Origin of the sequence: Butyricimonas sp. DFI.6.44, assembly GCF_022132345.1 — a bacterium.
Taxonomy (GTDB): Bacteria; Bacteroidota; Bacteroidia; order Bacteroidales; family Marinifilaceae; genus Butyricimonas; species Butyricimonas muris.
In genome coordinates this window covers 57,672-103,823 of the sequence record NZ_JAKNJD010000018.1, presented here as the reverse complement: position 1 = coordinate 103,823, position 46,152 = coordinate 57,672, and the positions used below count along the sequence as shown (strand labels likewise).

Here is a 46,152-nt window from a genome sequence, read left to right as displayed (position 1 = left end):
TCATATAGGAAAAGAAAAAAAGAGGACTGCCAACATTTTATTGTTAGACAGTCCCGCCGCCGTCTTGAATTGAATTGGTTGCATTTGGCGGTCGCTGTCTTGCTTGTACAACACCACTCGTACATCACAGACAATCAGATCAAAACTATCATTACTAAATATTTTGAGCATAAAAAAAACGCACCCGCTTAATCTCACTGCTCCCCCCGGTGGAACGATCGGAACAGTTCAATTAAGACGGGTACGTATATCTAATACGTACCACGTCTCTCCAAAGATACTCGATCGTTCCACCGGGAGAGTATCTATGGTTGTAGTACATTTAAAAGTTCTAAACTCTATCGAGCGAAATCTCCATCGCTCGTGTGACAAAGATATAAATAAATTCATAAAAAGTACAACACACCTCTAAATACTTTAAATATCGAATATTTTCAGGTATTTACTCCCCTTATTTCCCCGACAAACCGGGGTTTTCCTATACTGTTAAGCGATTAAAAGGCGACAGTTGGCTGACAAATAGGCGGCATCGCCCACTATTCACCTACTCCTCGCCCACTCTTCGCCCACGTTTTAACAAACATTAATCTTATTTGGCTTGACAAAGGCTCCCGCCGGCAGTACCTTTGATTTACTTGCGAAAAAGCAAGCGGGACAGAACGGTAGGGTATTAGGTTACATTTAAAATTTAACAACCATGGTAGAAATTAAATCAGGAGCACTTCTCGGCGCCCACGGGCGTTACCAAGGGATGGTGATATTCCAAAAAGGCAAAAAAACGTACGGGAGAGCATTGCCCTCGTACGACGGAAACGCGGACTCTCCCTCGCGGAAAGTCCAAAACGCACGACTCGCGGCAGCCGTCACTCATTACCAAACGATAAAGGAAACGTTTCTTTATCACGCGTGGCGCATGGAAGCTACCCGCCGGGAGGTGATCTCGGGGTACAACCTCTTCCTCAAGGAAAACATCAAGGCGTACAACACGGATTACACCGTGGGAGATTTCAGACTGCTGACGCTGGTACCGGGAGCCCTTCAGGTTCCTTTCCGGATGCAGCAACAGGAAGCCCCGGCAGGCGTGTTTTCCATCACGTGGGAAGCCTCCCCGTGGGTCAGCCGTCAGAGAAACAAGGATACGTTCATGCTCGCCGTGATCTATGACGACGAACCCTTTCGCGTGGAAATTATCGAGAACACGGGCATCACCCGCCTCGACGGAACTGCAACCATTCCGCTCGCCCAAGCGGGCGCCGGAAAAGCCCACATCTACGCCTTCTTCACGAACGAGGCAAGAGACGCCTTCACGAACAACGTGTATTTCAACGTGAAACTGGAATAACCCGTTCCCGACGAAACACGACAAAGACTCAATCATCCAGCAGTCCGCTTGCAGGGCGGACTGCCGGATGACAATCACACCTTTTTTTCAAACTTAAAACATAATCTTATGGCAATATTTGATTCACATCTTTTCGATAACGCCTCGGGTTCGGTAGGGAACGTCACCATGTGCCGCTTCAGGAACCGGAACGTGGTAAAAGCTAAAATCAGCTTCAAAAGCAAGAAGCAAAGCACCGCACAACGAGTGCAACAGGCTCGCTTCAGCATCTTATCCGCTCTGGCACGCTATTTTTGCCCGGCAGTTCAGGCCGGCTTCCCGGGAAAATCATATTCCGAAGCCCGCACCCTCTTCATCGGGATGAACCAGAAAAGCGTGGAAATCGACGAGGAAACGCTCGCCGCCACGGTACACCGGGAACGCCTCACTTTCTCCAAAGGGAACCTGACTCCTCCCGCAGTGGAAGTAACCATACATCACGAGAACCGAGAAGTTCACGTGAAATGGCAACGGCAAGCCCTTTCGCCCGTGGCAAAAGACGCGGATGATATCACCCTCGTCCTCTTCGACACGGTAACACAAAAATCCCGTGTTTACCCCCTAGGCAAACGGGGAACGCCCGGAGAAACGGCATTCCCGCTACACAAGAAATTTACCCCCGGGAACACGCTCGCCTATGCTTTCGCCCACTCCTCCGTCAACGACAGGGCTTCCCGGAGTATTTTCATCGAGGTGAGGCACAAATCATAAACGCAAGACGTGGGATTTAATGCCTCCTCTCCCCCTTCCCGGCGTATATCCTCGTAATAACAGGCACAGGAGGCAAGATATAAAGAACAAAGCGACAAAATAACTTTCCTCATCATTTCATGTTTTGTAACTTTCACTCTCCAAGAATTTTTCCCCGCTTCATCACCATCTGAATATTCCGCAACTCCTTGATATTATCATACGGGTTGCCGTTCAGCACGAGTAAATCCGCTTGCATTCCGACTTCCACGGCTCCCGCTTTATCGGCGATGCCCAGCACTTCCGCAGCGACTCTCGTGACAGAGAAAATTGCTTCCATGGGATAGAAATCACATTTCTCCACGTAGAGATCAAGTTCGTCAAACAGGAAAGGAAAGGGGCGGCTCAGATCGTTGATATAGTCTGTTCCGGCGCAAATCTTCACGCCGATTTGGCGTGCCCTCTTTACAAAACGTACCGACCAATCCATACCGTTCTCCATGCACAGGAAAAGAGTCGGGTCAAAAATCAACCCTTTCGCTTTCACCGTCTGCAAGAAACGCTCCACGGACATATTCTCGTGATCGATCTTATCGTAATATTTCTCGTAATTCTCGAATATTTTACCGCTCAACCCTTCCGAAACGCCTTCCCATTCCAACATATACGCGTGAGAGATCACCTGCACCCCGGCATCTGCCACATCCCACGGTTTAGCGGGAAACAACGTGGCGTGTCCCCATACTTGCAACCCATGTTCCTTGGCTTTCCGCACGATCGGCAACAAAGCCTCCCGGTCGAATCCACCGTAAATCTTCACCCCCGTGCACCCCCACTCTTTTGCTTCCCGCATGGCTTTATCCAAATCGTCACCGGGACGGAGGCATTGCATCCACGGGGCGAAGGGCTCTGCCCATCCTTCCACCATACTTTTCTCCCGATCGTTACCCTCGAAATAGGCGGGACCCGCCATGAAGGCTGCATAATAAATGTCCGGTCCTATATATTTCCCTTGCTCCACACCTTCCTTTAAATCCTTTAACACACGGGCATCCCCAGCAGCATCCCGAATAGAAGTTATACCGTGACGCAAGAAATATTCCAGATGCTTTGCCCGGTCTGCCTGTGTTTCCTTGGGATCATTAGCAATATGCACGTGAGCATCTATCAATCCCGGCATCACGTACTTTCCTGTCATATCCTTCACTTTCCCGTCAATCCCGTTCCCCGCATTCTTCCCGACAGCTTGAATATACCCGTCCTTCACCACGACATCAACACCCTCGCGGATATTTCCCTCCACGACATCGACAACATTCGTGTTTTTCAAAATAATCGCTTTCTCTTGAGCCGTCCCATTCAGCCACAACACAAACAGTACGGCAAACAAGCCACATATCTTTCTCATGATTTTTTCTCTTTTATGATTTTTCGGATTTGCTCCAAATCGGGATTCTTCAACACGATATTTCCCTCTGGATCTATCAGGTAAACCGTCGGAACCTGCTCTACCTTATAAGCGTCACGCACCCGACTATTCTCGAAACCGTCACTATCTATCAGCTGTACCCACGATACCCCATCTTCTTTCAAAGCCTGCAACCAAGGTTCTTTCTTGCTATCCAGCGACACTGAAATTACCTCTAACCCGACTTCCCGTAATTCCGGGTATTGCTTATTCAATTCTTTGTTCTTTTTTCTACATGGCGCACACCACGAAGCCCAGAAGTCCAACAACACGTATTTTCCCCGGAAAGCCGCCAATTGTATTTTCTGCCCTTCTGCGTCGGGCAATTCAAATTCAGGTGCTTTCCCTGTCAACTGCTTCGCTTTCATTTTCTCGTACAACTCAAAAATACGTTCCCGCATATCACTTTCCGGTCCGCCATTCCCCAAGGCCTCTACCGCCCGGGTAAAAAACTCGAAATCCACCTCACAATAAAAAAGAATGTCATGTACCAGATTTTGGGCAATCTCTGTTCCCGCGAATCTCCGTACTCCTTCCAGCAATACATTATTTTTGTACTTGAACTTTTTATCCAGCATTTCCGAGATCATTGCTTTCCGATGAATATCGGTAATCGTATCGTATCCTTGGCATGAATTCTCGTAATCCCGATTCAACTCATCCAGTTTCTTTTGCAATTCCACGTATTCGTTCTGCAAGGATGCCCCTTCCGAAAGCGCGTAATACCGCTCGTTCGATTCGACCAGCACGTAACGTTTCTCTTCCGTGTACAACGGTATCCGAAGATAATCCTTCGGGAAGTTTATCAACACGACCTTTTTCAACGGAATATTCCCCGCTAACGAGAACGTTCCGTCCTCCCGAATGGGAGCCGCGATCAAATATTCTCCCCGTCGGGCATCGGGCATCGTGATTTCAACACTATCACTTCTCCATTGTTTCTCGATTTCACCCGATATCTGTACGGATTCCTGTTTACACCCCAACAAAACGAACAAGAATCCGAAATACACTAATCTCCCCATAACAAATTGATTTGATTAATTCAAAAAGGAGAGTCCATAAGGCCAGCAGCAAACTCTGACCTTACAGACTTTTGACTATCCTCCTAAATATACATACACGAAAACAATTTACGGCACATTCGTGAAGCCGTAACCATCTTGTTGCTTGTAAATGTTACTTTCCGGGTATAACTTTTTCCACACGGCAGATGATAATACCTCGGCAGGGATTTCTCCCGTCATCCTGTTATTTATCAATTTCAATCCGCCGTATCCCAAGTTCATCTTCGCCAATTCAACAGGAATCGTTCCGGTGATATTATTATCATTTAACATCAAATAACTCAACACGGTACAATCTCCCAACTCGGCGGGTAATGTTCCGGACAGCAAGTTATTGTTTATATACAAATTCCGTAACTTCGTCATAGTAGAAATACCATTCAAAGTTCCTTCCAACTGATTGTTTGCAAGATAAACATCCGTCAAAGCCGGACTGAACTCGCTCAAATTAATCTCTCCGGACAGTTGATTATTCTCCAATCTCAAAGTCTGCAATTCCGGCAAGTTCCTTAACCAAGAAAGATTACCCGAGAATGAATTATAACTTGCTTCCAGTTTCTTCAACTTCGTCAACCCGGAGAAAACATCAGCAGCTACACCTTGGATACCGGACTTTCCGGACGCTCCCGTTAGATTCAACTCCTCTAAACCGGATAAAGTAGATATCACGGCAGGCAATTGCGTCAACCCCGTATAAGGCATCGTCAGCTTTTTCAAACCTGTCATTTGTCCGATTCCGTCCGGCAAAGAAGTTAATGCCTCACAATGGCTCAAATCAATTGATGTCACCCCGGTTAAACTACCGATACTCTCCGGCAAAGCCTCCAAAGAAGTACATTCATAGAAATTCAACGACGTCAATTTAGCCAGATTACCAAAACTTTCCGGAATCTCTTTCAATAATTTACAACCTCTTAAAGTCAGGCTATTTATCTGCAGATTCCCGAAATCACTTGACAGACGCTCCAACCACTCGCAATTGGATAAGTCCAATGTTGTCAATTTACTCAAATTGCCAAAACCTTCGGGCAGCTCTTTCAATACTTTACAACCGGATAAAGTCAAACTTGTCAAATTCACCAACTTACTAAAACTTGTTCCTAAAGAAGCCAAAGATTGACACCCTCTCAAATCCAACGTGGTAAGATTCTCTGCCAGTTCACCGATATCATCCGGCAAGCTATAAATATTCGTTCCGGCAAGGCTCAACAACTTCAAACTTTTCATCTTGGAAATCCCCGTCGGTAAATCCCCGATCAAATACATCGTGGAAAGATTTAATTCTTCCAATGCCGGCAAAGTATAGAACCCGGCAAACGATTCTATCGGTACTTTCAATGCAGCAGGTTTAAACACCTTTAATGAAAGCATGGAAGACATATCATTCGGCAGGAACCATTCCGTTCCATCGGAGAAATTCACGTCCAGCGTTTCCAATTTCCGCAAATTAATCAAACTGTTCGGGCACTTGTACACTTTTCCCATTCCCCCGACTTTCAAAGACCTCAATTCTCGTAAATTCCCAATCTCGTTAGCCAGCTCTCCACTCAATTTAAAATCATTCAACGATAAGCCGACAATCCGTTGTTCTCCTTCTATTTCTTCCAATATCACGCCCGTCCATTCGGTCATCGGTTTTTTCGTATTCCAAGGCTTCATCCAGTCCTCACCCTTCAGCGCTTTATATACGGCAAGCATTGCCAAGCTATCGGTTCTCCGGTTATATTTCGACTCGTAGGTAAACTGTTTCACGTACACGGTGTCAACTTTCCCGGTATTTTCTTGACGAACAATCAGTTTACAAAAACGCTCCTCCATCCCCTCGTTCACTCTCAACGTTACGCCAACAACGGCATTTCCCTCATCGCCTGATTTAGGCTCGTAATCCAACAGCCAAGGTGTTTCTTTCTCCGGCTCCACACTCCACTTCCCCCCGATAGCACGCAACTCGAATCCTTGAGCATTCCCGAAAGCGTCTATCAGAATCTCGTTATTCAACAATTTCAACCCGGGAGTCATGTCTTCCGGTACAACCGGGTCGGGAACATCCTTGAAGTTATAATCCTCACAAGATGAAAATATCCAAAGCGACATGATGCCCAATAGCATCCAACTGATAATATATCGTTTCATAATCTCCATTATTAATATTTTCTTACTTAATCTTATAAAGTAATGCCACCGGCTCATCAGAGATCCCCTCGTACTTATTTACCAAGGCTCCCGTATCCGCATCATAGATATACAACGACCCCTTGTACTCGCCTTCCCGATCCGGATTGTAAGTGGCAATATAGAATTGTTTCTGCCGCGAATAATCTTGATATTCTGCATCACTAACGCTTCGGGAACACTGGTAATGATTCATACAACGCACTTCTTCTCCATCAGGCAAGGTGATAAAAGGATTCGCCTCCAAATCATGTTGGGTATAGAACCATTTGTATACCTTATTCCCATTGGAAACAAAAGCACAAGAGTAATAATCATTCGGTAATATCTGTGAATCTTCCGTAACTATACCTTCCCGGATCGGACGTTCAAAAAGTACCCAAAGACCTCCTCCTCCGGCAAAATTGTACATCATAGCTTTAACACCCGTGATGACAGTTTGCCCTCCCGTGCGATTGATCACGTAGACATCATTACCGTCCGTTGATTCATTCTGAAACAATTTGACTACATACCTGCCTTTAAAATAATCAAAACAGTCCTGATAAGAGAAAAAAGGATCGTACCCGTTCGCACCATTCCAACACACGGCATCCCGGTCTTTACCGATAAATACTCTCGTCATGCTATTCTTCCAGCTCGGACGATCATAAGCATCCGTGTACACGGTTTCTTTCGGAAGACCGGGAAAGGGGAATATCGCCTGTTGATCCGTTTGTACCATCGCAACACCCCCATTTTTGGAAACAACTTCAAACTCTCTGCTAAAATTACCGTCATAAGCCATTAATCTCCCCGGCAGAAAATCCAAAGCGTAATATTTAAAATCATATTCATACACTTTCTTGAATGTTTTAGCATCTATCTGGAGCATTTTCTGTGACGTCCCATGCAAAATATACAAAAACTTTCCCACCTTATCCACGTCCACGGGATCCATAAACAATTCCTCCCCTTCGTTCGCGTAAGCATAAGCATTCTGCATAAACGTCGGTTGCATTCCTTGTTCTATTTCTTCAGGTGTAAGAGTTTTCATGAAAGCAATACTCCCTTTCCCGTCCGGGCGACGTCCTAGAATGGTATATCCCTCTTCAAACTGGGAATTCACAAAAACATGGTAATATTTGATCGTGCTTCCATCCTCGCTAGTTACCACTTGCCGCAGGTGATAGTGTCCCAAATCACGTACCACATAACTCAAGTCTTTTTCTTTAGAGATATTCTTGAAAACTGTCATAGACTCGCCCGTTTGCGAATCCATCGAGTAAAGTCCCATATCCCACTGGTAAGTTAACGCATCGGTTTCACACTCTATATCTCCTTTAATTTCCAATGTATTATTGAAATAGATATTGATCGAATCTTTTGCCGTTTGATTAATTTTCACCTCGATAATCGGTTGATCCGCCAATTTTGAATTATCATCATAACATGCCTGTAAGCCGCACAAGATGACAATCATGCTCCATATATATTTTATCTTGTTCATAATATCCTATTTTTCAATCATTCATACTCTGTTGTTGCCGGATCCGGTAACTTGTAATGATCATCTCCGGATTGGATATAATACTCGTACATGGGAGTATAAACATGTTGTTTAAAGAAACCCAGATAAACATAGGTCGTCAACAGGTACTCGAATCGATCATGCGCCGTGTTATCTAGATACTCGCCCCATTTGGAAACGATATCATCATAAAGCACGGGGAGTGATTCTTTCGTGGCATGGAAATATTTGATAAACAGAATCAATTTATCCTGATTATATGTTCCTAAACGATCAGGACGCCACCATTCCGGCTGCTCTAAACTGATATCCCCAAAAAACACGACACATCTCGTCCTGTTCGTCGGTATATAATCGTCATTCGCTTCCAAATTCAAGTAGAGCTTGTACTGGATGTCTTTCACTAGATTGTCTCTCTTGAAATCCAATTTAATAGCAGCCGTCACCGAATCTTTCATGAAAACTTGAATCTCGTCCATATCATAATGGACGCCCAGTTTAGCAGTCGAATTACGGATATCAGCACTTACTTTGAATTCCACGTCTTGGTCAAAATTCGCCAACCCAATCAAACTAATCGGGACTTCGAGATCGACATCTTTATCTTCTCTTGGTCCATACTGGAAAAAGAAGGAATCCCTATCGAAATAAATCTTATTTGTCAACGACGTGTTATATAATTGATAGTCATCATCCGTGCACGAAAATAATGCCCCGAATAACAATATGGCAATAATATATATCTTTTTCATAACATTCAAATTAATCTCTGTATTCATATTCACTATCAGGCACGGGGAACACGTAAATATCCTTTGAAGGTTGGAAAGTCTGGTCAGTAATCGCCTCATATATAGACATATTATAATGTTTCAATATCTGGAACCACTGTCCCTCGCAAACCAATTCTTTCCGCCTGTCATTATTGATATTCATACGAGTCACAACGACCATCCCATCCCCCTTGTTAAAACCATTCAAACCACGGGCACGCACGACCTTATCCAAATAGGTGGCAGCTGTTTCCATGTCGGACTGCAATAAATAGTATTCAGCCACGATATAGTACAATTCCGGTAAACGAATCATATTAATACCGCTCAATTTCGTCACGGGACGCGTATTCAGACGCACCTTGAAACGATCGACCACTTTCATACACCGCAACCCCTCGGCACCATGATCGGACAAGGTCTGAAACCATTTATCCAAGCGATAATCGAACCCGTCCTGATCTATCTCATAAATATCACGATAATCCGGTTTGGGATCATAAGAAAGATTTCCTCCGCTAGAGTAAAGAACATCACGGGTAAAATTCGGAAATTCTTCTGAATACAATCCCCAAATTGTTTCCTTATCGGAAATCACTCCATTCATAATATCCTCGACATCAGTCTTCGCCTCCATAGAGAAATAGGGAGCTTCTATTACCTTCATGGCATAATTTTTAGCCGTTTCCAGATCTCCTTTCTCCCAATACACTCGTGCCAAGAGTGCTTGCACCGCATACAGATTCATGTGAATCACCCGGTCTTTCACGAATCCTCCGGCATTCTCATCCGTCCGGTCAAAATATTCGCCATGTTCCGCTAATAATCTCTCCGCCTCCTTAAAGTCCCGGATAATCTTATTGTACGATTCACTGATCGGGTCAAACGGGGTAACCTGATAAGAATATTTCTCCCGGTAGGGAATACCCGTCGCGTTCGGGTTCTGGATAATACTCTCCGAGAACAAGCGCAACAATTCGAAATGCATGAAAGCTCTCAATCCCAAGCCTTCAGCCTTATACACGTTATACAAGGCAAATTCGGAAGGATCACGTTCCGCCAAATTCTCCAACATATTATTCACGTAAGAAATCCCCCTGTACATTGATATCCATATCGTATCAATTTCGGGACGCACTTCCATGTGCTTATAATTATACAATCGTAACTCGTTTGACCAGTGTTTATCCCATCTGCCTGAAAAATACTGCCCCACGACATCCACCAACCCGTAAGTCATATTCTTCCCGTACAACGGCTCTCTCGCCAGAAAAGAATAAACACCGTAAATAGCTTCCTCGAAACCTTCGGCGGTTTCAAACAGTTTGTTATTCACAATCTCTCCCGTCGGCTTGACATCCAAAAAATCATCACAGGAAAAGCAAGCGATCAACAGGATAAACAATATATATTTCAATCTTTTCATAACCATATTTATTAGAAAGTCGGACTAATTGAAAAAGTAAATCCGCGACTGAACGGATATGATGTTCCCCGCTCGAATTTAACTGTCGACATACGGAAAGGATCTTTCATTCCGGCGCTCAATCTCAATCGCTTGAAACCTATCTTTTTCAACAAGTTTTGATTAAATTCATAAGAAAGTTCTATACTTCTGCATATTACGTTGTTATCATCCTCCACGAACCGACTGGTATGATAACTGGTGCGCGAATCAGCATTTGCAATGTCCAGATAAGGCGGAACATCGTTCACATTTTTCCAACGTTCTTCAAATGCTCGTCGGTCTACATTATGCCGGGGATTCACGTTCTCAACATTATCGGCACGGGTTGTGTTGTAAATCTGCCCCCCGAAATTGTACTCGAAAGAAAGATTAATCTGCCATCCCCGGTAAGACAACATAGGGAAAAAAGCCCCTTTCAACCATGCATTCTCGTCACCCACGACCACCTTGTCATTCGGATCATATTCCAATGTCCATGCCCCATTCCGTTTGATAAATACTTCTTCTCCGGTAGCCGGATTAATTCCCGCGGAACGAACGGCATAAATAGCAGTAGTGGATTCACCTTCTTTATACAATACCTTCGGTGATGAAGAACCATCCGCGTTTGCCTCCTCGTTGTACTTGGCCAAACTATTACTGATACCCAAAATCTCGTTCTTGTTATGGTCACCGTTTACTTTTATACTAAAACGCCAATCTTTGGTCGAGAGTAACAAGGCCGTCACGTCAAACTCGAATCCGACATTGCGCATCTGCCCGAGGTTATTCCGCACGGTACTCTCACCCACGGAAGGCGGTACAGACATATCTATCAGTACATCATCCGTCGTCTTCCTGTAATAATCAAAAGTTAAATTAATACGTCCATCCCAAAAATCGGCAGTCAACCCGATATTGTGCGCTTTCGTCAAATCCCATTTCAAATCCCTATTACCCATCGTTTTGGGTATAGCACCAATACCGTGCAGATAAAAATTATCCCCATTATAAAAATAAGTTGTCACGGCTTGATAAGGTGCAAAACTCACGTTTCCGGTTACACCGTAAGAATAACGTAAACGGAAAGTATTCACCCATCCGAAACGAGTTGCAAATTCCTCGTTATGAATGTTCCAACCTGCCCCCACTGACCAGAAAGGAGCAAATCTATTCTCATCTCCAAACTTCGAAGAACCGGAACGACGGAATGAACCATCCACGAAATAACGGTTTTTGAGAATAAAGTTAGCATTCACGAACGGACCTATTTTAGTACTGACATCTTCGGAACCATCAGGTCTAGTCCCCGTACCGAATCCGGCTGCAAAATTAGGAGCATGCAAGGACGATTTATAAAAACCATAAGCCGTGTACCCGTCTCTTGTAGTTGTTTCTTTCATAATATCAGCCCCCGCATGAAGCGTCAGAAGTAAATCTTCCCCGAAATTTTGGGCGTAATTCGCGATAATCTTCCCCTCGTATTTCAAATATCTTTCATTCACAATTTCCAATGTTCCCTGCTCCGAACGGTTAGAAACACCGTTAAACACGTTTGACTCCGGAGAATAGAACACTTCCGTCCGATCCTTGGAAGTCACAATAGACCCGCTTCCATTGATAAAAAGACCGGGCAAGACATCCCAACGGAAAGATAAAGTATTCGTGAACGAACGACTATTTCCCTCGTCATAATTCCCGCATTCAGCCTCATACAACGGATTCGCCATTTCCCATGAACCTGTTTTATTCAAACGCCCGTATTCATCGTACGGCGCATCATAAGGATTCATTCTCACGTAATCTGAGAATTTCCCGTAAGGACTTTCTTTCCATTTCAAATCGGAGAAACTGGATTGGAAAGATACCGTCAATTTATTGTCCACGTGATAAGAGAGGAACATTGTCAAGCCTATCGTGTTACGGTAGTCTTTCTTCATGACACCCTTCACGTTTCTCACGTTCGCGTTTACCCGGTACGTCATACCATTACCCCGACCGCTCACGCCGATAGAATTGTTTATCGTGAAACCGGAACGCAAAGGCTTGGACATCCAATCCGTATCCAATCCCTTGGATATTAATATCTTCTTCCGGTTATATTCTTCAAAATCATTCAACAACTCGAAATTATACAATCCGGCCAAACGCTCGAATTCCAATTTATCCTTGGCATCCAGATAATCGTAAGATTTCAAATCGGGTACTTCTAGCGCCCCGTCCAAATTATAAGACAAACGCAACCTGTCATTCAACACTCTCTTTCGCTCGATCACGATAACTCCATTGGAGGCTTTCTCTCCATAAAGAGCGGTGGCAGAAGCATCCTTCAACACATCAACACGTTCGATATCATTGATATCAAGGTCATACAAATCACGCATCGTGATTTCCACTCCATCCAAAATAATTACCGGCTGATTGGCACTCTGGTCAGCTTCCGTGGATAAAGACGAAGTACCCCGGATAACAATCTCCGGCATCCGGTTCGGGTTCGACCCGAAAGCATTGTTTTCCACCATTCGCATACCCGGGGTCAACATCGAAATCGCGCTCACGAGATTCGTGTTCGACACAGCCTTGAGTTCTTCCACCGTCATCGTCTTCACGGAACCCGTGAAACTATCCTTCTTTTTCGTGAAAAATCCGGTCACGACGACATCCTCCAATGCCTTACTGTCGGACTTCATAACAACATTGTATTCCGTTTTCTTCTTCGAGATGTTCAACTCGTAGGTCTGCATCCCCACGTACGAGAATACCAGTTTCGTGGTATCGGATTCGGGAACCTCCAAGGCAAATTTACCATCGACATCAGTAGCCGTACCGATAGTTGTCCACTTGATTACCACGGTAACACCGGGTAGCGTCAATCCCTCCTCGTCCGTCACGGTTCCTTTAATCTTAATCCCCTTCGGCTTCTCGTCCTTAACGGGAATCGCGGCATAATAAATCACCACGTGATCACTCGTGATGTCATAACGCAAGGGCTTACCTGCAAGGGCGATATCTAATATCTCCTCCACAGACTTGTCATGTACTTTTCCATTTACAGTGTACTTCTGGACATCTTCATGATTAAACACGAACTTTAAATTAGTCTTCTTCTGAAGCTGTTCAAAAAACTGAACCATGTTCATGTTCTCGAACACAAAATCAATTCGCTCCTGTTGCGACCAAACTTTCGCATTCAAACTGGAGAAGCCCAAAATCAACACTAGGAATACCAGCTTGATTTTAATCATAATCCAGATTAGGTTTCTACATAAAAATTTCATAACTTTGTTTTTCAAGTTTAACATTAAAATTCCTTTGGCGAGGAGTTTTATATACATGAGGCATACGGCAAATATGCCTCATGTTTTATTTTTAATTTCTACTATTGTCTTTTACGGTAAGCATTCTTCCTTTTAAATTCAAACTTATCTTTTTCGTTTTTTCAAGAATAGCGATGACTTCGCTTATCGAGGAACTCCGCTTAAACCACGCGGAGAAATGGTAATCTTTCACTTGCTGATTCATGTAGAACACATCGACATCATACCAGCGGGCAAGCTCATCCAGAATATTTTCCAAACGGCATTGCGAGAACGAGAAGTTCCCGTCCCTCCACGCTATCTGGCTCTCCACATCCACTTTCCGCACCTCCACTTGCCCGTCTTTTAATATGGCTTGTTGTCCCGGAACCAACTTGTTCACGGTCTTACCTCTTTCAATTTGCACGCTACCTTCCACCAAAGTCGTGGCTGTCCCTTCGTTGGAATAACTCCGGGCGTTAAATTGAGTCCCCGTCACCCGGATATTATACTCCCTCATCCTCACGACAAAAGGCTTCCCGCCATCTTTCGCGACCTCGAAATATGCCTCCCCCCGCAACTCGACCTGACGCATATCACCGAAAAACCTCACCGGATAACGAATATAGCTATCGGAATTCAACCAGACAATGGTTCCGTCCGACAGAGCTAATTTATACTCTCCGCCCCGGGGAACCGTTACCGCGTTATAAACGACGCCCGCCGGAACAGAATCCTGCACTTGATTATATACCAACGCCTTTTCCTCCGAATGGGAAATAACGGTACCTTTTTCTTTCAGTTGAGGCAACGTGTCCGTCAACACGATTTGTTCTCCCGTGGACAACGTTAAGGTCGCCATTTTCTTCCCGGGCAGTACCACGGAACGAGTGTAAGTTATTTTTTCATCTTGCTTTTCACGTGAAAGAAGCGCCAAAGCCACCCCCAGAACCGACACGAACATTGCCGCGTATCCCGCCACACGATAAACCAAAGTTCTTCTTCTAGCGGGACGCACCTTACGCCATGCTTTCTCCTTGTTTACCTTCTTCACCACCAATGAAGCTAAAATCCCGGAGCGAATCTTACGCAAGTCTTCAAAATACTCCTGATGTTCCTCATCCTGACACCACGCTTCAAAGCACGCCCCCTCTTCTTGGGACAAACTCTCTCCCGAGAGCTTTTTCATGATTATATCTTCTATTTCTTCCTGCATTGTTATGGTTATTTTCATACTAAAGACAGGTAAGAATTTAAAACGAGTGGTTCAAAAATGAAAAAAAATCACCTATTCCTTATTTTTTTCTTTTTGCCGATATAACGCGATAAAAAGAACAGAGTAGGAAATACTCTTCCGTGCCTCTTCCCTCAGAAAAGAATATGCCTTTTTTATATGATCCTTCACCGTGTTCAACGATATCCCCAACTCCCCCGCTATTTCCGCGTAAGACTTGGAATCGAGCACACTCATCTCCAGCACCCTTCGTCTTTTTTCCGGTAACTTCTCCAACAAACGACTCACCTCCTCGATCAGAACTTCCGGACTTTCATCCGTTTCCGACATCTCCGACATCAAACAATGTTGCCTGTATTTATCCACAACCTGCTGGTGTTCCAAATGATTCAGACATCTATTCTTTACACTGAATGACAAATATCCCTGAATATTCTCAATCCCCCTCAGTTCCTCACGCTTCTCCCACAACCGCACGAAAACCTCCTGCACGACATCTTCCGCCACGTCCGGATCATTCGTATAATAAACGGCTTGTTGCACCATTCCCACGTACGAAGAATCGAACAGACATTTGAATATCTTCTCGTCACCATCTATCAAGCGACCCATATCGATCGGAACAGCCTGCATCATAGATCCATTTTTTACACGTTTTAATTCCCCACATCTTTTATATCCCAAGACGACATAAAATACTCTCCGAATGCACAAATATAAAGAATAATCTTTAAAGCCAAACAATCACACAAATTATCGTAATGACAAAAATACACCAAAGGAGGAAGCCAAGCGACCTCCTCCTTTGTCCTAAAAACTATATAAATATTTCATTCTAAGTTGGAAATATCAAAACCATCACATCCCTTTATTGCTTCCTGCAATATCCGGTATTTCTTTTTCATCAAGGGATATTTCTCCAATAACATATCCCGTTCTCCCGGAGTCACACGGAACACGAACTCCAACCACTGCGAAACATCGATACTTTTATTGGGAGCTTGAATCCACCATCCTCCCAAAATCGGATCATCATCATAACTCGTGTTACCCGGATCATACGAAATAAATCCCATCTCGTGCCAATCCACATCATCCGGAGTATAAACCACATCCCAGTCCCAATCACTCTGCCCGTAAAACTTCTTACTCACCTCGTAAAAATCATCCGGAATAACAAAAACACCTTTAACAGCAGCCAAATAATCACTCCAGAACTTAGCATTCACTTCTCCTCGAATCTCCCGGATATCGCTATCCGTATAATTGTTCATTTCCGTACGAATCCCGGCAATAGCGACAAAATTGGTACTCGCGTAAGCATGATAAGAAGGTATTTGATCTTCCATCCCGAGGAAAAGAACCGAATCAGCCATAATAATAGAATACGGGAAATATTTCTTTTTAAAATTATCCGGATAAATATCAATAAAGACATCTTTCACCATATCCAACCCCTTTTGTAATAAAACAGCTTCTTGAACAGGCGCTACAATCTTGATATTATTACGTTTTTTAAAATTGTATCGATAATCCTCTACTTCCGGATCTTTAATGATAATCGTCCGGTAATCTTGATAAAACTGATAGATATAATGTTGAACGGGATCGGATGGATCGTCTTCCAAGTTATACCAACTGTCTTCCACCTTGGCGTGAATATCATCTTCATTCGAACACGCGTAAAAGCCAAGCAACAACACGCATATAATCATTAATCTTATTCGTTCCATAACTTCTTCTTTTTAAATTTATCTACTTATCCCGTCGTGGGCGATCGATATTCTCTATTGATAAATTCATCTCCCGTTCTTTCTGTGGTATCGGCAAAGTATAAGCAGGATCATCCTTTTGTAAGACATATTCAATATAATTACTCGGATTCTCCGCTGAAGAAAAACGATGTGTAATCTTCGGACGATCCCACCGGCGTAAATCAAACCAACGGAAACCCTCGAAACAGAACTCCATCCGCCGCTCGTCCTTTACCAGTGTAAAGGCATCCTCAGCCGTCGTCGCCGTGACCTCGTAATTCTCGGAAATTCGCTTCTCCCGAAGAGCATTAATCTCCCGAAGCGCCTCGGTGGTCATCCCTTTTGCCGCGTACGCCTCAGCCCGGTTCAGATACACCTCTGCCAAACGGAAAGCATGAGGATACATACCATCTGACGTGGAGCCATAATATTTCATCGGCTTCATTCCTCCTGCACTAAAAAATAGAGTAGAAGTCTTCCGTTCGTCATTTTCCGCATACAAATCCGATAAATCCGTTGACGGAATAAAAGCAGCACGCCTCAAAGAAGAGTACTGAAAAGCAGCCAAACCACCAGAAGGAGCTTCACCATAAGAAAATAATATTTCATGATTCCCGACATTCAAAAAACGAGGGATTGCATAGGTCGCCGTCATATCAAATAACGCCTTTTCCGTCGAGAGCAGCACAGAATCGGCATAAGCAATCACTTTGTCATAATCCTTCCGGAAAAGTGCTATTCTGGAAGCCAACAAATAAGAAGTCGGCAAATTCGGACGAAAAATTGTTTTCTCGACTGTCGACACCTTAAAAGCTGCAATTGAAGATATTATATCCGCCTCCATTAAGTCATACACATCTTTTATCGAAGAACGGGACAATGATTTTTCTTCAATACCTGTAGCCCGATTGATTGGTACACAAAAATCTTTAGCTGCCTGTTTTTCATCGACATACGGCTTACCATATAAATTAGCCAACATAAAATAAGACCAAGCACGCAAAAAATAAGCCTCACCCGCCAAATCCATTTTCTCCGCATGTGTTCCCTCCATTTCATCCAAAGCCTCCAATATAATATTAGCAATCAATATTCTATGGTAATATTCACCCCATGCATTGTCTTCCAACAAAGAATTGTCCTGCTGAATCTCTGGATATTCCTGCCAAGTGTAATAAGACCAAAATTTACGAGCATCCACACTCGTTTCATAAGGTCTTTTTATATTAATAATTTCATCGGCATCATCTGTCATAATATCCAAATATTCACAAAGGACAACCTTATTGTTCAAACCTTCACCATACAAAAACTCCTTGTAATTCTGCACAGTCTTGGGAATCATCAAATCTTGAGAATTTTCCTCCAGAAAATCGCTACATCCACCCAGTAACATTCCCGTTACGATAATATATATAAGTATCTTCATCACAAACCTATTTAGAATGAAACATTTAATCTCAACGAGTATCCCCTCTGTGGCGGGACTGTACCCGAGCCCATGGTTACTTGCTCCGGATCACGTCCTTTCAAATCCTTGCTTTTAATCACGAAAAGATTGCTCACGTCAAAACTTAAGCTGGCAGCCGAGATATAAAACTTTTGTAACCATTCCGGGGCAACATCATAACGTAGACTCAAAGAACGACAACGGAGAAAATCCCCCGAAACCACCCTTAAATCGCTTTTATTATACATATCCCAACGATTATTGGCTATCGGATATTTTCTCTCGTAAGTAGTAAATGCCATTGCATCATCCGACAATGCCGGAATAACCGTCTTATCCCCCGGTTCACGCCAACGATGCACAAACTCGCTGGACATATTTTGCTGCGGGAACGGCAATGCCTGTCCCGACTCGTAATAAAGATTATTCAACCGAACTTTATTCCCCAAAGCGAAGGAAAAGTTTGCATTCATCGTCAAACGTTTAAATCTCAAGTTCGTTGAAAAACCACCCGACAGAGTCGGCTCACGCCGTCCCGCGTACACGAATGCCGCATCGAAAGCCTCTTCCTGCGTAACAATAACAACCTCCCCGTCCTCATTCTTTTCCGACTCCCCGTAGAACGTGGGTAATCCCTCGTCATTCAACCCCTTGAAACGATAAGCGTAGAAACTGTTTATTGATTTCCCGTTACGAACCAAAGTCCCGTTCACGTAATCACTCCATGTCACGGACAGCTCTTCTCCGGCATTCTTCACCTTATTATAATTTTTTGCCGTGTTGAACGAAAAACTCCAGTTCCAATCCTTTCCACGGACAGGATTCACGTTAACACTTAACTCCCACCCGCTGTTATTCACATCACCATCATTGATCGCCACGTAATTAGCACCAGTAGACGGAGCCAACGTTTTTTGCACGACTTGATCCTCGCCTATTTTCTTGTACACTTCTACCGTACCGGACAACAAGGAGCGGAAGAAAGAAAAATCGACACCTAAATTATAAGATTTTGTCTTTTCCCACTTCAAATTGTCATTGGGCAACTTATATAACGTGGATTCATACTCTTTAGAAATATTATCCAAAGCCCCCATCTTGACAATCAGATTCGGCGTTTGATCCGGATGCACATTTCCTTGTATCCCGTAAGACAGACGGAATGCTAGTTCATCCAGCCATTCTACAGAAGTCATAAATACCTCATTATGCAGATTCCACTTGGCTGAAGCTGACCAAACCGGCAAGAAACGTACACTTTTATCTTGTCCGAACTTATTGGAACCGTCTGTACGAATATTAAAATTCGCGATATAACGATCGCCATAGGAATAAGTGAACGTACCGTACCACGACACGATATTCGTCAGGTTATCCGTAATCACATCCGGAGTCTTAGCCACCTTCTCTGCATATCCTTTCCATGTAGCCAAGTCTATATTCACAAACTTCTTTCCCCGTTCCGGCAAATATCCCCATTGCGTGGATTTCAGCGCATCGTACTTCGAGGAAGTAACCTCACTCCCGACCATAGCAGACAACTGATGTTCTCCCCAAGACTCATGATAAGCAAAACTGTTACGTATCGTGTACCTCGTGTTTCTTGTATCCTCCTTCACCAGCTCTCCTCCCATCGGGATCAAACACTTCGCGGCAAAATCACGGCTTACCTCCGCGGGGAGCGGTGTCCCGTAAGGAGTACCCCGTTGCTGAGAAACATAATAAGACTTCTCGCTTGCCCAATAAGTCTGATAATTATTGTTCGTCGTCAACCCGATAATAGAACTAAATTTCAAGCTGGGCATAATATTCCAATCCAAGGAAATATCAAATCTCAAAGCTTGATTCTTCACGGTCGAACCACTTTCCTTCAACTCGTTTAAAACATTAAAAGGAATATTTTCCGAAATCCCGAAAGCATTGTCATAATAAAACAATTCCCCCTCCCCGTCATACACGGGAATCGCTCTTGATGTTTGTGCCGCATACTGGTAGACATCAATGGAATTATGAGGTCGTTTCGTGTTTGTCAACGCCCCACTCATATTCATTCCCACTTTAAAATTAGGAGTAAACCGGGTGTTTACCTTAATCAACGCATTAAAGCGATCCAGATCCTCTTTTTTGTTTACACTCTGGTCATTCGCGTAACCGACAGAGAAATAGTAATCCGTGTTATCCGTTGCCCCGGATACGGCTATCGCATGTTGATGACTAACGGACGTCCGGAACAACAAATCATACCAATCCGTGTTTAATTCTTTCAAATCTTTCACTTTATAACGGAACTCATCATACGACAGCTTACCGTTCCACAAATCCATCAATGCACCTTCATACCCCATGCTTGTTGGCTGGAACGTGTAAAACTGTAATCCTTTCCGATGCATCTCCTCCGACAACTCCACCCGTTCTTCCGAATCCATCAAACGCATCACTTTATAAGAAGGCGGCGTCATAACCGAAATTCCCCCGGCATAATTAATTCTGGGTTTTCCCCTTTTTCCTTTTTTCGTGGTAACCACTATCACGCCGTTTGCTGCCTTCACGCCATAAATAGCCGTAGCACTCGCGTCTTTCAAAATATCAACCCGTTCAATATCATTCGGGTTCAGACTGGAAATAGCGTTCCCTATCAGATTCACCCGATCCATACTATTCAATTCCTCCGTAGAAAGTTGTACCGGTTCATCCAGAATAATACCATCCACTACCCACACGGGTTCCCGGTTTCCCGTGATAGAAGAAGATCCCCTAATCCGAATTTTCGGGGCGGCTCCCGGTGTCGATGTTTGATTCAAAACGGCGACTCCTGCCAGACGCCCTTGTAACATCTGATCAATGGAAATAGCATTTCCCCCTATCAAATCCTCCCCCTTGATCGAGGCAATAGAACTGGATAATTTCCGTTTGTCGATCTCTTGATACCCCGTCACCACCACTTCATCCATCTGTTCCACCGACTCCTTCAACACAACCTTCATGAACGTTGTATCCGCTTTTACCTCCTTGCTCTCCATCCCGACAAAAGAAAATACCAGAAAGATATCTTCCCCGGCAGGCACATCCAGCTTAAAAGCACCCTCGACATCGGTCACCGTACCCATTCCCGTTCCCTTGATCACGATACTTACTCCGGGTAATCTAATCCCCTTCTCATCAACCACCATACCCCGCACCTCTTTTTTCTTCGCTTTAGACTCCATTACCGCTTTCGGGCGGGTAATGACCAACACGTACCCTTGTGTCACCTCGTACCCGTAAGGCAAATGTTCAAATATTTTTTCCAACGCTGTTTCCAGCGACACTTGATTCAGTTCGACACTAACCCTCTGCCGAACATCCACTTCCCGGCTATTATACATGAAATAAAAACCGGTCTGCGCTTTGATTTCACGAAACACCTCTTTCAACGTCTGATCCGAAAACTTGGCACTTACAACCTGCTGTGCCACACTTCCGGCAGAAAGATGCAAAGCAAAAACAAGCATTAGTAAACTCGTTAATTTCATAATCCTCATGATTTTATTTGCACATTTCCCTCGTGCAAATTCATACCACTTACTTCTTTTTTTCATAACTTTGTTTTTTACATTTAAATCTATTCCTGTTTAGCCGACAGGATATTTAAGGAGTGTTAGCCGCACTCCTTTCATTCTTTATAAATCGTAATCACCTCCTTCCCGAGCTCGAAACGCACCCCCGAAAGTTTCTCTATCATCTCCAAGACGACATTCAACGGACGATGACGATCGGCAGCTCCCGTGAACGTAATCTCCCGCAGTGACGAATCGGTATAAACAAATGACACATCATACCAGCGTTCCAATTGTCCCGTGATCTCTCCAAGACTCATCTCTTCAAACTCAAATATTCCCGAGATCCACGCTATAAAAATACCTGCATCCACCTTCCTTACGTCAATACCGTTCGCCCCGGACAACGATTGTTCCCCCGGATTTAATATCAAGGAATCACCGCTCGCGAACACTTGCACCCGTCCGTTGACCAGTGTCGTGACAACATCTTTCTGCCCGTCATATGCCATGATATTAAACTTCGTTCCCAATACCGAGATCCGGGAATCTCCACATGTTACCCGGAAAGGTTGGCTTTCATTTCCAGTGACTTCAAAATAAGCCTCCCCCTTCAATCGTACATCCCTAAAAATCCCTCCCATAGAAACAGGATAAGTCAACTCGGACTCCGAATTAAGCCATACCTTCGTCCCGTCAGCCAAACACAGGTAATACTCTCCCCCCCGGGGTACACGTATCGTGTTCAACACGCTCTCTCCCGCCGTTTCACTCTCTAAATAATGAATACCCCCTTCCTCTCCTTTCCTTATAACCACCCCGTTTACCTCCTGCAAGGACATCATCGAATCTGCCGATAACCGCACACACCTTCCATCCGACAACTGCAACACGGCCTTGGTTGAGCCGGGCTCCACCGTAATTACATCTCTACCTGAAAACATCCCACCCCTCATGTATAAAAATACGCTCACGACCATGAATAACACCAGCGAGGCCACATACGGGTAATAACGCATAATACGCTTTTTCCTTCCCGTACCCGTTATTCTTCGTGTCAATCGATGCCAAGCCTCTCGCTCGTCCAGAGTATCATAAAACACAGTTTGCCTCACCTTCCGGTACTTTCCCAGATAATCCCGAAAAATCTCCCGATGCCTTTGGTCTTCATCTAACCAGATCTCTAATTCAGAACAATCCGAAGCCGTCAATTCATCCTTACAATATAGAATAACCAACTCAATAATTCTCTTATCATCCATTAGCAGTACTTTTTACTACCTAAAGCCTAAAAAGGCAAAAATGGGTGAACGAAAAAGCAAAAAAAAAGAAATATTTTACCGAATCATCATCAGAACAATGATACTCAATGAAGTACGCAATTGTTTTATCGCCCTTGCAAGATGTGTTTTTATCGTATTCACGGATAGATTCAACTGTTCGGCGGCTTCTTTATACTTCATATCTTTCAGAACAATCGCTTCAAACACCTTCCGGCATTGCTCCGGTAATTTTTCAATCTCCGCGTACAACCTCTCCTTCTCCTCTTCCATCTCACCGGGAGTACACCTATCTTCAAGCAAATCCTCGTAATTCTCGATACCGTCAAAATGATACCTTCTTCTACTTTTTATTAATTTAATACAATTATGCTGCACGGAAGAAAACAAATACGCCCGCAAAGACCCTTGGAACTCCATCTTTCCCCGCCGCTCCCAAAACTTCACGAAAAGCTCCTGAATCAAATCCTCTGCCTCCTCGTAAGAATCAATAAAATTCAAAGCAAAAACGCACAAGGGCTTATAATACAGAGAAAACAAACCTTCCAATCCGGCTTCATCACCTTGATTGAGCTTTATTAATATTTCCTTCTCATCCGGCATCACCATATATAAATACGTTCTAAACAACCACCGAAGAAACAAAAATAAAGAAAATAGTTTTACTTGGCAAGAAGTAACAGCATCTCCCGCTCCTTTTTTGTCAAACTTTGAACAACAATACGATAAGATTCAGCGACCAATTCCCTTATCTTGTCATCCGGTACATCCTGATTAAAATAAACACTGTTCCAATACTTCTTATTCATGTGCCATCCCGGCTTTATCCCCATATATTGAGCCCTCAACTCACCCGCCTCCCCGGGATCACATTTAATACAACAAAAATCAAACACCTCAATATTCACGAAACAGAACCATTTATCCAGCACGTAGAAGCATAAAACATCACGACTATACAGATCAGCTACATTAGGAAACGGCATTTTTTCATGAACGCCCTTAAATGACAGGCAATATTCTCTAAATTCCTCAATATTCATTGCATCCGGATATAAAGAAGAAAGGGCTGCCGATTACAGACAACCCTTCCCAATTAATAACAACAATCTTAAATATTATAAAACGTAGTGAAAGCTTTTATCACGTAAGCATTATCCTTCACGCCACCCGTCTCGCGAACGGAGTGCATCGCCCACATCGGATTACCAATATCCACACCGCGCATTTCCATTTGGGAAAGCAAAATATTTCCCAACGTGGAACCTCCTGCCATATCCGAGTGATTGACAAACTCTTGACACGGCACTCCGGCCATTTTACAAATCGTCTTGAACACGGCAGCGGAATCACCATCGGTAATATACTTCTGGTTAGCGTTAATCTTTATCACCGGACCGCCATTCAACACCGGATGATTCGTCGGGTCATGTTTCTCCACATAATTCGGGTGAAGAGCGTGAGCCATATCGGCAGAAATCATGAAGGAATTATGAATAGCCCGGTACAAATCTTCCGGCTTACCACCCAACCCGAACACGATACGCTCCACGATAGTACGCAGAATCGGGGAACCGGCTCCCTGTTTCGTCCCGCTTCCCACCTCTTCGTTATCGAAAATAGCGAGTACTTTCGTCTTCCGGCATTTCTCCGAATTTACGAATGCCTTCAATCCCGCAAATGCCATCGCCAGATCATCCAACTTCCCGGTAGAAATAAACTCTTCGTTCACACCGAACAGACATCCTTTCTCGAATTCATACAACGTCAGATCAAAATCAAGAATATCCTCCTTGTTCACCCCCATCTCCTCAGCAATCAACTTTACCAGATAATTATCCTTCTCGAACGTTTCATTAATCATGGCAATCACCGGCAACATATCTTTTTGCTTGCTTAACGGGTTACCCTGATCATTCACGGCACGATTGAAATGGATAGCAATATGCGGAATCACCATCAACGGACGGTTGAAATTCACGAATTGCGTCGCGGGCTTCAACGGGTTCAGGCTCTTTAGCATCACGCGCCCCGCCATAGACAACGGACGGTCAAACCACGTGTACATGATAGGTCCCCCGTAAACCTCGGTATTCAACTTCAAGTATTGTCCGGCAACAGGCATCTCCGCATTCGGCTTGATCCGGAAAGTGGGAGAATCACTGTGGGCACAAATAATCTTGAACCCGTCACTGGCAATCTCGCCGCTTCCGATCTCGAAAGCGAAAAGGGACGAGTGATTCTTCGTCACGAAATACTTACCCCCTTTTTCTATTTGCCACGCTTCCCCGGAAAACAGTTGTTTGAAACCATGATCCAGCAACTCTTTTTTGGCATTCGCCACTGCATGAAAATTTGTCGGACTTTCATGTATAAACTCAATCAGTTCTTTTGCTAATTGTTTCTCCATTATATCTTGATTTATTATTTCATTTCTTTGTGCCCCAAGATAATCATTTTTTACCTCAACCTCCGCGTCAGGAGTCAAAAAAATACGATTACCCCGTTTAATTTCTTCATGTATCCGCTTACTGCACATGATAAAAGGCGAACTCAGAATATTTTCTTTATTATACAACACCTCTCCCCCCGTCTCCGCGTTCACGACAAGCCCCCCGGTAGCCTCCACCAACACCTGTCCCGCCGCGACATCCCATTCCGAGCATTTCCCGAATTTCGGACATATATCCACTTTCCCCTCTGCCACCATACACTGTTTGGAAGAAGCCCCCAAGGGCATTAATTCCACGTCATACCCCGCCGCCTTCAACCCATCGATATACTGCATCTCACTCTCCGTCAAATGGAAACGACTCACCGCCACTCTCAAACGGGACGGAACTTCCATGGAAGCCTCCAACACGCTTTCCTCCCCTTCTCGTGTTATCCCACGCTCACCATCCGCGAAAGCCCACAATATTTCCTTATCGCAAATATTATTAATCATCCCGAACACCGGATGCCCGTCTTCCACCAGAGCGATATTGATACAAAAACGTCCGTTCCGAAAAATAAACTCCTTCGTGCCGTCCAGCGGGTCAACCACCCACACGTACTTCCACTTTTTCCGTTCATCATAAGAAGGCAACGACGCCTCTTCACTAATCACGGGAATATCCGGATAGAGCTTTTTTAGCGCCTGCACGATAAACTCACTCGACGCCTTATCCGCCTCCGTGACCGGAGTCATGTCACCTTTTGTTTCTACATGAAAATTTCTTTTCTCGTATATATCCGACACCAGACATCCCGCTTCACAAATAATGTCTTGTATATCTGACACTTTAATCCAATCTAACATACTACTTTTCCTAAAAAAATCTATCTGATAAACATACAAATAATATTCGATTTTCACACCATCTGATAAAGACTTATTAATAATTAACAAAGAGTATTTACACGAGAATATATCACATCATTCTACAAACCAATACATTAACCATACAACATTTTCACGACACACCATTACCAAGCCATCCAAGCCCGTTTCATTAACCTACATTAACCTCAACAACAACTTTTATTAACATCAAACATTAGTTGGATTCACAAACTACCCCTATCTTTGCACCGTCTTTAAGAGATTGAAGATTTTTCATAAGTTTGTATGGTTTAGGTTAGTAGTTAGTAATGTAATCTTAAGAGTCGACATCCCCTGTCGGCTCTTTTGTATTTAAAGCCGCAAGATAAGAATAAAACATGAAACACAAAAATTAACAATCATGGAAGGAATCATAGAAATCGAAGGAATGGAATTTTTCGCCTACCACGGGTGCTACGAAACAGAACGAATCGTGGGAAACAAATTCATGGTATACGCCCGCATCCAAACCGATTGCAGCAAAGCCGCCCAAAGCGATGACATCAACGACGCCCTCAGTTACCTGACCGCCTATGAAATTATTGCCCGTGAAATGATGATCAAATCCCACCTGCTGGAGCACGTGGCACAAAGAATGATCGATGCCCTCTACCGGACATTCCCTCAAATCACGCACGTAACTATTAAAGTATCAAAGCTCAATCCCCCCTTGGGTGGTAAAATCGCGGCAACAAGTGTTACTTTATCGAAATAAATTGCAGTAAGGTATTGCAGAATCCAAAATTTCACCTTATCTTTGCACTGCAAAATCGCAACAGGGTCGGTTGGCCGAGCGGTTAGGCAGCGGTCTGCAAAACCGCGTACAGCAGTTCAAATCTGCTACCGACCTCAGTAAAGCTCTGAAACCCCAACAAATAAAAGGTTTCGGAGCTTTTGATTTTCAAGAGGGGTGCATTCCACAAATTATAATCTCCATCCAAAGAGTGTCATGAAAGCGGTAAAGTTAAACCACAAATACTCTCCTCAAATAAGTGGAGAAAAACGTCACTTACAGTCAAAAAGCTATTGAAGCCTATCATCAATAAAATGAGTATGAAATTTTGTATAGATAATTCTACTTTTAAAACAAAATCAATCATCCAAATAATCGCAATCATCGAATTTTTTTCATTGCAAGGATTTGAATGTTACAAAATATTGGAAATATAATTAATATATTATACATTTGCATATAAAATTTACAACTATGCCACAATGTCCAAATTGTTCTCAGCAAATTGATGATAATGACAAACTGATATTTTGCCCTTATTGCCTAACTCAAATTATTTGCAAGCAATGCAAAGAACCCCTTCCCAAAGGAGCTATTGGTTGCATAGCTTGCGGCACACCTATAATTTCCAAAGTTTCAGATTCAAATCAAATTAATGAAATTGAATTTGAAAGAAAAGGAGACTCTATTAAATTTAAAACAAAATTCACTGATAATGTAGGGAAAGAATTGGTTTCTACTTTTGGCTCTATTGCTGGAGTTAATCAATTTGCTAAAAGGACATTCTCACCTAATACTATTTTAGCTAAGAACCAACAAAATATCGCACAGGATGCAGAATCATCATATGTAGATGCAGAAGTGCTTCCAATTGATGATTCTGAACTAACCCAAGCATTAAATCTAATATTCACTTTAGATGGTGATAAACTTATCTTTCAAAAAAATTCATTTAAAGAGCAGAGCAAATTAGACAAAGAAATTCGTATCTCTTTATTAGTATTGCTTGGATATAAATATCTACTCAATACAGATGATTTAAAACGTCAAATATTAACAGACACTCTTAAACATCGTCAACTAAATTCGGGTGGATTTAGAAATTGGATTGTTAAATCAGATGAGATCGGAAGAAAAGGCAAAGGGATTATATTTTTAACTCCTGATGGTAAAGATAGGGCTATTGAGGTATTAAACGAAGTAATAGATAAAAATATAACTAAAGGCAACATATCATTCAGCAAAACGACAGGAATATCTCGTAAAAAATCTTCAAATGGGAATACAGATTCAACAAAAAAATCCACTACAGGTGCCACTTCATATATTAAAACATTAATACATGAAGGATATTTTAAAGAGCGTAGAACACTAGGGGGTATTACCCAGTATTTAAAAGAGAAAAAGGCTGTCTCCTTTACAACGGCGGAAATAGGAGTACCTATCGTAAAATTATTGGCTCCCAACGAATTGGAAAGGGAGAAAGGAAATTCTGGACAATATGAATATTTCACTAGATAAAACTAAGTTAATATTAGCTTTAGCAAACATACAAGATGATTTCAGGGAAGCTATTATTGATATATACATAGAATTAAAAAAACGTCATCTTAAGTCATTTTATAGCAATGAGTTTGATGCCGTAGGAATATCTTCAGGCAAATTATGCGAAACTATTTTTAGATTTCTAGAGCACGAGTTAACTGGTAAATACACTCCTTTTAACGCTCATATATCAAATTTTCCCGTAAAGGTTGATAAATTAACTCAGCTCCCCATAGCAAGTGGAAACGAATCTCTCAGAGTTACTATTCCAAGAGCATTGAATTTTGTATATACTCTAAGAAACAAAAGAGGAATTGGTCATACAGGCGGAGATATTAATGCAAATGCTATTGATATAAGCACTATTGTAAAAAATACAGACTGGATAATTTGTGAACTGATCAGATTATATCATAATCTGCCAATGATTGAAGCTCAACAAATCATAGATTCATTGAATATCAAAATCATGCCAGATATCTGGCATATAGACGGTCATCGCAGAATTATCAAAGATGGATTAACTCATAAACAAAAAGTTCTATTGTTACTTTACAATGAGATAGCTAACAAAGCATCTATAAATGACTTATATGAATGGACTGAATATAGTAATATCTCATTGTTTAAATCACGGATCATTATTCCTTTGCATAAAGAAAAACTTCTAGAGTATAATAGTTCAGATTCAAATATAACAATATCTCCTAAAGGAATTTCAGAAATTGAGAACTTAATTACTACTTTATAATTATTTACCTCTTTGCTGCTAAAAAACGCCAAGCCTCCAAGTCCAAAAAAATCTGCTCCGTTTATAATATCTTCTCTAACTTTACCAGAGAAGATAGACATATCATACAATCACTTTTACGCTTTAAATACAATAACGAAATATTACGTTTGCACTTCCCTATACCTGATAGCGATTAGGCAGCATTTTATGCCGTTTACAAAAGAAACATAATAGCCACCACCATAGTACTGGGAATAGTAAGATTTTCCCTTTGCGTTTTAATTTGCACGAGACAACAATACGACTTTCTATATAAAAGAATTATTTTTGATATTCTCGATCACTATCGAACCGTGAAAACAAAAAACACTCATGGGGGGATACACCCTACCTTTTTAGGATAGAAAGCCTTTAATAATTACAGTACTGACCAAAACACAGACAAATACTCGTACTTTCATACTATATATGTCATTTTTCAGCCCAAAAGCCACTTTGCATTTTAATTTGATTACCTAATTCGATAGGGGCAATTTTTAATTTTTGACGTTTCCCTTGATACCCCATAAACCTAAAATTAATTCCTTCATCGAAATTTGAGGAATATCTCCATATAATCTTTTCAGGGTTTTGTATATATCAACTCGAAATTTTGACGCATGATATGATTTCGGTTCTCGGTATCGGTCTACGATTGTACTAATTTCTTTCTTAGCTTTACAAATAGCCGTAAATGCTGATGCTCCTGTTTTCTTTCCTTTCGCATTTTTCATATGCAGACTTCTCTGGAAAATCCGAGCTAATTTGCTCCCCCCTTTCCAATATAAATAGTACCCTTGAATCCAATTGCAATTAACCCCATCTCATTCTACAGGTAAATCATTGTACCGTGAAGCATAACGACATTTTTACATTTAATTATTGTTCTATTAATCCTAAAATCCAATTTATCCAAGAAATCACAGTTGATGCTCTTCGTTTATATGTTTGCCCAGAAGTAATATTATATAGTTTAGCATTTCTCATTATTTCAACCACTTCATCTTTTGTTGGAACATTTCCTTTATCAAAATATAGCTTCAAAGTGTTTTGAAATACAACATGTGCCAATATAAACTTAACAAACTCCAGTTGCCGTTCCACAATAGGCAAGTTAAATACGCGAAAGCCATCTTGAGTTAAGGTACACCCAACCTGCCGGTTTATATGAACAATATCTATTAGTCCTAAATACCTTGCCGCATTTGAATAGTAGTCCGTCTGCCTATAATCAAAGTCATAATTTTGAGTAATATCATCTTTACTGATAAACCCTCTTTGCTTCAATAATTCACAAAGATTAATCACACGTTCAAAACTATCCGCTTGTGGGAATGGCAATTCAGGTTCTTTAACAACTTGAATATTATCCAGAATGTTTTGTATGTTCTCTATATTAATTGCACCTTCTTGAAGGGCATATTTTTTATACTGTAATAAGCGAATGGAATTATATAATTCAAGTGTAGTAAATTCATATTCCCTCAAATGAAAAATTCCATTTGAATATGTAAGAAATATCGGACGAACACGTTTTGTAATTTTATTACTCCATAGCCTATACGGGTAATATAATTGCCTGATCAAAAAATCATCAGAAATATAATTTTTTGCTTCAATCAAATTTAGAGAATTATCACCTTCGTACCCTCCATCTATTTCTATTTGTGAGTTTTCTACATTTATTTTAAAACTGTTTTGCCCTGAACTAATTATAAAATCAAACAAAGAAGAACTCATCCGTCCACAAACCGTAGGTAGTAAATTTTCTTCGCCCGTAAAGTCATGTAACATCCTAGATACAAAAGCACAGTTTATCGCAATTGATTCACTTGTAATATCTTTGTAGTCCAAGCTTTCCAAAAAAGTTGGGAAACCAATAGAGGTTATCTCTACATCCTCTTTATTAAAATCACAAAAAGTCTCAAACGTACCAATCTCATATGTACCTCTGGAAGTCGGCAAAATTGAGAGATTATGCTCAACAAATAATTTAGGAAGCTGGGAACGGTGATCAAACTTTGTCATTAAACGAGCTTCCCGAAACTGATTAATCTCCACTGAAGATATTGATACTCGCTCGTTATTTGCAAGTTTGTCTAAAATAGAATACTTCTCAAAAAAATTTTCCCACGCTATATCATTTTTAGATTTACTCATTGTTATTAATTAGGAACTCATTTACTTGCCTATTTTTTAATCTCTGGAATAAGTCGTCTTTTCTCAAAAACCATTTTCTACAAATTCACCATACGGCATTTCAAAATTACTATTTTTAGTTGGATTATAGGCTATAAAAGAACAACAATTTGATTAATTTTAGGGATTCGTTATCAAAAAAAAGAAAACCTCATACACCCTTTTCCCTTTCACGTTCGTTCTGCAAAGTGCACCCGCATGTTTAAGTCTTGCAACTACTTTTCGCCGTGGCGCTCGTCATCAATGACAGGAGAGCGAACCACCCCCTTAGGTCACGTATTTATTACGTGACCTAATCTTTTAAACCAGAAAACAGCAGATAAATACTTTTTCTCTATCTTTGTACTCGAAATTAGATTAATCTCTGTATCCCGGAGGCACTAACATATCTTACATTTAAAAGAAGCCAGGAGATAAAAAACACTATTTTTGCGATATGAATCAATCAATAAAAAAGCAAATTACAGGGCACCCGTTCTTAAAATGGGCTGGAGGTAAAGGACAACTTATCCAGCAGATTAACAACTATCTCCCGGATAATATTTCAACTATTGACACCTATATAGAACCCTTTATAGGTAGTGGTGCTATCATGTTTTGGCTGTTGTCAGCATACGACAATATAAAACATGTCGTTATAAATGATATTAATTCTGATTTGATAAATATTTATAGAGTTATCAAAAAAGAACCTTTAGATTTAATTTCAGAATTAGAACGCATAGATACAAACTACAAAAATCTAACTTCATACGATAACCAAAAAGAACTTTATTTAGCCCTTAGGGAAGAGTATAACGAGCGAAATTCGTCATCGCAGTCTGTAAGAAATGCAGCACTATTCATCTTTCTAAATCGTACATGCTTCAATGGCTTATATCGTGTCAACTCTAAAAACAAATTCAATGTGCCATTTGGCAAATACAAAAACCCTAAAATTTGTGACAGGGAAACGATACTGCGGGATAGCGAATTATTACAAAAAGTTGAAATTCTTTGTGGCGATTACACCGCCACCAAAGAGTACGTAAGCGAAAAAACTTTCTTCTACTTTGACCCGCCATATAAGCCAATCAGTGAAACTTCAAATTTTAACTCATATACTAAATTTGATTTTGACGACAACGAACAAAACCGACTGAAACAGTTTTGTGACGAAATATCAGCAACGGGAGCCAAATTCATGCTAAGCAACTCCGATCCGCGTAGCATCAATCCTGACAATAATTTCTTTGATGAATTATATCAGGAATACAACATTACGCGTGTAGATGCCAAAAGAAATATAAATTCTAAATCAGATAAAAGGGGAACTATTAAAGAACTTCTTATAACAAACTATTTAAAATCCTCTGCCACGACAAATAGCATCTAACTCTCTCCATTTCTTCCCGCGGCTAAAATTTGCAGCTTCATTCGGTGACAGCTCATCATAGATGGTCTGATATACTCCAAGCCTTTTAACTCTTTTGCCTAATATCGCGTTCTCTTTGTTTTCTTCGGCAATCATCCCCATATAGATAATGGTGAAATCAATGGCTATATTAAGGGCATCTGCGCCATATTTAGAAGTCATATCCTTTATGTATTGAATGGTAGAGTTATCCAATTCTTTGGTTGTCTTATTATAAATAGACACAAAATCTTGATAAATTGCATCTTTACCATATTTAGAAGCGTAATTAACAAGACGCTGAAAATATTGATAATCTCGCGGTGCATATCTCGCGGTATTCGGACGAGATAAATAAACACACCATTCATCAAAGCTTCCCCGAGCGTACTCCAAGTAACTGCCATCAGAAAAATCTGTAACCCGTGTAGCCATAAAGTTAGTTTCTTTGTTAAATTATTTGACAAACATCAAAGCTCCAAGCGCCGCAATCAATACAAATATAGTAAAACAAAATGAATAATTAACATTTATATTTAATACCTATCAAAAGAATTAATCAAGGAACAAATAAAAAACTTACGTACTTATCTTGAATTTTTCACAAAAACAGAACCTCTCCCTGCCATTTCCCGTTTATGTTCATACAAACAATCTAACAAAAAGAATCATGAAAAAAAGAAAAAACAACGTGTGGACAATCGTGGGAATCATCATTGCCATCGTGTTGCTGCTCTATTGGTTATTGGCAGCCACCGTACTGGAAGAAGATGAAAACGTAGTCCCAATACTGAACGGAACAGAACAGGTGATTCCCTAGGAACCACCTGCCTCAATTTTTTCTTTATTTAGGTATACTCGTGTCTATCTTTTTCAAAAGAATCGAATCCAAAGAGATCTTTCCCGGTCCGGCGAAGAACAGGAAAATGTAAATTCCCAAGTATATCAAAGGCAACTCTTTCACTTGAAAAGGATCATTACCATGCACGATAAGGATTACCACCAACATGGAAAAAATTAACGGGATCGTCGCCAGACGAGTGAATGCCCCCACGATAAGAAATATGGAACACCCCACTTCGGCGCAGATAATCAAGATCAGTGAAAGCGTACTTCCCAACCCGATCGGATCGAAAAACGTCGAGGACAATTCCGAGAACGAAGTCAATTTAGCAAGTCCATGAGTCAACATGGTTATTCCCACAAGCACACGCAATATAAGCAATCCCAAGTTCAGGAACTTCTGGCTAGGTGATATAACCGACGAAATCACTTTTTTCATAACAACATTTTTAAAAATTAAAACTGTATTAGTAACGAACATTCTTTCATGAATGTTTCAATTTGTACACGTCTCTTGTAAAGATAGTGTTTTTAAAAATAAATCGTAGCTTCGCGATAAAATAATTGTCAAACTATGGGTATTGTTATCGGATTAATGGTCACGGGGATCATTCTGGGATACCTCTTCCGGGAGAGGAATTTGAAGATCGTGTATAAATTGATCAACTACGCTATTTTTTTATTACTTTTTCTACTGGGAATAACGGTCGGCGCCAACGGGGACATCATGAACAACTTGGCTACTATCGGTTACGACGCCCTGTTAATCACCCTCGCCGCCGTGGCGGGAAGTGTCCTTTGTGCGTGGGGCATCTATCGTTTTTTCTTTGTTCCGTCTAAATAAAACCAACTCATGAAAGGCAGCATCACGATTGTTTCATTCTTCATCGCCGGAGTATTGCTAGGACGCTTCATTGATATTCCCGCCATATTAACCGCAGAAGCCCCTACCCTATACGCCTTGTACGCTTTGATGTTCCTTGTCGGCATCAGCATCGGGAGTGACAAAAAAGCCCTGCAAGCCTTAAAACAACAAAACTTAAAAATCATACTTGTCCCCTTGGCAACCATCATCGGCACCCTCATCGGGTCCGCCCTCATCAGCTTTGCCCTAAGCGACAGAAGCATCACGGATTGCCTTGCCGTGGGATCGGGCTTCGGTTATTACTCCCTCTCCTCCATATTCATCACCCAATACAAAGGAGCCGAACTAGGCACCATCGCCCTTGTCTCAAACATCATGCGTGAACTGCTTGCCCTATTGGCAGCCCCTCTCCTAATCCGCTATTTCGGAAAACTAGCCCCCATCTCCGTGGGAGGCGCCACCACTGCCGACACCACACTACCTATTATCACCAAGTTCTGCGGCAAAGAGTTCGTGATCATCTCCATCGTCCACGGGATAACCGTCGACCTGAGTGTACCTTTTCTCGTCACTTTCTTCTGCACGATATAAAAACACCATCACGTTAAATTTAAAAGTCAAAAGTTTGTAAGATAATTTTATTCTTTATATTTGTAGAATCTAAACACGTACTATGGGACAGGCGGAAACCATATTATCTCTATTTAAACAAAATGAAGAAAGAGCCTTCAAGCTGCTTTTTGAAACCTATCATGACACATTGCTGCTGTTCGCCAATCAAATGCTCGATGACCCGGAAGCAGCAAAAGATGTCGTTCAGAATTGTTTTGTCGATTTTTGGGTACACCGCCGTTTCGCCAATCTTCCCAACGGACTGGAACAATACATTTTTCAATCCGTCAAACATGCCGCCCTCAATCATCTTCGTGGAGAAAAAAGGAGAAAGAAATATTATATTGCCGCAAAAGAAGATGAGCAAGAAAACTTAAACGCCGACGAAACAGAGTGGAACGACGAAGCGCTATATAAAGCATTAAACGAACTACCGGAAGAACGGAGAAAAATATTCCTCATGATCTGTCTGGAAGGCATGAAATATCAAGAAGTTGCAGAAAAACTACAAATAAGCATCAATACCGTCAAAAAACAAATGGGACGTTCTTTCAAATTCCTGCGGGAAAAATTACAAAAGAATATCTTTATCACACTATTCCTTCTTTGGACAAAGTGTAGAAAAAAAATGTAAAAAAATAATTTTCCCTGTCACACAAAACCAAAGTTCCGGTGCTATCTCCATAAAAAGCATCAAATATGGAGAATCAAAATAACGAACACACGGATTATTTGGATATACCGGAAACCATCTATGAAATATTAGCGGGCAACCTATCCGGAGAACCATTGTCCGCCGAAGAAAACCGATTACTCGAAACATGGAAACAAACCCATCCGGCAAATCAAGCCATATACGAACAATTTCGTTCACTCATGGAAAGAAATTCAGGCATACTGCGGGGTAACGACAGAAAAATCCTTTTTGAACAAATACAACAAAGAATCAAGACACAAGAAGCAAAACGACAGAAACAAAAACATCTTGCCTGGTTATCCGCGGCAGCAAGTATCCTCATCACATTGGGAATGTTCTACTATTTCAGTAGTAATCATCACCCCGAAATAAAAACACCCACACCCGCAGCCCAACAAATAAAACCGGGAGAATCCAAAGCCCTGTTACAACTAGCTACGGGAGAAATTATACCACTAGACGCCCGGCAACAGGAATACATCGTGGTTGACAGCACTTTTGAGATCAAAAACCAAGCCCATACCCTAATTTACGACACAAAGGACTCCACGACCAAGAATATCACATACAACACCCTCTCCGTACCCATGGGAGCCGAATACAAAGTGATACTATCCGACGGAACAAAAGTATATTTGAACTCCGGTTCGGGACTCCATTATCCCACCGGATTCACGGGAAAAAACAGAGAAGTATGCCTTATCGGGGAAGCCTATTTCGAAGTTGCCAAAGACACCCTTCACCCCTTCATCGTGAAAACGGGACAGATGTCCATCCGCGTACTGGGAACCTCATTCAACGTGAAAGCCTACCCGACACAGGAACAAACGGCAGCAACACTAGAAGAAGGGAAAATACAAGTCACCTGCCGGGGTAAAAGCTATGACATCACCCCCGGCAATCAAATCACCTACAACACGACAAACCGGAAAACCGAAATAAAAGAAGTAGACACGGAACTCTACACGTCATGGAAATCAGGGTACTACAAATTCGAACAAATGTCTTTACAAGAGATCATGTCCACGCTGGCATTATGGTATGATTTGAATATATTCTACCAAAACCCGGAAACAAAAGACATTCTCTTCACCGGTCGACTGAAAAGATACGAGAATGTAGAAAACCTCTTGAAAAAATTTGAACAAACCAACGAAATTAAATTCATTATTAAAGAAAGGAGTGTAACGATAAAGAAAAAATAAAAAATTGGGAATCCATCAATTCCCAATCTCCAAGTTAAATTACACTTATAGCCTTGCAAGTAATAGGTGTAACATGTATAACTATCAACTACAAATTTATGGAAAAAAAACGAATGGGAACGAAAACCATACCTTGGATTTCGTTGCGTAAAATGTTAATCTTTATGAAATTCGCATGGTTCATCTTATGTTGTACATTCATGACAGTACAAGCAAACGTCTTCTCTCAACGAGTGATAATTAACGCGAATATGCAGAATGTATCCTTGACCGCCGTGTTCAAAGAACTCGGGAAACAGGCAAAATGTGATTTCTTGTACAATCACAACCTCATCAAAAACAAAGGAACAGTCAACCTCGTTGCTAAAAACAAAGAACTCAAACAGATTCTGGACGAACTCCTACCCGAATTCGGGCTGGAATACTTGTGGGACGACAACGTGGTAATCATTCGTGAAAAACCCATCGAACCGGAAGGTAAAAAAGAAATCCGTATCGTGGGAAAAGTAACGGATCAACAAAAACACCCACTGGCAGGTGTAACCGTTCGCTTGAAACCCGGTCAGATGGGCACCTCCACCGACATCAACGGGTGGTACCAAATCGTACTTCCGAAACTGGATTCCATCATCTTGGTTTACTCCTTTATCGGCATGGAAACCCAAGAAATCAAGTACAAAAGCAAGGACACCATAAACGTCGTGATGAAAGAATCATCGGCAATGCTGGACGAGGTCATCGTAAACACCGGTTACCAACAAATCGACCTGCGCAAAACGACCAGTGCCATACAATCCATCAAAGCCTCGGACATCGTTGTCGCCGGATTGCAATCCATTGACCAAATGCTGGAAGGCTACATTCCCGGTATGACCTTCATGCAAAACTCAGGTCAAATCGGAGCCGCACCACGCATCCGCATCCGAGGAACATCCACCGTGCTCGGTTCACAGGAACCCGTGTGGGTCATCGACGGCATCGTACAGGAGAACCCCGTGGATGTCGATCCGGAACAAATCAACGATCTAGACTTCGTCAATCTGGTCGGCAACGCCATATCCGGACTTAACCCGGAAGACATCGAACAAATCGACGTACTGAAAGACGCCTCGGCAACCGCACTCTACGGGGCTCGTGCCGCCAACGGGGTTATCGTCATCACGACCAAAAAAGGCAAACCCGGACCACCCACCATCTCTTACTCCTTATCGGGAAGCTTCATGCGCCGCCCGCACTACGGGGACAACAGCGTGAACATGATGGACTCCCGCGAAAGAATCGCCTATTCCCGGGAACTCATCGAAAAAAGAGTACCTTTCGGTGATTTACAAACTTGGATGGGATACGAGAAACCGCTCCGGGACTATTGGGAAAACAAAATAACTTTCGAAGAAATGCAGAAAGAAGTCGGGTACTACGAATCCGTGAACACCGATTGGTTCGACCTGCTCATGCGCAACTCCTTCACCCACAAACACACGCTAAGCATCTCCGGGGGTAGCAGCAGCTTAAGGTATTACGCGTCCATCGGTTTCAGCGATGCCAGCGGAAGCATAAAAGGAGAAAACAACAAAAGCTACACGGCAAACATAAACCTGACAGCAAACTACAACAAATTCACCTTCCGCATGGGAATAACCGCGGACGTGGGTAAACGAAAATACACACCCGGCGACGTCGGCGTCACCACGTATGCCTACAACACCACACGGGCACTTCCCGTCTACAACGAAAACAAAGAACTATGGTACTACCAGCGTTACACGTCAAATAACCAACCTGTAGACTTCAACATCCTCGAGGACGTAGCCAATACCTCGCAAGACATCCGTTCCACGGGCATGACTATCCGGGCAACCGTAGACTACAAAATCCTCGAACCGTTAAAAGCCGCCATTACCGGTTCTTACTCCACGGCAAACACCACCCAGGAAACCTGGCATGGAGAAAAATCATTCTACGCCAAATCTCTTCAAATCCAGAACAAACTTCCGTTCGGGGGAGAACTCATCTATCAAAACTCCGAAAAATACTCCTACGTGATACGGGCGCAACTGGATTTCAACAAATTCATCGATTCCGAACAAATTCACCTCATCACCGCTTCCGCGGGGGGAGAAATATCTTCCACGCAATACTACGGGCTGAATCAAACCTACCGGGGCTATCTGCGGGAAAGGGGAAAAAAGATGGCAGAAATCACCGATTGGAACCAATACGAGGATTTCATGAAATGGAGAGGCAAGACCTCTGCGGCTATAGGCGAATGGACAGATAAACTGACCAACGTGGCTTCCTTCTATGGCACCATCTCCTACAGTTACAAAAATATGTATTCCCTAAATACCAACATCCGCATAGACGCCTCCAATCGTTTCGGTTCCCGGGCAAACGAGAAACTAGCTCCCATCTGGTCGGTATCCGGACGCTGGAACATCAAAGAAAGCATCCTGCCAAAAGCCAATTGGATCACCACCTTAGACCTAAGAGCTTCATTCGGTTACCAGGGAAATATGCTAGACAACGCCTCGGCAAAACTCGTCATCCGTAAAGAAGGCATACAAGACACGTGGAAAGAATTCTACTCCACCGTGCAAAACTACCCGAACCCGGATTTGAAATGGGAAAAGACAGCTTCCTACAACGCCACGCTCGACTTCTCCTTCTTCAAAAATTTCCTCCGGGGCTCCGTATCCTACTTCTACAAAAGAACGCAAGACGCCTTCCTTACTAAAAACGTATCCAAAATCAACGGGCTGAACAACTGGACGGTAAACCAAGGAGTCATCACCAATCAGGGTATCGAAGTTTCCATGAACTTTACCCCGATAGACACCCGGAGCGTCAACATCAACGGATTTCGCTGGACATTCAACCCCAACATCGGGCAAGTCGTCAACCAACTCGTAAACCGGCGGTCACGCAAGGACAGATCCTTCGAACAAACCGTCACATACGATATGTACCTCAACGGCTCGGCAGACATCGCCGGTCGCCCGCTCAACTCCTTCTTCTCATACCGATACATCGGGCTCGAACCGGAAAACGGGCTACCCATATTCTTCGGTTCCGATCAAACCACTTACATCGACGGCAAAAAAACCGATCTCATGGAAAAATTCAACAAAACGAGCGACCGGCAAGACGTGTGGCAAGAAATCATGGTCTACTCCGGAAGCCGGGTACCCGACATACAGGGAGGAATCCAGAACACGTTTGCATGGCGACGCTTCACCATGGCAATCAACGTGGCTTACAGCTTCGGAGCTAAAATCCGTCTGTTAAAAATGTATTCCAATGTATCCTCCAGATATGGCACCATCGCACCCCGACCGACGGAAAACGTACGCCGAGAATTTCTGAAACGCTGGCAAGTCCCCGGTGACGAACTACGCACGGACATCCCGGGAGTTGTTTCCGGTCCCGAATTCGTGAACACGCTTCATGACAAAGTATGGTGGAACAACTACAACGCCAAAAATGAAGCGGGAATCTCATACAGCTTCGCATCAGACCTATGGCAAATGTACGACAACTCCGATCTGAGAGTCGTAAACGGCAATTACGTCAAAATCCAATCGCTGTCACTACGCTACAACCTGTCCGACAAACTATGCAACAAACTGAATTTAAAAAACTGTTACGTGGGCTTCTCGGCAACAAACCTGCATACTTTCTGTAGCAAAAAACTCAAAGGGCAAGATCCCGCGACACAGAACGGTTCGGCACCACAAATCAACATGTCCTTGTGTCCGACCTATTCTTTCAACCTGAATATTTCATTTTAAACAAACCACTTATGAAAACAGGAATACTTTACATATCGCTCATCATCGTGCTGGTACTAACCTCCTGTCACGATTTTCTTACCAAATACCCGAAGGATACCGTGTACCCATCCTGCACCGACGATTTCCATGAACTTCTCATCGGCGACGGCTACCTCTCCGGACCTACCAGATGGGACATCGGCAAATGGCTCAATCTCATGGACGATGACGTGGAATACACCCGAACCGTAACCGCCGTCTCGACTTCCACCCAACTATACTTGAAATTCTACAACTGGGAAGCGAACCCGGACGCCGAACCCACATGGAGCAACCTATATAAACACATCTTGTGCCTGAACACCATTCTGAGTGAAATCGATGACTTCAAAGACGAGAAAGGCGACGGCTACCGACGAATCAAAGGAGAATCACACTTTCTCCGGGCGGGATACTACTTCTTCCTGACAAACATTTACGCTAAACCCTACTCGAAAGCCACGGCAAACCGGGAGCTGGGCATACCCTTGAAACTAACGGCAAAAATCGAAGACCGCAACTTCACCCGCAACACCCTGCAAGAATGTTACGACCAAATGATCTCCGACTTACAAAACGCAACGGTGTGCTTGAAAGGCATCGACCAACCCACCACCTTCCGGGCATCGGCAGAAGCCGCACACCTTCTACTAAGCCGCCTATACCTCTACATGGGCGAATGGGACAAATGCGTAGAACATTGCGACTCCGTAATGAAAAAAACAAAATATCACCTTCTCGACTACAACACCGTGACCGCGGGCAAAGCGCTATCCGCCACGTCACCGGAAACCATATTCACGAATGGTGGAAACTCCTACGGTGGTTCCAACGAATTATATATGTACATGTACCGTAGTTTTTTCCGGGTACGGGACGAATTCTTAAAACTATATGCGCAGGGAGATTTACGCAACAAACTATTCTTCAAATCGGGTAATTTCGGGGGAGCCCGTTACAACTACCCGAACAAACAAGCCTCCTCTGCCGGGGGTGAATATTCCGATACCTTCGGGCTCCGGCTATCCGAAGCTTACCTAAACAAAGCCGAAGCCTTAGCCATCCTTGGCAAAGAAGCAGAAGCCATCGAATTGCTCAAAGCCTTGCGAGCAAAACGATTCGCGGACAAGAACGGTGGTGAAATCACTCAAAGCGGCGAAGACCTTGTAAACTTCATCCGCACCGAACGCCGTCTGGAATTCACCTTTGAAGGACATCGCTGGTTTGACCTGCGACGTTATGCCGTCAGTCCAAAATACCCTTCCGAAACAAGCATCCGCCACCCCTACTACGAGGATGGCTCCGCCGTCACCTTGAGCGATATGGTACTGGGCAAATACTCGGAAGAACCTTCCGGATGGACTCTCCTGATCCCGGAAGACGAAATCACCGAAAACCAAGGAGCCCTGCTCCAAAACGAAGGACGCAAAGACCGACAACCGGAAAGTAAAGAATAACACCCTAAAAAACACCATAATATGAAAAACAATATATTACTAAATATCCTTTTGGCAAGCCTACTTTTCTGCGGATGTGCAAGCGATGACGGCAAATTAGCCCCCACGTACGCCGATATCGACTGGTTCGCCATACAGCCCAGTGACGACCCTCTAGACGGATTGCGTTACGATATTTACAAGAACAACAGGATATCCGTCTACTACAACGACACCATCGGTTCTCAATACAGGGGTATGTCCGGATACGGCGATTCAGTCATCCATTACGAGATATTGGACTTATGCTACACGATAGAAGAAAACAACCAGACCGTCGAATACATGTTGTCGACAGACCGGGACAAACTCTACGACGCCGTCAGATTCATCCAGCAAAAAGTAATCCCCGACATCCCGGCAGTAGCCTATCCTAAAAGTTTCCTACTCGTCAAGGAACTGATATTAAACACGACCTCTTCCACCACCATGAGAACAGGGAAAACATGGACGGCAATGATGACCACCGCCGTTGGCAACGTTGAAGACATACAAGGAATGACCACGGAGGAACAGAATGATTTCGCTGCCGAAATCACGGGAGCAACCTGTGGGGCTTACCTGTACAGCAACCCGACGGAACAAGTCGAAAACTTCTACGCCCTCTCCGAGAAACTCGCGGAATGGGCAGACCCGGAAGCCGGGCATACCATATACAACTGCGTCCTTGACAATTACTATAAAGACCCTAGAGATGCCCATCCGGCATTCGACATCTGGTACGGGTTCGGCTTCCTCGCTCCCAACCCGGACGGCAGATACGCCGACGTCGATGAATACACCACCCCGACAAAAGCGCAAGACCTTGCCGCCTACCTCAAAGCCACACTCCTGTACGGGGACGACCTTAACCTATTCCGCGAGAACATGAAAAAAGAGATGAATGAAATCATCCCCGACTTCCTTGAAGAAAACCTTGACAAAAACGATCTGAAAGACCTCACGGAACAAGAATTTCAGGAACTCGTGGACGAATACGCGGAATACTACATGGAAATCCTACTCGACAAATACCGAAATGCACTACTATTCGCGAATGAACTGAAAACCATGACAAAAAAATAATTCGGAAAACCTTAAAATTCGACGAACATGAAAAAGTTAATATATCTACTCTTGACCCTATGCCTCGGTAGCGTGATTGCCTGCAACGATGACAAAGAAGAAACACTGGACTTATCGGCGACAACCGTCACGCTCGAGGCAAGCGGAGAACCGCAAAAAGTGGAAGTGTTCACGGACAACCCCCAATGGCGAATCGTCGCTTCCAAAAACTCATGGATAACAACAGACCGTGACAGTTGCTACGTGATCGTGGGAGCCGAACCCAACCCCACCAAATCAGAACGGACGGAACGGGTGATCGTCGTTTCACGCAAAACCCCGGGCTTCCTCATGGTCACCCAAAAAGCCAGCATGCGGGCAATCGGCGACCCGTACCCGGATGCCACCCATCCCATCGGCATCGTCTACAAAGTCACCCACGGGGGAGAACACGGTCTGATCATGTCCCTCGATATGTTTGAAGGAGAATGGGGCGTACCGGATGTTCTTGAAAAAGTGCAATCGGAAACCGACGGCAAGAACAACACGCTCACCGTCATCCACAACCACAAAGACACCCCCGACTTTGCCGAAAAATACCCGATTTTCCACTGGATATACAACACCAAAAACAGCAACAACCCCGACGGGGAATGGTACCTGCCCTCCTACCAAGAATTACAGGAACTTTATTTCGCCGCCACCGGGTGCAAACAACTTGCCGGTACACACAACATCACGTGGCGGAACCAATTCGACGCCATGGTAAAAGCCGTCGGCGGAACACCCTTCGTCTATGACAACAATATGCACCTGTGGGCATCTTCCGAAATGACCGCACAAAATGCCTATCAGGTACTCTTTAAAACAAACGAAAAAAGTATGCCCTACACCTCCAAAACGACCAAACGGTGGGTGAGAGCGATCCGAGCCTTTTAAATAACCACTCAATAAAAACAAAATGTTAACTTTAAAAACTGGATGTATGAAAAAATTGTATGTACTCATCCTGGCACTAGCCCTTCTTGTGCCATGTAGCCTAGCGTATGGAGGAGAAAAAAAGAGAAAGGACAAAAAGAAAACCACTCAAACAGACTCCATAAAAAAGAAAGTCAGCAAATACGACAAACTCCTCAAGAAACCGGGTTGCCAAACCGCGAAAGGAAATTTCATCACCTTACACAAACTCGGGGGAAAAGTCTACTTTGAATTCCCGTTAAAATACATGACACGGGAGATGCTGATCGCCTCCACTCCGGCGGAATCCAGTGAACCCACGGTATGCCCCATCGGGTACAAGGGACGGGATCCCATGCACGTGAAATTTGTCCTTGAGGACAGCCTCGTCTACCTGCAACGCGTGACCAGCTCGGTAACGTACGACGAATCCGACCCGAACCTGACTCGGGCAGTCAAAAGCAGCTTCAAAGACGTGTACATCAAAAAATACCCCGTTCTGGCATACAATCCGGACAGCACGGCTGTAGTTTTCGACATGACCTCCCTGTTCATGACCAATGAGCCCGAACTTTCCCCCATCATCACGCAACTGGGTCCCTTGTCCGTCGTTTCCAACATGAAATCAGACCTGTCCTCGTTAGGCAGCATCAAGGCATTCGACGACAACGTGACCATAGAATCCAATTTGTCGTTCAGCTACGTACTGCGCTACCTGTTCTTCTCCGGCGGCGGCGGCGACGTATCCGCCCGGGTAGTACGCACCGTACTGCTATTGCCGGAAGACAAAATGAAAGCCCGCGTATCCGACTCCCGCGTGGGTATCTTCCTCACCATGAAACAACACATCTCCACCGAGGAAGACAAAATCAACTTTTACAGCATAGCCAACCGCTGGAGGCTCGAACCCAAAGACATGAACGCATGGGAACGGGGCGAACTGGTAGAACCGAAGAAACCAATCGTGTACTACATCGACAATGCCTTCCCGCAATTGTGGCAAGCCCCCATAAAAGAGGGTGTACTCCGGTGGAACAAGGCATTCGAGAAAATCGGATTCAAAAACGCCGTGCAAGTCCGGGACTTCCCGAAAGACGACCCCGACTTTGACCCGGACAACCTGAAATATTCCTGTATCCGCTACGTCCCGCTCAGCATCGAGAACGCAATGGGTCCCTCGTGGGTTGATCCCACGACCGGGGAAATCATCAACGCATCGGTCATCGTCTACAACGACATCATCAAACTAATCAACAATTGGCGTTTCGTGCAAACGGCACACATCGATCCCTCCGTCCGTGCCAAAAAGATGCCGGACGACATCGTGAAGGAATCCATCGCCTATGTCATCGCCCACGAGGTAGGACACACCCTCGGGTTAATGCACAACATGTCCGCATCCAACGCCTACCCCGTTGATTCATTACGTTCCGCCTCCTTCACCCAAAAATACGGTACCACACCGTCGATCATGGATTACGCCAGATTCAACTACGTGGCACAACCGGGTGACACGGGTGTAAGGTTAACCCCTCCCGACTTGGGCGTGTACGATGAATT

At 43.2% G+C, this 46,152-nt stretch carries 37 protein-coding genes and 1 tRNA gene (1 of these 38 cut by a window edge); 18 read left to right on the top strand and 20 right to left on the bottom strand.

Annotated elements, in window-relative coordinates:
• The 3 genes from L0M98_RS20740 to L0M98_RS20730 form a co-directional block, all read left to right on the top strand.
• A partial coding sequence (locus tag L0M98_RS20740; RefSeq protein ID WP_227217479.1) for a hypothetical protein occupies positions 1 to 192 on the top strand: 192 nt, incomplete at its 5' end.
• A gap of 505 nt (positions 193 to 697) precedes the next feature.
• Entirely contained in the window at positions 698 to 1,342 is a 645-nt protein-coding gene (locus tag L0M98_RS20735; protein ID WP_227217480.1) for a hypothetical protein, read from the top strand.
• Between the two features lie 108 nt (positions 1,343 to 1,450).
• Positions 1,451 to 2,092, top strand: coding sequence for a hypothetical protein (locus L0M98_RS20730; protein WP_186976925.1), 642 nt, complete (start codon positions 1,451 to 1,453; stop codon positions 2,090 to 2,092).
• A gap of 133 nt (positions 2,093 to 2,225) precedes the next feature.
• On the opposite strand, the gene L0M98_RS20725 is transcribed toward L0M98_RS20730, so the two are convergent.
• The 16 genes from L0M98_RS20725 to L0M98_RS22730 all read right to left on the bottom strand — a co-directional run bounded on the left by L0M98_RS20725 (position 2,226) and on the right by L0M98_RS22730 (position 26,359).
• On the bottom strand, positions 2,226 to 3,479 hold the full coding sequence (locus L0M98_RS20725) for an amidohydrolase family protein (RefSeq protein WP_227217481.1): 1,254 nt from the start codon (positions 3,477 to 3,479) through the stop codon (positions 2,226 to 2,228).
• Entirely contained in the window at positions 3,476 to 4,564 is a 1,089-nt protein-coding gene (locus tag L0M98_RS20720; protein WP_227217482.1) for a peroxiredoxin family protein, read from the bottom strand. Before L0M98_RS20720 ends, L0M98_RS20725 begins: the two co-directional genes overlap by 4 nt.
• A gap of 108 nt (positions 4,565 to 4,672) precedes the next feature.
• A complete protein-coding gene (locus L0M98_RS20715; protein WP_227217484.1) occupies positions 4,673 to 6,739 on the bottom strand; it encodes a leucine-rich repeat domain-containing protein in 2,067 nt (688 codons plus the stop codon).
• Between the two features lie 22 nt (positions 6,740 to 6,761).
• The gene (locus L0M98_RS20710) at positions 6,762 to 8,267 is read right to left on the bottom strand and encodes a hypothetical protein (RefSeq protein ID WP_099290668.1); all 1,506 of its coding nucleotides are present in this window, start codon (positions 8,265 to 8,267) and stop codon (positions 6,762 to 6,764) included.
• A 17-nt stretch (positions 8,268 to 8,284) separates the two neighbouring features.
• Positions 8,285 to 9,040: a DUF4843 domain-containing protein gene (locus tag L0M98_RS20705; RefSeq protein ID WP_176554931.1), complete on the bottom strand. Its 756-nt coding sequence runs from the start codon at positions 9,038 to 9,040 to the stop codon at positions 8,285 to 8,287.
• A gap of 10 nt (positions 9,041 to 9,050) precedes the next feature.
• Positions 9,051 to 10,487, bottom strand: coding sequence for a RagB/SusD family nutrient uptake outer membrane protein (locus tag L0M98_RS20700; RefSeq protein ID WP_176554932.1), 1,437 nt, complete (start codon positions 10,485 to 10,487; stop codon positions 9,051 to 9,053).
• Positions 10,488 to 10,498: 11 nt separating this feature from the next.
• Entirely contained in the window at positions 10,499 to 13,786 is a 3,288-nt protein-coding gene (locus L0M98_RS20695; protein WP_176554933.1) for a SusC/RagA family TonB-linked outer membrane protein, read from the bottom strand.
• Between the two features lie 91 nt (positions 13,787 to 13,877).
• Positions 13,878 to 15,038, bottom strand: coding sequence for a FecR family protein (locus tag L0M98_RS20690; RefSeq protein WP_222621187.1), 1,161 nt, complete (start codon positions 15,036 to 15,038; stop codon positions 13,878 to 13,880).
• Positions 15,039 to 15,092: 54 nt separating this feature from the next.
• Positions 15,093 to 15,674, bottom strand: coding sequence for an RNA polymerase sigma-70 factor (locus L0M98_RS20685; RefSeq protein ID WP_099290673.1), 582 nt, complete (start codon positions 15,672 to 15,674; stop codon positions 15,093 to 15,095).
• 194 nt (positions 15,675 to 15,868) lie between these two features.
• Positions 15,869 to 16,771: a hypothetical protein gene (locus L0M98_RS20680; protein WP_186976940.1), complete on the bottom strand. Its 903-nt coding sequence runs from the start codon at positions 16,769 to 16,771 to the stop codon at positions 15,869 to 15,871.
• A gap of 22 nt (positions 16,772 to 16,793) precedes the next feature.
• Positions 16,794 to 18,221 carry a RagB/SusD family nutrient uptake outer membrane protein gene (locus L0M98_RS20675; RefSeq protein WP_186976942.1) on the bottom strand — a complete coding sequence of 476 codons (1,428 nt, stop codon included), beginning with the start codon at positions 18,219 to 18,221 and terminating at the stop codon, positions 16,794 to 16,796.
• Between the two features lie 11 nt (positions 18,222 to 18,232).
• A complete protein-coding gene (locus L0M98_RS20670; protein ID WP_186976945.1) occupies positions 18,233 to 21,820 on the bottom strand; it encodes a TonB-dependent receptor in 3,588 nt (1,195 codons plus the stop codon).
• Between the two features lie 74 nt (positions 21,821 to 21,894).
• Positions 21,895 to 23,040 carry a FecR family protein gene (locus L0M98_RS20665; RefSeq protein ID WP_186976947.1) on the bottom strand — a complete coding sequence of 382 codons (1,146 nt, stop codon included), beginning with the start codon at positions 23,038 to 23,040 and terminating at the stop codon, positions 21,895 to 21,897.
• A gap of 75 nt (positions 23,041 to 23,115) precedes the next feature.
• Positions 23,116 to 23,667 carry an RNA polymerase sigma factor gene (locus tag L0M98_RS20660; RefSeq protein ID WP_099290814.1) on the bottom strand — a complete coding sequence of 184 codons (552 nt, stop codon included), beginning with the start codon at positions 23,665 to 23,667 and terminating at the stop codon, positions 23,116 to 23,118.
• A gap of 53 nt (positions 23,668 to 23,720) precedes the next feature.
• On the bottom strand, positions 23,721 to 24,101 hold the full coding sequence (locus L0M98_RS20655; protein ID WP_186976949.1) for an MmcQ/YjbR family DNA-binding protein: 381 nt from the start codon (positions 24,099 to 24,101) through the stop codon (positions 23,721 to 23,723).
• Positions 24,102 to 24,169: 68 nt separating this feature from the next.
• Positions 24,170 to 26,359 carry a M18 family aminopeptidase gene (locus L0M98_RS22730; protein WP_186976951.1) on the bottom strand — a complete coding sequence of 730 codons (2,190 nt, stop codon included), beginning with the start codon at positions 26,357 to 26,359 and terminating at the stop codon, positions 24,170 to 24,172.
• 424 nt (positions 26,360 to 26,783) lie between these two features.
• On the opposite strand from L0M98_RS22730, the gene folB reads away from it, so the two are divergent.
• From folB to L0M98_RS20625, 4 genes are all read left to right on the top strand, one after another.
• Entirely contained in the window at positions 26,784 to 27,137 is a 354-nt protein-coding gene (gene folB / locus L0M98_RS20640) for a dihydroneopterin aldolase (protein ID WP_186976953.1), read from the top strand.
• A gap of 64 nt (positions 27,138 to 27,201) precedes the next feature.
• A tRNA-Cys gene (locus L0M98_RS20635) sits at positions 27,202 to 27,272 on the top strand.
• A gap of 357 nt (positions 27,273 to 27,629) precedes the next feature.
• Entirely contained in the window at positions 27,630 to 28,676 is a 1,047-nt protein-coding gene (locus L0M98_RS20630; RefSeq protein ID WP_227217485.1) for a zinc ribbon domain-containing protein, read from the top strand.
• The gene (locus L0M98_RS20625) at positions 28,657 to 29,451 is read left to right on the top strand and encodes a hypothetical protein (RefSeq protein WP_186976957.1); all 795 of its coding nucleotides are present in this window, start codon (positions 28,657 to 28,659) and stop codon (positions 29,449 to 29,451) included. The genes L0M98_RS20630 and L0M98_RS20625 overlap by 20 nt, the downstream gene beginning before the upstream one ends.
• A 518-nt stretch (positions 29,452 to 29,969) precedes the next feature.
• Here L0M98_RS20625 and L0M98_RS20620 read toward each other — a convergent pair.
• Complete coding sequence (locus L0M98_RS20620) at positions 29,970 to 30,206, bottom strand: hypothetical protein (protein ID WP_186976959.1); 237 nt, start codon at positions 30,204 to 30,206, stop codon at positions 29,970 to 29,972.
• A gap of 145 nt (positions 30,207 to 30,351) precedes the next feature.
• Positions 30,352 to 31,632, bottom strand: a complete 1,281-nt coding sequence (locus L0M98_RS20615) for a type II restriction enzyme (RefSeq protein ID WP_227217486.1) — start codon at positions 31,630 to 31,632, stop codon at positions 30,352 to 30,354.
• Positions 31,633 to 32,107: 475 nt separating this feature from the next.
• Here L0M98_RS20615 and L0M98_RS20610 point away from each other — a divergent pair, with 475 nt between their 5' ends.
• A complete protein-coding gene (locus tag L0M98_RS20610) occupies positions 32,108 to 33,046 on the top strand; it encodes a DNA adenine methylase (RefSeq protein WP_227217488.1) in 939 nt (312 codons plus the stop codon).
• Here the strand turns inward: L0M98_RS20610 and L0M98_RS20605 are convergent.
• The gene (locus tag L0M98_RS20605; RefSeq protein ID WP_227217489.1) at positions 33,014 to 33,499 is read right to left on the bottom strand and encodes a DUF7004 family protein; all 486 of its coding nucleotides are present in this window, start codon (positions 33,497 to 33,499) and stop codon (positions 33,014 to 33,016) included. The genes L0M98_RS20610 and L0M98_RS20605 overlap by 33 nt on opposite strands.
• A 235-nt stretch (positions 33,500 to 33,734) precedes the next feature.
• Between L0M98_RS20605 and L0M98_RS20600 the strand changes: the two genes are divergently transcribed.
• Positions 33,735 to 33,884, top strand: a complete 150-nt coding sequence (locus L0M98_RS20600; protein WP_227217490.1) for a hypothetical protein — start codon at positions 33,735 to 33,737, stop codon at positions 33,882 to 33,884.
• Between the two features lie 24 nt (positions 33,885 to 33,908).
• Here the strand turns inward: L0M98_RS20600 and L0M98_RS20595 are convergent, their stop codons facing one another.
• Positions 33,909 to 34,346: a DoxX family protein gene (locus L0M98_RS20595; RefSeq protein WP_186976965.1), complete on the bottom strand. Its 438-nt coding sequence runs from the start codon at positions 34,344 to 34,346 to the stop codon at positions 33,909 to 33,911.
• Positions 34,347 to 34,481: 135 nt separating this feature from the next.
• Here L0M98_RS20595 and L0M98_RS20590 point away from each other — a divergent pair, with 135 nt between their 5' ends.
• From L0M98_RS20590 to L0M98_RS20550, 9 genes are all read left to right on the top strand, one after another.
• On the top strand, positions 34,482 to 34,751 hold the full coding sequence (locus L0M98_RS20590; RefSeq protein ID WP_099290684.1) for a LysO family transporter: 270 nt from the start codon (positions 34,482 to 34,484) through the stop codon (positions 34,749 to 34,751).
• A gap of 9 nt (positions 34,752 to 34,760) precedes the next feature.
• On the top strand, positions 34,761 to 35,363 hold the full coding sequence (locus tag L0M98_RS20585; protein WP_186976967.1) for a lysine exporter LysO family protein: 603 nt from the start codon (positions 34,761 to 34,763) through the stop codon (positions 35,361 to 35,363).
• Positions 35,364 to 35,445: 82 nt separating this feature from the next.
• On the top strand, positions 35,446 to 36,018 hold the full coding sequence (locus L0M98_RS20580; RefSeq protein WP_099290686.1) for an RNA polymerase sigma-70 factor: 573 nt from the start codon (positions 35,446 to 35,448) through the stop codon (positions 36,016 to 36,018).
• Between the two features lie 65 nt (positions 36,019 to 36,083).
• Complete coding sequence (locus L0M98_RS20575) at positions 36,084 to 37,286, top strand: FecR family protein (protein ID WP_186976969.1); 1,203 nt, start codon at positions 36,084 to 36,086, stop codon at positions 37,284 to 37,286.
• 98 nt (positions 37,287 to 37,384) lie between these two features.
• Complete coding sequence (locus tag L0M98_RS20570; RefSeq protein ID WP_227217491.1) at positions 37,385 to 41,074, top strand: SusC/RagA family TonB-linked outer membrane protein; 3,690 nt, start codon at positions 37,385 to 37,387, stop codon at positions 41,072 to 41,074.
• Between the two features lie 11 nt (positions 41,075 to 41,085).
• Positions 41,086 to 42,552 (top strand): RagB/SusD family nutrient uptake outer membrane protein, encoded by a 1,467-nt coding sequence (locus tag L0M98_RS20565; RefSeq protein ID WP_186976971.1) that lies wholly within the window; start codon positions 41,086 to 41,088, stop codon positions 42,550 to 42,552.
• A 21-nt stretch (positions 42,553 to 42,573) separates the two neighbouring features.
• Positions 42,574 to 43,656 carry a hypothetical protein gene (locus L0M98_RS20560; protein ID WP_227217492.1) on the top strand — a complete coding sequence of 361 codons (1,083 nt, stop codon included), beginning with the start codon at positions 42,574 to 42,576 and terminating at the stop codon, positions 43,654 to 43,656.
• 27 nt (positions 43,657 to 43,683) lie between these two features.
• Entirely contained in the window at positions 43,684 to 44,574 is an 891-nt protein-coding gene (locus tag L0M98_RS20555) for a BACON domain-containing protein (protein ID WP_099290690.1), read from the top strand.
• 46 nt (positions 44,575 to 44,620) lie between these two features.
• Positions 44,621 to 46,152: the 5' portion of a zinc-dependent metalloprotease gene (locus L0M98_RS20550; RefSeq protein ID WP_227217493.1), read on the top strand. It continues 1,087 nt past the right edge of the window; 1,532 of the gene's 2,619 nt are visible here — the first part of the coding sequence; the start codon lies at positions 44,621 to 44,623; its stop codon lies beyond the right edge, outside the window.

Excerpts from the sequence above, each read along its gene's own strand:
- L0M98_RS20735 (WP_227217480.1), top strand. The coding sequence starts at position 698 with ATGGTAGAAATTAAATCAGGAGCACTTCTCGGCGCCCACGGGCGTTAC.
- L0M98_RS20730 (WP_186976925.1), top strand. The coding sequence starts at position 1,451 with ATGGCAATATTTGATTCACATCTTTTCGATAACGCCTCGGGTTCGGTA.
- L0M98_RS20725 (WP_227217481.1), bottom strand. The coding sequence starts at position 3,479 with ATGAGAAAGATATGTGGCTTGTTTGCCGTACTGTTTGTGTTGTGGCTG.
- L0M98_RS20720 (WP_227217482.1), bottom strand. The coding sequence starts at position 4,564 with ATGGGGAGATTAGTGTATTTCGGATTCTTGTTCGTTTTGTTGGGGTGT.
- L0M98_RS20715 (WP_227217484.1), bottom strand. The coding sequence starts at position 6,739 with ATGAAACGATATATTATCAGTTGGATGCTATTGGGCATCATGTCGCTT.
- L0M98_RS20710 (WP_099290668.1), bottom strand. The coding sequence starts at position 8,267 with ATGAACAAGATAAAATATATATGGAGCATGATTGTCATCTTGTGCGGC.
- L0M98_RS20705 (WP_176554931.1), bottom strand. The coding sequence starts at position 9,040 with ATGAAAAAGATATATATTATTGCCATATTGTTATTCGGGGCATTATTT.
- L0M98_RS20700 (WP_176554932.1), bottom strand. The coding sequence starts at position 10,487 with ATGAAAAGATTGAAATATATATTGTTTATCCTGTTGATCGCTTGCTTT.
- L0M98_RS20695 (WP_176554933.1), bottom strand. The coding sequence starts at position 13,786 with ATGAAATTTTTATGTAGAAACCTAATCTGGATTATGATTAAAATCAAG.
- L0M98_RS20690 (WP_222621187.1), bottom strand. The coding sequence starts at position 15,038 with ATGAAAATAACCATAACAATGCAGGAAGAAATAGAAGATATAATCATG.
- L0M98_RS20685 (WP_099290673.1), bottom strand. The coding sequence starts at position 15,674 with ATGATGCAGGCTGTTCCGATCGATATGGGTCGCTTGATAGATGGTGAC.
- L0M98_RS20680 (WP_186976940.1), bottom strand. The coding sequence starts at position 16,771 with ATGGAACGAATAAGATTAATGATTATATGCGTGTTGTTGCTTGGCTTT.
- L0M98_RS20675 (WP_186976942.1), bottom strand. The coding sequence starts at position 18,221 with ATGAAGATACTTATATATATTATCGTAACGGGAATGTTACTGGGTGGA.
- L0M98_RS20670 (WP_186976945.1), bottom strand. The coding sequence starts at position 21,820 with ATGAAAAAAAGAAGTAAGTGGTATGAATTTGCACGAGGGAAATGTGCA.
- L0M98_RS20665 (WP_186976947.1), bottom strand. The coding sequence starts at position 23,040 with ATGGATGATAAGAGAATTATTGAGTTGGTTATTCTATATTGTAAGGAT.
- L0M98_RS20660 (WP_099290814.1), bottom strand. The coding sequence starts at position 23,667 with ATGGTGATGCCGGATGAGAAGGAAATATTAATAAAGCTCAATCAAGGT.
- L0M98_RS20655 (WP_186976949.1), bottom strand. The coding sequence starts at position 24,101 with ATGAATATTGAGGAATTTAGAGAATATTGCCTGTCATTTAAGGGCGTT.
- L0M98_RS22730 (WP_186976951.1), bottom strand. The coding sequence starts at position 26,359 with ATGTTAGATTGGATTAAAGTGTCAGATATACAAGACATTATTTGTGAA.
- folB (WP_186976953.1), top strand. The coding sequence starts at position 26,784 with ATGGAAGGAATCATAGAAATCGAAGGAATGGAATTTTTCGCCTACCAC.
- L0M98_RS20630 (WP_227217485.1), top strand. The coding sequence starts at position 27,630 with ATGCCACAATGTCCAAATTGTTCTCAGCAAATTGATGATAATGACAAA.
- L0M98_RS20625 (WP_186976957.1), top strand. The coding sequence starts at position 28,657 with ATGAATATTTCACTAGATAAAACTAAGTTAATATTAGCTTTAGCAAAC.
- L0M98_RS20620 (WP_186976959.1), bottom strand. The coding sequence starts at position 30,206 with ATGAAAAATGCGAAAGGAAAGAAAACAGGAGCATCAGCATTTACGGCT.
- L0M98_RS20615 (WP_227217486.1), bottom strand. The coding sequence starts at position 31,632 with ATGAGTAAATCTAAAAATGATATAGCGTGGGAAAATTTTTTTGAGAAG.
- L0M98_RS20610 (WP_227217488.1), top strand. The coding sequence starts at position 32,108 with ATGAATCAATCAATAAAAAAGCAAATTACAGGGCACCCGTTCTTAAAA.
- L0M98_RS20605 (WP_227217489.1), bottom strand. The coding sequence starts at position 33,499 with ATGGCTACACGGGTTACAGATTTTTCTGATGGCAGTTACTTGGAGTAC.
- L0M98_RS20600 (WP_227217490.1), top strand. The coding sequence starts at position 33,735 with ATGAAAAAAAGAAAAAACAACGTGTGGACAATCGTGGGAATCATCATT.
- L0M98_RS20595 (WP_186976965.1), bottom strand. The coding sequence starts at position 34,346 with ATGAAAAAAGTGATTTCGTCGGTTATATCACCTAGCCAGAAGTTCCTG.
- L0M98_RS20590 (WP_099290684.1), top strand. The coding sequence starts at position 34,482 with ATGGGTATTGTTATCGGATTAATGGTCACGGGGATCATTCTGGGATAC.
- L0M98_RS20585 (WP_186976967.1), top strand. The coding sequence starts at position 34,761 with ATGAAAGGCAGCATCACGATTGTTTCATTCTTCATCGCCGGAGTATTG.
- L0M98_RS20580 (WP_099290686.1), top strand. The coding sequence starts at position 35,446 with ATGGGACAGGCGGAAACCATATTATCTCTATTTAAACAAAATGAAGAA.
- L0M98_RS20575 (WP_186976969.1), top strand. The coding sequence starts at position 36,084 with ATGGAGAATCAAAATAACGAACACACGGATTATTTGGATATACCGGAA.
- L0M98_RS20570 (WP_227217491.1), top strand. The coding sequence starts at position 37,385 with ATGGAAAAAAAACGAATGGGAACGAAAACCATACCTTGGATTTCGTTG.
- L0M98_RS20565 (WP_186976971.1), top strand. The coding sequence starts at position 41,086 with ATGAAAACAGGAATACTTTACATATCGCTCATCATCGTGCTGGTACTA.
- L0M98_RS20560 (WP_227217492.1), top strand. The coding sequence starts at position 42,574 with ATGAAAAACAATATATTACTAAATATCCTTTTGGCAAGCCTACTTTTC.
- L0M98_RS20555 (WP_099290690.1), top strand. The coding sequence starts at position 43,684 with ATGAAAAAGTTAATATATCTACTCTTGACCCTATGCCTCGGTAGCGTG.